At 40.6% G+C, this 56018-nt stretch carries 66 protein-coding genes and 2 tRNA genes (2 of these 68 running past the window's edge); 40 read left to right on the top strand and 28 right to left on the bottom strand.

Translation table 11 applies throughout. The features are described 5' to 3' along the window. Positions 1-1569: the 5' portion of a gamma-glutamyltransferase family protein gene (locus tag OXIME_RS06730; RefSeq protein WP_393972261.1), read on the bottom strand. Its footprint begins 39 nt before the window's first position; the window shows 1569 of its 1608 coding nt (coding positions 1-1569); its start codon is at positions 1567-1569; its stop codon lies beyond the left edge, outside the window. A gap of 243 nt (positions 1570-1812) precedes the next feature. Next, positions 1813-2148 (bottom strand): winged helix-turn-helix transcriptional regulator, encoded by a 336-nt coding sequence (locus OXIME_RS06725; RefSeq protein ID WP_393971080.1) that lies wholly within the window; start codon positions 2146-2148, stop codon positions 1813-1815. Positions 2149-2281: 133 nt separating this feature from the next. On the opposite strand from OXIME_RS06725, the gene OXIME_RS06720 reads away from it, so the two are divergent. Continuing rightward, entirely contained in the window at positions 2282-3217 is a 936-nt protein-coding gene (locus OXIME_RS06720) for a pirin family protein (RefSeq protein ID WP_393972260.1), read from the top strand. A 13-nt stretch (positions 3218-3230) separates the two neighbouring features. Here OXIME_RS06720 and OXIME_RS06715 read toward each other — a convergent pair whose 3' ends face one another. Next, positions 3231-4067 (bottom strand): radical SAM protein, encoded by an 837-nt coding sequence (locus tag OXIME_RS06715; protein WP_393971079.1) that lies wholly within the window; start codon positions 4065-4067, stop codon positions 3231-3233. A gap of 5 nt (positions 4068-4072) precedes the next feature. Beyond that, positions 4073-5308, bottom strand: a complete 1236-nt coding sequence (locus tag OXIME_RS06710) for a hypothetical protein (protein ID WP_393971078.1) — start codon at positions 5306-5308, stop codon at positions 4073-4075. Between the two features lie 159 nt (positions 5309-5467). Here OXIME_RS06710 and OXIME_RS06705 point away from each other — a divergent pair, with 159 nt between their 5' ends. From OXIME_RS06705 to OXIME_RS06695, 3 genes are all read left to right on the top strand, one after another. Next, positions 5468-5914, top strand: coding sequence for a hypothetical protein (locus tag OXIME_RS06705; protein ID WP_393971077.1), 447 nt, complete (start codon positions 5468-5470; stop codon positions 5912-5914). A 155-nt stretch (positions 5915-6069) separates the two neighbouring features. Then, positions 6070-6957, top strand: a complete 888-nt coding sequence (locus OXIME_RS06700) for a hypothetical protein (protein ID WP_393971076.1) — start codon at positions 6070-6072, stop codon at positions 6955-6957. Beyond that, positions 6951-7775 (top strand): hypothetical protein, encoded by an 825-nt coding sequence (locus OXIME_RS06695; RefSeq protein WP_393971075.1) that lies wholly within the window; start codon positions 6951-6953, stop codon positions 7773-7775. Before OXIME_RS06700 ends, OXIME_RS06695 begins: the two co-directional genes overlap by 7 nt. Positions 7776-8142: 367 nt before the next feature. Here OXIME_RS06695 and OXIME_RS06690 read toward each other — a convergent pair whose 3' ends face one another. The 5 genes from OXIME_RS06690 to OXIME_RS06670 form a co-directional block, all read right to left on the bottom strand. Next, complete coding sequence (locus OXIME_RS06690) at positions 8143-9042, bottom strand: inorganic phosphate transporter (protein WP_393971074.1); 900 nt, start codon at positions 9040-9042, stop codon at positions 8143-8145. Further along, entirely contained in the window at positions 9043-9726 is a 684-nt protein-coding gene (locus OXIME_RS06685; protein ID WP_393971073.1) for a DUF47 domain-containing protein, read from the bottom strand. A 161-nt stretch (positions 9727-9887) separates the two neighbouring features. Continuing rightward, positions 9888-11228 (bottom strand): MFS transporter, encoded by a 1341-nt coding sequence (locus OXIME_RS06680; RefSeq protein WP_393971072.1) that lies wholly within the window; start codon positions 11226-11228, stop codon positions 9888-9890. 123 nt (positions 11229-11351) lie between these two features. Then, positions 11352-11684, bottom strand: coding sequence for a winged helix-turn-helix transcriptional regulator (locus tag OXIME_RS06675; protein ID WP_393971071.1), 333 nt, complete (start codon positions 11682-11684; stop codon positions 11352-11354). A gap of 270 nt (positions 11685-11954) precedes the next feature. After that, positions 11955-12506, bottom strand: a complete 552-nt coding sequence (locus tag OXIME_RS06670; protein ID WP_393971070.1) for a YceI family protein — start codon at positions 12504-12506, stop codon at positions 11955-11957. Between the two features lie 35 nt (positions 12507-12541). Here OXIME_RS06670 and OXIME_RS06665 point away from each other — a divergent pair, with 35 nt between their 5' ends. Continuing rightward, positions 12542-13255, top strand: coding sequence for a MarC family protein (locus OXIME_RS06665; RefSeq protein ID WP_393971069.1), 714 nt, complete (start codon positions 12542-12544; stop codon positions 13253-13255). Here the strand turns inward: OXIME_RS06665 and OXIME_RS06660 are convergent. Beyond that, on the bottom strand, positions 13239-13928 hold the full coding sequence (locus OXIME_RS06660; protein WP_393972259.1) for a type I 3-dehydroquinate dehydratase: 690 nt from the start codon (positions 13926-13928) through the stop codon (positions 13239-13241). The two genes, OXIME_RS06665 and OXIME_RS06660, sit on opposite strands and share 17 nt — an antisense overlap. 131 nt (positions 13929-14059) lie before the next feature. Between OXIME_RS06660 and OXIME_RS06655 the strand changes: the two genes are divergently transcribed. From OXIME_RS06655 to OXIME_RS06645, 3 genes are read left to right on the top strand one after another with little or no spacing between them, the layout of a single operon-like run. Beyond that, a complete protein-coding gene (locus OXIME_RS06655; RefSeq protein WP_393971068.1) occupies positions 14060-14974 on the top strand; it encodes a PhzF family phenazine biosynthesis protein in 915 nt (304 codons plus the stop codon). A gap of 42 nt (positions 14975-15016) precedes the next feature. Further along, positions 15017-15454 (top strand): winged helix-turn-helix domain-containing protein, encoded by a 438-nt coding sequence (locus OXIME_RS06650; protein WP_393971067.1) that lies wholly within the window; start codon positions 15017-15019, stop codon positions 15452-15454. Between the two features lie 50 nt (positions 15455-15504). Then, on the top strand, positions 15505-15828 hold the full coding sequence (locus tag OXIME_RS06645) for a hypothetical protein (protein ID WP_393971066.1): 324 nt from the start codon (positions 15505-15507) through the stop codon (positions 15826-15828). On the opposite strand, the gene thpR is transcribed toward OXIME_RS06645, so the two are convergent. Beyond that, positions 15816-16337, bottom strand: coding sequence for an RNA 2',3'-cyclic phosphodiesterase (thpR, locus tag OXIME_RS06640; protein WP_393971065.1), 522 nt, complete (start codon positions 16335-16337; stop codon positions 15816-15818). The two genes, OXIME_RS06645 and thpR, sit on opposite strands and share 13 nt — an antisense overlap. Before the next feature lie 42 nt (positions 16338-16379). Here thpR and gcvH point away from each other — a divergent pair, with 42 nt between their 5' ends. Then, the gene (gene gcvH / locus OXIME_RS06635; RefSeq protein WP_393971064.1) at positions 16380-16760 is read left to right on the top strand and encodes a glycine cleavage system protein GcvH; all 381 of its coding nucleotides are present in this window, start codon (positions 16380-16382) and stop codon (positions 16758-16760) included. A gap of 4 nt (positions 16761-16764) precedes the next feature. Next, positions 16765-17352 (top strand): SAM-dependent methyltransferase, encoded by a 588-nt coding sequence (locus OXIME_RS06630; RefSeq protein WP_393971063.1) that lies wholly within the window; start codon positions 16765-16767, stop codon positions 17350-17352. Here OXIME_RS06630 and OXIME_RS06625 read toward each other — a convergent pair. Beyond that, entirely contained in the window at positions 17347-17997 is a 651-nt protein-coding gene (locus OXIME_RS06625; protein WP_393971062.1) for a hypothetical protein, read from the bottom strand. The two genes, OXIME_RS06630 and OXIME_RS06625, sit on opposite strands and share 6 nt — an antisense overlap. Next, positions 17997-18947 (bottom strand): transcriptional regulator, encoded by a 951-nt coding sequence (locus OXIME_RS06620; RefSeq protein WP_393971061.1) that lies wholly within the window; start codon positions 18945-18947, stop codon positions 17997-17999. Before OXIME_RS06620 ends, OXIME_RS06625 begins: the two co-directional genes overlap by 1 nt. Before the next feature lie 590 nt (positions 18948-19537). On the opposite strand from OXIME_RS06620, the gene OXIME_RS06615 reads away from it, so the two are divergent. Continuing rightward, positions 19538-19693: a hypothetical protein gene (locus OXIME_RS06615; protein WP_393971060.1), complete on the top strand. Its 156-nt coding sequence runs from the start codon at positions 19538-19540 to the stop codon at positions 19691-19693. A gap of 416 nt (positions 19694-20109) precedes the next feature. On the opposite strand, the gene OXIME_RS06610 is transcribed toward OXIME_RS06615, so the two are convergent. The 4 genes from OXIME_RS06610 to dnaG form a co-directional block, all read right to left on the bottom strand. Then, complete coding sequence (locus OXIME_RS06610; protein ID WP_393971059.1) at positions 20110-20706, bottom strand: regulator; 597 nt, start codon at positions 20704-20706, stop codon at positions 20110-20112. Between the two features lie 84 nt (positions 20707-20790). After that, positions 20791-22608, bottom strand: coding sequence for a M61 family metallopeptidase (locus OXIME_RS06605; RefSeq protein WP_393971058.1), 1818 nt, complete (start codon positions 22606-22608; stop codon positions 20791-20793). 82 nt (positions 22609-22690) lie between these two features. Continuing rightward, positions 22691-24190, bottom strand: coding sequence for an ATP-binding protein (locus OXIME_RS06600; protein ID WP_393971057.1), 1500 nt, complete (start codon positions 24188-24190; stop codon positions 22691-22693). Next, positions 24166-25512, bottom strand: coding sequence for a DNA primase DnaG (gene dnaG / locus OXIME_RS06595; protein ID WP_393971056.1), 1347 nt, complete (start codon positions 25510-25512; stop codon positions 24166-24168). Before dnaG ends, OXIME_RS06600 begins: the two co-directional genes overlap by 25 nt. Before the next feature lie 306 nt (positions 25513-25818). Between dnaG and OXIME_RS06590 the strand changes: the two genes are divergently transcribed. The 3 genes from OXIME_RS06590 to OXIME_RS06580 all read left to right on the top strand — a co-directional run bounded on the left by OXIME_RS06590 (position 25819) and on the right by OXIME_RS06580 (position 27549). Further along, on the top strand, positions 25819-26841 hold the full coding sequence (locus OXIME_RS06590; RefSeq protein ID WP_393971055.1) for a TIM barrel protein: 1023 nt from the start codon (positions 25819-25821) through the stop codon (positions 26839-26841). Positions 26842-26843: 2 nt separating this feature from the next. After that, complete coding sequence (locus OXIME_RS06585; protein WP_393971054.1) at positions 26844-27137, top strand: DUF5611 family protein; 294 nt, start codon at positions 26844-26846, stop codon at positions 27135-27137. A 205-nt stretch (positions 27138-27342) separates the two neighbouring features. Next, positions 27343-27549 (top strand): hypothetical protein, encoded by a 207-nt coding sequence (locus OXIME_RS06580; RefSeq protein WP_393971053.1) that lies wholly within the window; start codon positions 27343-27345, stop codon positions 27547-27549. An 86-nt stretch (positions 27550-27635) separates the two neighbouring features. Here OXIME_RS06580 and OXIME_RS06575 read toward each other — a convergent pair whose 3' ends face one another. After that, the gene (locus OXIME_RS06575) at positions 27636-27905 is read right to left on the bottom strand and encodes an HU family DNA-binding protein (protein WP_393971052.1); all 270 of its coding nucleotides are present in this window, start codon (positions 27903-27905) and stop codon (positions 27636-27638) included. 277 nt (positions 27906-28182) lie between these two features. Between OXIME_RS06575 and speE the strand changes: the two genes are divergently transcribed. Further along, positions 28183-29010 carry a polyamine aminopropyltransferase gene (gene speE / locus OXIME_RS06570; RefSeq protein ID WP_393971051.1) on the top strand — a complete coding sequence of 276 codons (828 nt, stop codon included), beginning with the start codon at positions 28183-28185 and terminating at the stop codon, positions 29008-29010. Between the two features lie 12 nt (positions 29011-29022). On the opposite strand, the gene OXIME_RS06565 is transcribed toward speE, so the two are convergent. The 3 genes from OXIME_RS06565 to OXIME_RS06555 all read right to left on the bottom strand — a co-directional run bounded on the left by OXIME_RS06565 (position 29023) and on the right by OXIME_RS06555 (position 31678). Beyond that, positions 29023-29397, bottom strand: a complete 375-nt coding sequence (locus OXIME_RS06565) for a DUF3198 domain-containing protein (RefSeq protein WP_393971050.1) — start codon at positions 29395-29397, stop codon at positions 29023-29025. A 131-nt stretch (positions 29398-29528) separates the two neighbouring features. Next, the gene (locus OXIME_RS06560) at positions 29529-30080 is read right to left on the bottom strand and encodes an XTP/dITP diphosphatase (protein ID WP_393971049.1); all 552 of its coding nucleotides are present in this window, start codon (positions 30078-30080) and stop codon (positions 29529-29531) included. Beyond that, positions 30077-31678 (bottom strand): bifunctional N(6)-L-threonylcarbamoyladenine synthase/serine/threonine protein kinase, encoded by a 1602-nt coding sequence (locus OXIME_RS06555; RefSeq protein WP_393971048.1) that lies wholly within the window; start codon positions 31676-31678, stop codon positions 30077-30079. Before OXIME_RS06555 ends, OXIME_RS06560 begins: the two co-directional genes overlap by 4 nt. Before the next feature lie 218 nt (positions 31679-31896). Between OXIME_RS06555 and OXIME_RS06550 the strand changes: the two genes are divergently transcribed. Together OXIME_RS06550 and eif2g are read left to right on the top strand one after the other, a co-directional pair. Beyond that, positions 31897-32286 (top strand): 30S ribosomal protein S6e, encoded by a 390-nt coding sequence (locus OXIME_RS06550; protein WP_393971047.1) that lies wholly within the window; start codon positions 31897-31899, stop codon positions 32284-32286. Beyond that, positions 32286-33509, top strand: coding sequence for a translation initiation factor IF-2 subunit gamma (eif2g, locus tag OXIME_RS06545; protein WP_393971046.1), 1224 nt, complete (start codon positions 32286-32288; stop codon positions 33507-33509). The genes OXIME_RS06550 and eif2g overlap by 1 nt, the downstream gene beginning before the upstream one ends. Here the strand turns inward: eif2g and OXIME_RS06540 are convergent. Continuing rightward, the gene (locus tag OXIME_RS06540) at positions 33493-34158 is read right to left on the bottom strand and encodes an endonuclease III domain-containing protein (RefSeq protein ID WP_393971045.1); all 666 of its coding nucleotides are present in this window, start codon (positions 34156-34158) and stop codon (positions 33493-33495) included. The two genes, eif2g and OXIME_RS06540, sit on opposite strands and share 17 nt — an antisense overlap. Before the next feature lie 105 nt (positions 34159-34263). Between OXIME_RS06540 and OXIME_RS06535 the strand changes: the two genes are divergently transcribed. Next, positions 34264-35556 carry an FAD-dependent oxidoreductase gene (locus OXIME_RS06535; RefSeq protein WP_393971044.1) on the top strand — a complete coding sequence of 431 codons (1293 nt, stop codon included), beginning with the start codon at positions 34264-34266 and terminating at the stop codon, positions 35554-35556. Between the two features lie 28 nt (positions 35557-35584). On the opposite strand, the gene OXIME_RS06530 is transcribed toward OXIME_RS06535, so the two are convergent. Continuing rightward, positions 35585-35806, bottom strand: a complete 222-nt coding sequence (locus OXIME_RS06530) for a hypothetical protein (RefSeq protein ID WP_393971043.1) — start codon at positions 35804-35806, stop codon at positions 35585-35587. Positions 35807-35836: 30 nt separating this feature from the next. Here OXIME_RS06530 and OXIME_RS06525 point away from each other — a divergent pair, with 30 nt between their 5' ends. The 3 genes from OXIME_RS06525 to OXIME_RS06515 are packed head-to-tail and all read left to right on the top strand — an operon-like array spanning position 35837 to position 37904. Continuing rightward, positions 35837-36634: an electron transfer flavoprotein subunit beta/FixA family protein gene (locus OXIME_RS06525; RefSeq protein ID WP_393971042.1), complete on the top strand. Its 798-nt coding sequence runs from the start codon at positions 35837-35839 to the stop codon at positions 36632-36634. Then, the gene (locus tag OXIME_RS06520; RefSeq protein WP_393971041.1) at positions 36635-37681 is read left to right on the top strand and encodes an electron transfer flavoprotein subunit alpha/FixB family protein; all 1047 of its coding nucleotides are present in this window, start codon (positions 36635-36637) and stop codon (positions 37679-37681) included. Positions 37682-37733: 52 nt separating this feature from the next. Further along, the gene (locus OXIME_RS06515; protein WP_393971040.1) at positions 37734-37904 is read left to right on the top strand and encodes a hypothetical protein; all 171 of its coding nucleotides are present in this window, start codon (positions 37734-37736) and stop codon (positions 37902-37904) included. Here OXIME_RS06515 and OXIME_RS06510 read toward each other — a convergent pair. Then, a complete protein-coding gene (locus tag OXIME_RS06510; protein ID WP_393971039.1) occupies positions 37892-39913 on the bottom strand; it encodes a threonine--tRNA ligase in 2022 nt (673 codons plus the stop codon). The two genes, OXIME_RS06515 and OXIME_RS06510, sit on opposite strands and share 13 nt — an antisense overlap. A 171-nt stretch (positions 39914-40084) precedes the next feature. Next, positions 40085-41302, bottom strand: a complete 1218-nt coding sequence (locus OXIME_RS06505) for a glycosyltransferase (RefSeq protein WP_393971038.1) — start codon at positions 41300-41302, stop codon at positions 40085-40087. 780 nt (positions 41303-42082) lie between these two features. On the opposite strand from OXIME_RS06505, the gene OXIME_RS06500 reads away from it, so the two are divergent. From OXIME_RS06500 to hutH, 4 genes are all read left to right on the top strand, one after another. Then, positions 42083-42760: a triose-phosphate isomerase gene (locus OXIME_RS06500; protein WP_393971037.1), complete on the top strand. Its 678-nt coding sequence runs from the start codon at positions 42083-42085 to the stop codon at positions 42758-42760. 133 nt (positions 42761-42893) lie between these two features. After that, positions 42894-43553 (top strand): hypothetical protein, encoded by a 660-nt coding sequence (locus OXIME_RS06495; protein ID WP_393971036.1) that lies wholly within the window; start codon positions 42894-42896, stop codon positions 43551-43553. 43 nt (positions 43554-43596) lie between these two features. Beyond that, positions 43597-43670: transfer RNA gene (locus OXIME_RS06490), tRNA-Gly, on the top strand. A 103-nt stretch (positions 43671-43773) separates the two neighbouring features. Further along, positions 43774-45288: a histidine ammonia-lyase gene (hutH, locus tag OXIME_RS06485; protein WP_393971035.1), complete on the top strand. Its 1515-nt coding sequence runs from the start codon at positions 43774-43776 to the stop codon at positions 45286-45288. A gap of 196 nt (positions 45289-45484) precedes the next feature. On the opposite strand, the gene OXIME_RS06480 is transcribed toward hutH, so the two are convergent. The 3 genes from OXIME_RS06480 to OXIME_RS06470 all read right to left on the bottom strand — a co-directional run bounded on the left by OXIME_RS06480 (position 45485) and on the right by OXIME_RS06470 (position 47707). Beyond that, positions 45485-45558 (bottom strand) — tRNA-Lys (locus OXIME_RS06480). An 86-nt stretch (positions 45559-45644) separates the two neighbouring features. Beyond that, the gene (locus tag OXIME_RS06475) at positions 45645-46763 is read right to left on the bottom strand and encodes a pyridoxal-phosphate-dependent aminotransferase family protein (RefSeq protein ID WP_393971034.1); all 1119 of its coding nucleotides are present in this window, start codon (positions 46761-46763) and stop codon (positions 45645-45647) included. Then, on the bottom strand, positions 46760-47707 hold the full coding sequence (locus OXIME_RS06470) for an NAD(P)-dependent oxidoreductase (protein ID WP_393971033.1): 948 nt from the start codon (positions 47705-47707) through the stop codon (positions 46760-46762). The genes OXIME_RS06475 and OXIME_RS06470 overlap by 4 nt, the downstream gene beginning before the upstream one ends. A 359-nt stretch (positions 47708-48066) precedes the next feature. Between OXIME_RS06470 and OXIME_RS06465 the strand changes: the two genes are divergently transcribed. The 15 genes from OXIME_RS06465 to OXIME_RS06395 all read left to right on the top strand — a co-directional run. Then, complete coding sequence (locus tag OXIME_RS06465; RefSeq protein WP_393971032.1) at positions 48067-49239, top strand: DUF1015 family protein; 1173 nt, start codon at positions 48067-48069, stop codon at positions 49237-49239. 246 nt (positions 49240-49485) lie between these two features. Continuing rightward, complete coding sequence (gene rpl3p / locus OXIME_RS06460; protein ID WP_393971031.1) at positions 49486-50475, top strand: 50S ribosomal protein L3; 990 nt, start codon at positions 49486-49488, stop codon at positions 50473-50475. Between the two features lie 2 nt (positions 50476-50477). After that, on the top strand, positions 50478-51236 hold the full coding sequence (gene rpl4p / locus OXIME_RS06455; RefSeq protein ID WP_393971030.1) for a 50S ribosomal protein L4: 759 nt from the start codon (positions 50478-50480) through the stop codon (positions 51234-51236). After that, the gene (locus OXIME_RS06450) at positions 51236-51487 is read left to right on the top strand and encodes a 50S ribosomal protein L23 (protein WP_393971029.1); all 252 of its coding nucleotides are present in this window, start codon (positions 51236-51238) and stop codon (positions 51485-51487) included. Before rpl4p ends, OXIME_RS06450 begins: the two co-directional genes overlap by 1 nt. A 9-nt stretch (positions 51488-51496) precedes the next feature. Next, a complete protein-coding gene (locus tag OXIME_RS06445) occupies positions 51497-52189 on the top strand; it encodes a 50S ribosomal protein L2 (RefSeq protein WP_393971028.1) in 693 nt (230 codons plus the stop codon). Continuing rightward, on the top strand, positions 52189-52644 hold the full coding sequence (locus OXIME_RS06440; protein ID WP_393971027.1) for a 30S ribosomal protein S19: 456 nt from the start codon (positions 52189-52191) through the stop codon (positions 52642-52644). The genes OXIME_RS06445 and OXIME_RS06440 overlap by 1 nt, the downstream gene beginning before the upstream one ends. Before the next feature lie 6 nt (positions 52645-52650). Beyond that, the gene (locus OXIME_RS06435) at positions 52651-53103 is read left to right on the top strand and encodes a 50S ribosomal protein L22 (protein ID WP_393971026.1); all 453 of its coding nucleotides are present in this window, start codon (positions 52651-52653) and stop codon (positions 53101-53103) included. Continuing rightward, entirely contained in the window at positions 53100-53756 is a 657-nt protein-coding gene (locus OXIME_RS06430) for a 30S ribosomal protein S3 (protein ID WP_393971025.1), read from the top strand. The genes OXIME_RS06435 and OXIME_RS06430 overlap by 4 nt, the downstream gene beginning before the upstream one ends. Continuing rightward, positions 53749-53919, top strand: coding sequence for a 50S ribosomal protein L29 (rpmC, locus tag OXIME_RS06425; protein WP_393971024.1), 171 nt, complete (start codon positions 53749-53751; stop codon positions 53917-53919). The genes OXIME_RS06430 and rpmC overlap by 8 nt, the downstream gene beginning before the upstream one ends. Further along, a complete protein-coding gene (locus OXIME_RS06420; RefSeq protein ID WP_393971023.1) occupies positions 53920-54219 on the top strand; it encodes a translation initiation factor in 300 nt (99 codons plus the stop codon). Then, complete coding sequence (locus tag OXIME_RS06415; RefSeq protein ID WP_393971022.1) at positions 54219-54518, top strand: ribonuclease P protein subunit; 300 nt, start codon at positions 54219-54221, stop codon at positions 54516-54518. The genes OXIME_RS06420 and OXIME_RS06415 overlap by 1 nt, the downstream gene beginning before the upstream one ends. Then, on the top strand, positions 54515-54841 hold the full coding sequence (locus OXIME_RS06410) for a 30S ribosomal protein S17 (protein WP_393971021.1): 327 nt from the start codon (positions 54515-54517) through the stop codon (positions 54839-54841). The genes OXIME_RS06415 and OXIME_RS06410 overlap by 4 nt, the downstream gene beginning before the upstream one ends. Then, on the top strand, positions 54838-55236 hold the full coding sequence (gene rpl14p, locus OXIME_RS06405) for a 50S ribosomal protein L14 (protein WP_393972258.1): 399 nt from the start codon (positions 54838-54840) through the stop codon (positions 55234-55236). The genes OXIME_RS06410 and rpl14p overlap by 4 nt, the downstream gene beginning before the upstream one ends. Before the next feature lie 9 nt (positions 55237-55245). Continuing rightward, positions 55246-55761: a 50S ribosomal protein L24 gene (gene rplX, locus OXIME_RS06400; RefSeq protein WP_393971020.1), complete on the top strand. Its 516-nt coding sequence runs from the start codon at positions 55246-55248 to the stop codon at positions 55759-55761. Further along, positions 55745-56018, top strand: the start of a protein-coding gene (locus tag OXIME_RS06395; RefSeq protein WP_393971019.1) for a 30S ribosomal protein S4e. Its footprint extends 434 nt past the window's final position; 274 of the gene's 708 nt are visible here — the first part of the coding sequence; the start codon lies at positions 55745-55747; its stop codon lies off the right edge, out of view. The genes rplX and OXIME_RS06395 overlap by 17 nt, the downstream gene beginning before the upstream one ends.

Here is a 56018-nt window from a genome sequence, read left to right as displayed (position 1 = left end):
AGAACCGCCCATAGTCGATCCTGAATCAGTAAGTGCAGTTATCTGTGCGTGTCCGGCCTGTGACGAATATCTCCCTATATTCTTTGTATTAAGGCCTGCAAACCTCTTCCCGGGAATCATTGAGGTCAGATCATTTTCGAATATCAGTGTATTTGGTTTTTCGTATATGCTTCCGGGAAAAGCCCATCTTGGCATGTCAAGTGAAAGCTGGGGATCAAGTCCACTGTCTATAAGGTTCATTATCATCTGGACATGTATTTGTGGCTGAATGTCACCACCCATAGTACCTAGTGAATACCTGAAATCCCCATCTTTCTCAACCATTGCAGCGCACAGTGTGTGAAAGGTTCTCTTTCCAGGTTTAAGGGAATTGTGGTGCGAATTGTCCAGGCTAAAATATGATCCGCGGTTTTGAAGAACGAATCCAAGAGATTTTGGCATTACGCCAGAACCAAATCCCATGTAGTTGCTCTGAATTATGGAAACGCTGTTTCCCTGGTAATCGCATATGGAAAAGTAAGTGGTGTCTCCGGAATCTCTGTTTTCTCCGTTGTTATTCTTTAGTTTTTCCTGGCTATGAAGGAGGTCTCCAGCATATCTCTTTGTTAGAAAATCTGCCGGAAGGCTTAGATGATCCGGGTCAGTAATGTGTCTATTTCTCCACTGGTATGAGATGATTCCCGCATTGATGACGTCTTCCAGGTCTATCTCACCGGAAGCCGGGTTTTCCTCCTCCATCTCTTTAATAATGTTTAACCAAAGAAGAACTGTTGCCCCCTGTGTGTTGGGATTTGTCTCATAGATTCTGTGTCCATGGTAATCTGTATGAAGAGGCTTTTCCTTTGTAACCCTATGCTTCTCAAGATCTTCATGGTCCATAACAACTCCTGTGCCTTCAAGCCCTTTGATGATTCTGTCGGCTAGATTTCCGTTGTAGAATGAGTCTGGACCGTCTCTTGAGATATCAGAAAGTGTTGCTGCAAGATCCTTCTGTCTAAAGATTTCTCCAGGAAGTGGTGTTCTTCCTCCAGGACGGAATATCCTGTTCCATTCCTGGAATTCTTTGGGTTCCCCATATATCCTAGAGGTTGTTTCAATTGATGATGAGTAGTTATGACTTATTGGGAATCCATTGCTTGCAAGGCTTATGGCCGGATGGAGAAGTTCACTGATCTCCATTGTGCCGAAATCTCTGTTTAGAGTTTTCCACATTGAGACAATTCCCGGAACTGTAAGGGCAGAATTAGGCCCCCGGCTGGGTAGATTCTTTATTCCCAGCCGCTGGAAGTGTTCAATACTTGTTCTGAAAAAAGATCTCCCACTTCCGTTGTAATCCACAATGTCCTTTCCCTCCATCCTCACAAGGGCAAACATATCCCCGCCCAATCCGCAGAGATTGTTCTGAGTAACACAAAGGGCTGCACTAGCAGCTATGGCAGCATCAACAACATTGCCACCTCTTTCCATAATCTTTGAACCAATAAGTGATGCCTGAAGGCTGGATGTGGCAGTTACACCCTTTAACGACATGGCATCAGGTCTTGTCCTGAAAATACTTTCTTTTAACATCAAACCAATATCAACAATACATATCATTATAAATTAATAAGGCTTTCAAATTACAGCATTAACCCTTCACGAAATAATCCATCAAAAATTGATTTCAATGCCCATTAATTTTCTTTCCATTCTTTTATAATTGCATGCATATGAATAATAATTCATGGGTGCTCTGACATCTTCTCAATAACAATGTCGGCAGTTTTAAGGTCAAATTATCTGCAGGCATAAAAATTACGATTGATAAATTTCTTATTTTTTATCTGTTATCCAGATTCTTCCCCAATTCCCGAGATCATTAACTATTGGCCTTAGAGCATTCCCCTTTTCAGTGATGGAATATCTCACCAGGAATGGCTGGGTTGAAATTATCTCCCTTTTTACTATACCTTTTCCTGCCAGGTCCTTAAGCACTGCCGAAAGAGTCCGCGAACTTATTCCTTTGGCATTTCGAAGAATCTCGTTGAAGCCCATGCTATTTTCAAGGAGATATCGGATAATTATAAAGTTCCATTCACCGCCTATTTCTCTTATTGCAGATACTATGGGGCAGGAATTTGGGTCTATGCCCATTTCATATTTTGTCATTGGTTCAGATCAGTACATGGAAGAAACATAGAGTATTTAAGTATACTTTTGATATCTAATTTACTAAGTATATCATAAATTGGAATGCGGATATAACATATTATCTGTACAAATTTTGATGTATTTTTGGAAAGTGGGTAAATTGAGTGAAGACAAAGTAAAAACAGTTGATAAAATTTTTATAGCAAACAGTACAATAGATGGTGCAGGAGTAAAGCTTAACAGAATATTTGGCAGTCATCTGTCTTCAAAAATTACAGATCCGTTTCTCCTCCTTGACAACTTTGGATCCGAAAATCCGGAGGAATATCTTGCGGGATTTCCATGGCATCCTCACAGAGGCATAGAAACAGTCACTTATATGATCCAGGGAAAGGCTTATCATGAGGACAGTGAAGGCAATAAAGGCATAATCCTTCCCAATGATCTTCAATGGATGACAGCAGGGAGCGGAATATTCCACCAGGAGATGCCAAAGCCAATAAGTATTGATGACCCGGAAGAGAAGTTAAGAGTTGTAGGAAATCCAAAAGGTCTGAAGGGGTTTCAGCTATGGATCAATCTTCCTGCAAGCAGGAAGATGACCAACCCCACATACAGGAGTATTGTCCAGAAAGATACTCCCGTTGTGGAAAATGGAGAGGGTTCAAAGGTCAAGATAATCTCTGGGAATTATATGAAAACGGAAGGGCCTTTCCAGGGAGGATATGGTCTTAACCCTGCTTATATGGATGTGAAGATGGAACCGGAGTCCGAGTTTAGTTACATCCCTGAAAAGGGCCATACATCCATCATATACGGTGTCGAAGGAAAAGCAACAACAGGCGGAACCCAGAGAGTACAGCTGAAAGAGGGCATGGCAGCGGTAATGTCGCGAGAGGGAGAGAGGATATCCATCATTACTGGATATACTAACTTCAGGTTTCTCCTCATGACAGGCAAGCCTCTCAATGAAGACATATACTGGTACGGGCCTATAGTTATGAACACAGAGGATGAGATAAAAGAGGCCCTTCTGGATCTGCAGAACAATAAATTTGTAAGGCAAAAGAATCCAATATTTCAATAATATTTATCAGGAGTCAGAAAAGAGTTCTGGTTATGTCAAGGTTCTGGAAGAACCATTCCTCGGATTCAAGATTGCACATCACATTTCTTTTACTGCACGCATCCCTAAACTCCTTGGAGAATTTTCTCCACCATCTGTTGTATTCCACATCTTTAACCTTAATCCCATTTTTTTCCAGCATTATATCGGGAGTTGTATAGCTGTTATATCTGTCAATTATTATCCGGGTTCCTGTGGATTCGGCTAACTCTATAATGGATGCATTATTCTCCTCCTCATCGTTAAAACCTCTTATTATGGGACCATAGAAGATCCATCTCCTGATATTTTCCTTGCTGGCTGTTTCTACTATCTTCATCCTCGCCCTGGGTCCAGGAGTAAGTGGCTCAATTTTCCTGGACAGTTTTCCATCCATAGTTGTTATCGTCGTCCCCACATCAGAAATGTTTGTATGTTCAGAGATTAGGTCGAAATCGCGGAGAACAAGAGAAGATTTAGTCTGCACAGATACACGAAAGCCATGGGTAAGAAGAACTCTCAGAGTTTCCCTGGCCAGCCTGTATTTTGTCTCAACAGGCTGGTATGGATCCGTTATGGTTGACATTCCCACAAGCCCGCGTTTTGATCTTTTAACCTCCATCTTAAGGATATCTATAAAATTCCTTTTAACATAGACAGTTTTTCCCCATTCCCTATCGCCTGGCCTTAAGGGGGTCATATCCATGGCATAGCAGTACAGACAACTGTGGGTGCACCCGCTGTAAGGATTGACGGCATACTTTAGCTCTTTCATTGAGGAGGGGGAGAGTGCAGTTCTGGTCCTGATTTCTTTAACAGCATAAGGAAACATAAGACTCACCCGAAACTGTAGAGATTGCTTTTCATTATGGCATATGATGGTGACTTTTCCACCCATCTGTTCAGGCCCGCATTGAAATTTGGTGCCAGATACTGGAGTGCAGCCTGGAAATTGTCGAATTTTGCCGGTTTCGTTTTGAACATCTCCCTGAGGTTCTCCCTGACATACCACACTCCTACTGGGAGGTGGAAACTTGGATATATTTCCCTCCAGAGCATAGCTGATCCACCTCTTCCCATGTCTGTAAATTTCTCTGTAACTGCAAGCCTGCTTGCATAATAACATCCTCCAATGCCGGGGTATGTGGATCTTCCACCATACCCTTCAGAATCTATCTCAACATGTGCCATATCCCCGAAAGCATTCCATGTGCTGCCGGGGAACCATGCCTCACCCCATTCAAATCTCCAGTTTGTGGGGCAGAGTATTGCTGTAAAAAGGTTCCCGTCTGTTTTTCTCCTGTATACATGAAATTCGTCAATCTGTGGCAAATCCTTTACCCTGGAAACAAGGTTGTCTGAAATATTCTTGTCAACGGCAGTTATGGACCATCTGGTGGGTACAAGCTTTCTGTTTGGCTTTTCACCAACAACTCCCATGCTGAGAACCTTGGAAATAGCCAGCACATCAACATTCTTTCTGTACATGTCCAGTATTGCACCACTTGCCTTCAGATCCGTGTCATAGTATGCCTTTTCAGCAGCCATATTAGGTCTCCCCGGGTCTATCCTCATTCTCTTTACGGGAGACCATGGTCCCATGGGAGTCGTGCTGTCGTCAAGTTCAAAGCTGCCTGCATTTATAGGTTTCTGAAATTCAATATATGTTTCAGCAGGAGTTTCACTCAGTGACATAACCTGAAGTTCTTGCAGAGTCCTGTCCGGATCTGAGGCATTTCCTGCCTTTATGGTCATGCCTCCTCGTATGAGGGAAAGTCTCATTGAAAGAAAATTCTCCATCTTCATGTTAAGCCACTCAGCAGGTTTCTCGTAGGATGAAGTATCCCCCTTCACAGGTGGTGACGATGGATATACCCTTACTGAAGGATATCCGTACCTCCCCACGAATATTGCCGGGGGGCTGTCTCCTACAAGTTCTGTTCCCTTGAAGTCGGTGACAAGAGTCCTTGCCATCCTGCCAACCTCTATGGGGCAATAAGTCAGTCCGCAGAGCATTTTTGTCCCTCTGCATCTTATGCACAATGACGGTGGAATCTTGACAAGTCTTGCCATTATAACATGAGTAATGGACAGTGAATAATTAATGTGACTATAGTATTGAAAAATGAGAAAAGGAGTTCATGGTGAATCAGTCCAGGAATTTAAAGTGTGAGATCAGTCCAATGGACTAAAGACTTAAGTGTTGAGATTTAATTCAAGAAATGATAGCAATTGGATATCGATGAAAATTCACTTTATGACCTGATGTCCCAGTTTCACACAATCGGAGACAGTGATTACGGAGGACTTGGATCCAGAGAAGAGGCGACCCTTGTGGGCTATATTTACGGCATATTCACCCACAGCAGAAACAGTGAGATAGAAATAGACAAGGAGGGAAGAAAGGTTTTCAGGTTCGGAAGGTTCTATTACGTTGTGTGGTTCGACGATTTCTCCCAGGAAGAGGACGAAACTGACGAAACAGAAGAAGAAAAAAGCGATATTTTTGAGGTTGAGCTGGAGAGCATTTATGATGAAGACGACGACGAAGATGAGGATGACGAGGAGGATCCGGATGATGAAGACGAACTTGATGAGGATACTCTTCTTCCCGTTGCCATTGACGGTCCATTCACCATTGACGAAATAAGGAATCTGGTAAAAAAAGGGATAATTTAAGTGGTTTCCTTAGATTTTTTAAGCTGCAGGACATTTTTCCGGCGTTTCAAATTTGACTTTTGAAAATACAGCTTTTTGCAACATTCATGGCTAAGATGGAAATCAGTTCTTAACTATTCTAAAAATAAATAAATCCATGAGACGTATAAGGAACAGTGGAAAGGGAGGAGTTCAGGGAAATACTTTTGCAGTCACTGGGTGGCATAAAGGGGGGAAAGACGGTAAGGCTGACTCTTGTCAGGTCACGAAACGATCTTCTTTTGAAAAAACTCAAGGAGATGCAGTATATAGATACCAGATCAATTCCATTTCAGAGCAACTACAGATTTATAGTCAGCTCTTTCACACATGGCCAGTACTCAAGGTTCAGATCAGATTACTGGGAGGACATGGATTTTCTCTCAGTTCCCTACGATGATTTTACCAGAATCCTCAATACAACTGAGAAATATGGTTTTGTCCTTCATGGGTTTTCCGCAATTGGGCAGGGAAGAATCCAGGAAGATTTTCCAATGTCTGAAAATGGAATCGCACTGAAAAACCTCAATCATTATCTGTCTATGGGGTATTACCCATATCTCCTGAAATTAAGGAAAGGCAAGGTTTCAATACAGATCCGGAAAGATTTTAACTTCTTTTTCAGGAGATCAGATGAGGAGTGCATTAATCTTATTTACGACACCGCAAACGGAATAATCAACAGGAGGGGGAAATTATTTGATGATCTCATCAGTCTGAAACTCTCCACAGACGCAGGAGGAAGACAGCTGGATCACATACCTTCATGCAGATACAAAAGAGTCTTGGGAATTGAGGATATGAAGATAAGGGAGATAGTGAGGTCTGTTTCAGGATCATTTTCAATATCTGAAGGAAAAAACGGAAGTATGATTCATTACTCAGCAGGAGAGGCTGAAAAATCTGAAGGGAAAATACTGATTGACAGAGACAATGTTACGGTGATCCCACACTGGAATTCAAGAATGGAAAGCTCTCTTAGGATCCTCGAGGCACTGAAAATGGGAGGTGCTGTAACATGGTGACACGAAAGCAGATGAGATCAAGGATAGACGAGTATGAAAATTCCCTTATGAGGCACAGAATCCTCTCTGCAGTCTTTTTTAACATTAAAAACGGGGAGGAGGGAAAAGGAAGGACACTCCTCAACATAGGCGGAAACCGCAACAGTTCGTGGTTATTCTACAGTTCTCAGACGCCTCAAGATAGAACAAACTCATACTTCATCTCTGTCACTGATTCCATTGATGTACAAATGGACTCACTTCAGATCAAATTGGTGGATCTGGAAAGAAAATATTCTCAAGTTAATTCCTTTAAGGCAGCGATTGATATCTCCGGCAGTGTACCAAAGGCAGATCATGATGGATGGGGCATATATTCCTATTTACCGGATAATGGAATCATGAAAAACCAAAACTATGGCACAGCAGGAAAAGAAATAGTTGCCATAATGGAAAAGGTAACAGAAAACATGGAGTGGAGCATATTTCCCTATCCTTACTTCAGGGAGGCCAACCCCATGATAAAGTTTCTAATGTTCAATGACAATTTCTTTCTCAGTGGAAAGTGGAAAATTGAGGCTATTCTGCAAAGGGCAGTATCTCTCTGCAGCCTGTTCTCCGCTGATAACACATGGGACCAGGTAAGGCTTGATATGTCCTCTGTTCTCACAACTGCCATTAGGTCTGGTGTATTGGCTAGCCACGGAGGCTTTGTTACAATGCCAAAATCGGAAAAGGTATTTACCAGAACATTTCTCAGCAGATATATGGATTATGAGGAAAGACTGGGAAAGACAACTCTATTCGACTTTGAATCACTCAAGGTAAATTACGGTTAACCTTGCAGATATCAATGCTATCCTACCAATACTCATACCACAATTTATGTTTTTGAAGTTAATTCTGCATATGAAAATGTGATGTATAAGTTAAAGTTTGCATGGATAACTGCATAAGTCCACTAAATAGGGGTATATGGGTATCATTAACAAAGAATGAGGTCCCCCTCTGCAAGGAAAGTTCTGATGTATGTATATGGTTGGCGACTTACCATAAAGCACATGCAAAACATATCATTCTTGAAATAGGCTTCAAACCAAAAGGGGAAAGGATGGAGTGCGTTGGGTTCCACCAACTAAGTTTAAGTATCAGACAGATGATAACTTTTAGTGGGATCTGTTAACATTGTTTATGGATTTCATAACCTTAAATTAAATACCCTAAAGTGAAACCTATCAGTGGGGAAATAACCCACATCATTACAACAGTAAGAAAAGGGGCTATGTTGAGAGCTTTGAATTTGTATGAAAGCCCGGTGCCAAAGACGCTTGAAGTAAGAGTCATTGTGTTTGACAGGGGGAGACCTATAAAAGTGGCCCCTTCAACCAGAACAGAGGATACCAGTAGCGAAACAAGTGCATTGCTGTATCGCATGAGATACATCTCCTGCCCAATCCTCTTCAGGACTCCTCTGCTCAAAAGAAATGAACCCACAAGAATCCCAATTGACATTGAAAGTATGACATAGATTGAAAAACCGGCAATGCTTCCTATGAATCCCATGGTGTTTGCCCCAAGTGTGAATGCAGTGGCAAAGGACACAACAATTAAAAGAATCTTTATGAAGGAAGCCGTTTTCCATATATCCTTGAAATTTTCCCTAACCATAAGGCGGTTAAGGTAGAAAGCAGCCATAACTGAAAGAACCGGAGCAAGCACCCAGGTGAGAATGATAAGATGCAGAAGTCCAGCGTTTTCATGAAATCCCACTTTCAGGGATATGCCGGCAGAAGCACCAACAAGTGCCATAATGAGAGAAAGGGGAGTCCTGGTGAATGCGGCAATTCCAAACACTATGGCGGCTATTAAAAACGCTTCAGTTATGAACACATTGTTATCGGGAAGTATTCCTGCAGCAGATCCCTGAAGGCTTTCCCCTTGGAGTATCAGGCCAAGAAAAAAACCCAAAGCACCTATTGACGTCCCTGTAAATCTGGATACAATCCTTGATCCAACAAGGGTTCCCACTGCAGCAGAGAGGTTGTTTCCGGCCACTAGGGCGGTAAGAATACCGGCAGTTAATATTACAAGAATTTCAAAATTCATTTACTTGGTCACTGAAGTTTCTATGTTCATTATAAGATCTGAAATATCTTCGCAGTCATCAAGGAGGTCATCAATCTTATGCACAACACCTATGACATGGGAAAACACAAGAAATGATATGCTGTCAGCATTCCTGTATAGTTCATCTATGAGGTCATCTTTCAGTTCATCTACATCCTCCTCCAATTTTTCAATGTTTTTCCTATGTGAAGTCAATTGAGCACTCTCTGCATTGAGGAATATAGATCTTACATCTTCAAGGGATTTCCTGCTGATTTCCAGCATTTTAATAAACACTGAATAACCTGTTTTAAGCATCTTTGTTGAATCGTCGTCCTTTCGGTTATGGTTCTTTCCCATTCTTCTTATTTCTCTGGATATGTAGTATGATTTGTCCAGAATATCGTCGCATGTCTCAACAAGATTTGCAAGATTGTCCATAAGATTCGAACTTATGGCACCACTTGTTATATCATGCTTTATCTCCATTGTAAGTATGTCTGCCTCCCTTTCTATGATTCTAACCTCGTTGTTCAATGCATCATAATCCACACGATCAATCTGCAGCATCTTTTCCAGGACTTCAACAGCTTTCTGGGCGTAATCAATGTATCCAGTCATTTTGAAAAGTACATTCTTTTCACCAACCATGAGGAGTTTTTTGAGGAAATTAGCATTAACCATTGACAGTCATTACCATCCTATATAAATAAATAAGGAGAAAATTTACAGATTGCCATCTATTTATGCCTGTTCAATTCAAATGGGTATAAATGAAATAGAATCAATATGATCTTTTCCATAAAATGTTAAAATATGTAAGCTGGTAAGTAAACTTTAAATCCTCATCTAGAAGCTGTGAGATCAGAAGAGATGCTTTCCAGTGACCTGTTTTTTGTCTCCTCCCCCAAAAACATCGTTATAAGAAAACCGACCAGACCTACAACAAATAGAAGCATTTCCATTGGGACAATTCCATAAAGTGTTAAGGTTATAGGGAACACCACAGCAGATATTATTGCTCCAACTCTACTGATAGCGGTTCCTGCTCCAAGGGCAGTGGTTCTGTGCCTGGTGGGGAAAAGTTCACTGGCAAATATCCCTGTGGTTTCACCTGTGCCTCCTGCGTTGGCAAAGTAAAATATTGCAAACATGGGGAACAACAATACTATTGATGGTGCACTCTTAACTATTATGGCATATATTCCAAGAACAAAAAGTGCTAAACCCTGCAGTAGAAATGTATAGGCCTGCCATTTTTTTCTCCCAAATATGTCTGCTGTAAAAACAAAAGCCAGTGTTCCAAATACTCCTATTATGTAGAGCATAAGGGTAAGTGTCAATGATCCAGCATGAGTTGAATATCCCAATTCCAGTAGCAGTACTGATGTATATATTCCTATTCCATAAAATATGAGATCGTTTAAGAACCACGAAACAAAAACAAAAACACTTCTCTTGGTATAGTTGGGAACAGCAACTAATCTCTCAGTTTCAGATGGATCATATTCATCTCTGGTTATTCCAAACTTTCTTTTAATTTCTGATATTTCCTTCACATCATTCTTTTCAGCGGCAAATCTGGGCGTCTCTTCAACATTTCGTCTCATAATAAGAACTATGATTGCAGGAATTGCCCCTGCGGCGAGCAGATATCTCCACGCTATGTCGCCGAACGGCAGAAACAACAGTCCAAGTGCAACAGCCACTGTACCTCCAATCCACCATGACATCAAACCGGTTCCAAGGAATTTCCCTCTTCCTTTCACAGGTGAATATTCTCCTATAATGGAAAGTGTCAGGGTATAGTCCGCTCCAATCGCCAATCCCAGGAGGGATCTAAAAATAATCAGTTCAGTGGCATTGGTGGATAACCCACTTAGTACGGCGAATACCGCAAAGATAAGCATATCCCACTGGTAGATTGTTTTCCTTCCCTTCAGGTCCGCTATAAATCCGAAAATAGCTCCTCCAAACAACTGCCCGACTATTGTAGAAACCCCTATCAGTGCTGAAATCACTGGAGTAAGTCCAAACAAAGGGCCGATGAAAATCAAAGCCGGACCTATAACTAGCAGATCATAGCCATCTAAAAAGTACCCCGCATCTGAAAGTGCAGTAATAAAATAATGGTATCGTCGAGGTTTTAGATTATCCATTTCTCTCAGAAAATTTTCCTCAGCCATAAACCTAGACCAGATATCTGCCCTTAAATTTTTTGTACATATAAACTATAGATACATTTAATCTGTAGATACATTTGTTAACTAAATTCAACTGAATATGGTATTTGGACTTACGCATATTCCCTAAATCTTCATGGAAGGAGCTTCAAGCCATTTCTCACTCCATTGCTTTATCTTAGAAACAACAGCTGCCAGATCCTCTCCTTTTTCCGTCAGCCTGTAACCATGCCCTTCTTTCCTGGAAACAGGTTCTATTATACCCATATCTGTGAATTCCTTCAGTACGTTTGAGAGGGTTCTTGTGCTTATACCGGGAAGACTCCATAGAAGTGAATTAAAAGTCCTGTTCCCCTCGAGAAGTCTGGACACTATTACAATTCTCCACGGCTTTCCCAGTATCTTCCAGGCTTTTGTCACAGGGCAATCTTCCATTTGGCTCATACCCAATATGTTCATGCCAATCCATCTTAATATTTTTTGGCTTTCTTGAACTGTACTCTTGATCTTTACCATATATTCAACCCAGTCAGGTAACTGTCAGAATTTAGGCATCAGCAGTTGTTGCAGAATTTACGAAAATTCCTATGGGGAAAATCAGCGATATATCCATTAAATGTATGCGGTGAAATTACCTTAACAAAAGGAATCAACGCATCCTGATAATTATGGGCAAATTCAGGAAATTTCCAAGAGGTCAGTAAAAAAAATTCTTTTGGAACTAAATTGCTATTTCTTTCTGACAGCTTCAATGTTTACGGAGATCTTTACTTTGTCTCCAACCATGACTCCACCAGTTTCCAGAGCACTGTTCCACTTCAGTCCCCACTGAGATCTGTCTATTGAACCTTCGGTACTGACTCCAAACCTTTCAAAGCCATATGGGTCTTTGATGGGTCCTTCAAGAGGCCCGGTGAGGGTAACTTCCTTTGTTACATCGCGGATGGTAAGATCGCCTGTTATCTCAAAATCTTCTTTGCCTTTCTTTTTTATCTTTTTGCTTACAAATTTCATTTCAGGATATTTTTCAACGTAAAAGAAGTCCTGCGACTTAAGGTGTTCATCTCTTTTGTCATCTCTTGTTGATACTGACCCCGTTTCTATTCTTATGTCTACCTTTGCATTTTCGAGATCAGTTGGTTCTCCAGTAAGGGTTCCCCTGATCTTTTCAAAAGTACCTTTTACTGTTGATATCATCATGTGTCTAACAGCAAAATCTGCCTGCGAATGAGATCCATCAAGATTCCACTGTGAAATTGTTTTTTCCTGTGCATTTTCCATAATGTAGAATTGATTTTGCTTATATTAACTTTACTTTGTACATTACAAAAGTAAAGGCAATTACAAAGAAACTTAATAATATTCAAGAAGTTATCCCAGAGGTAATGGCGGATCTACTCTCTCCCATTTTGTTCTACGTTACTGTTTTGACGACAGTTTTTGCAATTCTTAACCCCATAGGTGCCATTCCAACACTAATCGCCCTTACTGAAGGTTATACCTTAAAGGAAAGAGTTCGAGTTGTGGATCGGAGCGTTCTGGTTGCATCTGGAATGATTCTTGGCTTTATGCTGGTAGGTATATACGTTTTCCTTGTACTCGGAATAGATATTTCAGATTTTAAGGTTGCGGGGGGCATTCTTCTGTTCAAGGTAGCATTCGACATGCTTCAGGGGAAGACCTCCAACACAAAACTTACAGGTGCTGAACAGGAGGAGTCCATGGAAAAGGAGAGCATAGGAATTGTCCCTATTGGTACACCACTTCTTGCAGGTCCTGGAAGCATAACAACAGCTATAATTTTCTTCAATTCAAAAACCACCATAGTGTTAGACAGGTTAATGGTGGTACTTGCAATAATTACAGTGATGGTTATGTCCTATATAATTCTCCGGTTTTCTCTTCCCCTTTTTACAAGACTGGGAAGGACCGGATCGTTGATAATCTCCAGGATAATGGGGCTTCTTCTTGCTTCAATAGCCATAGAGTTTATAACAACCGGACTCATAGCAATCATCTCTTCTGCCTGAGACTCATGCAGGTATTGATCAGGGAACTCATCTCACGGTAGGTCAACTGGCCGGGAGCAGATTCAGCATCCAGTTTTGAATATGCAAAATCTGACACAAGGCAGGCCGATGCAACTCTGAGAATTTCGTTTCCTTTTCCCATAGGAATGAAAGATAAGGGGTTTTCAACTTTTTGCCTGAATCTGGATATTATGGCAAGATCTTCAGTGAAGCCTGTCAAATTTTCATAAAAGTTGGCAAGCTTGTAAGAATCTGCATTTGAATCCTCCATCATTCCTATAACGTTCTTCAGTACCCATTTCCCATCGCCATGGAAGGACAGTATGACTGGCACCCTACCAGTGAAATCTTCTATCAGATCCTTAAGGGCAATATCAAGATCCACCGCAAGTGCCCCGTTTTCAGCGGCCAAAATGTATTTCTCTCTGGCATCATCAATATCTTCAGTTCGGTATGTGAAGATAAATGGGGCCTCCCTGATCTTCATGTAACCAAGGATTTCATTTAAAGTTCTTATTTCATGATATGAAAAAAGATCAAATCTTATCTCAAAAATTCTTTCTCTTATATCCCGTAGTGGAGATATCTTCAGAAATAAATCATCAGGGGTTCCAGCGAATACCGAGGTTATGACTCTGCAGTTTCCATCCCTGGTAACAAATGGTTTATTCACCCTCAAAGATAAACCACTCCAACGGAAAGTTCCCTGTGAATATTGCAGGCAACCCTGCAGGAAATATGTTTCATCAATTCTTCCAGGTTATAATACAAAACAAATTTTAAACTTGTGGAAAATATACTTCTATGAAATCTCAGGAAAACATAGAAAACCATAATCTAAAGGAAAATTTAATGGATTTCACAATCGTTGATGTATTTGCAGAACGCCCATTTGAGGGCAATCAGCTTGCAGTTGTTAGGACCGATATTGATCTAACCACAGAACAGATGATGGCAGTCACGAGAGAATTTGGATTTTCAGAAACTACTTTCATTAGAAGAAATAATAATGTTAATCTTCCTATTCCAGTTAGGATTTTCGGTCTCGAAGGTGAGATGAAATTTGCAGGTCATCCTTCAATTGGAACAGCATCAGTCATTGCGAGGGGAAAAAATATCAAATCATTAACTCTTAAACTTGGAATCGGGGATAAATTGGTAAACATAGAGAATTCAGGAAAAGGTCAATTTTTTGAGATGGAACAGGGGAAACCGGAATTTATGGAAACCCACTCAAAAGAAGATATTTCCCAATCTATTGGCATAAATGCCGGGATCATTGATCCGGAACTGCCTGTTGAAACTGTATCCACAGGGAATACTTTTGTCATTGTACCCATAAGAAATCTCCAGGACCTTGCAGCACTCAAGATCACCAGTGACCGATCATGGCAATACCTGAAAGATCATGGTGCAATGCATTTTTACTTGGTTTCTCGTCAAACACTTTCCCCGTCTGCTGTTCTCCATGCAAGAATGATCTATGAAAAAGGGGAAGATCCTGCAACCGGATCCGCCGCAGGCCCAGCAGCGGCATACATGCTTAAACACGGAATCCTGAAAAGCATGAATTATGGATGGATAGAGCAGGGATTTGAAATAGGCAGACCAAGTATGATGAGAGTTAGAGGCCGTATTGCAGGAGATTCCATTGAGGGCATCAAAGTTGCAGGAAGATGTTTCCATATGGCAGAGGGTAAATTGTCATCTCCTTTCTGAAAATATCTTTATAAGATGTTAACCGTTATTCCAAATAGAAATATGTTTAAGATGACAATTGTTTCAACACCGAGCAGGATACTGGATGAAGATCTGGACAAGAATATTGCATATTTCCTGTCAGATATTGGATATATACCAAGACTGAAACCGTTTACGGATTTTGCCACAATCTCAAAGGCTGCATATTTCCGCCTTTTCAAGGATTGCTTTCTAATGAACCCACAGAGATACTGGACTGGAGATGAGCTGCTGGCATTTTTAAAAACAAGCAGAACAACACTTTACAGGCACATGAACAAGCTGAAATCTATGGATCTGTTGGAAGAGCTGCAGGAGGGAAAAACCAAGAAATACCGACTGAGATCCGGAGACCTTGTAAGAGCATGGAGCTGGGTTGAAGTAAACGTAAAAATGGCACTTGATAATTACGGCAAATCCGTCAGGCATATTGTGGAACTCACACAGTCCCGGCATTGAACTGATCAAGTTATTAATAAGAAACAACATTAAGGTAGAAGGGGGCAATAATGGCTAAAACTAATATTTCTTCCGTAATGGAGGCGCTTTTAACAATGGATGTAATAGAGATCAAGAAAGGTGGAAGCTACACAGTTATTTCAAATAGTGGAAAAGAGGAACCCATGAAGACCGAGGGGGAATTCATAGGATATACTCTTCTTGGTGAGGAAGGAGCCATATGTTTCAGAGTAAAGGGCGAAGACGGGAAGAAGTCAATACTCAGACTCATTCCTGTATCAGGTCTCATTGCAATTGAGTTCAGTGATGAGGAACTTTTAAAACCCAAGAAGAAGGATCATATGGACAGAGAAAAGATGACCTATATCAGCTGATTGCAGGCTATATCTTTGTACACAGGTCCGGACTCTGTCAGTGTACTTTTGTAAAGGCAGATTCTGGCGATTAAAACTTTCTTTTCCGGGATTTTTAGTTTATTTATGTCAGGCATAACAGCATTTTTCCCAAATCTACCAATGGTGACATGAGGGAGGAATTTTTTTGAACCGGATGCAAACTGAGGTAGAATTTCACTGATTGATCGGTATATCCCAATTATTTCAGGGTTATGGAGCAGTAGAACCAGTACCCTAGGACGTGATGCATCAGGGAATACAGTTATTCTAGAAAAACCGGATTCCACTCTCTTCAATGCCGGTTTTATGATAGATTCTGAAATGTCCACCGCTTTTTTCTCATCAATCTCACCCAGAAAGAGATATGTCAGATGAAGATTCTCTGTATTAGGTACCCTTAATGAGGGAAACATGGAGACCTGTTTCAAAAGGCTGTATATCTCACCGTCTATGGGTATAGGGGAAGCGATAAAACATCTCACAAGCATACCAACAGATTAAAGTTAAATAATCTTTTTTCATAACAGCTTATGTCTCATGTTCCAAATGATTTAAGATACACCAAGACTCATGAATGGATGAAGGCTGAAGGTACAACAGTAACTGTTGGGATAACAGATTTTGCGCAGAAACAGCTTACAGATATAGTTTACATAGATCTTCCCAAGGAAGGTACTTCAAAAAAAGAGGGGGAGGTTCTGCTCACAGTAGAGTCCGTCAAATCAGCAGAAGATGTTTTTACCCCCGTATCAGGCGAAATTGTAACTGTGAACAGCAGCCTTTCAGATAAGCCAGAACTCATAAACAAGGATTCATATTCAAACTGGATGGTTAAGATAAAAACAACTGAAAACATAGAAAGAAAAGGGTTGTCGCCTGATGAATACCGGAAATTCATAGGCGAAAACTGATACCATGTTAGAGAGAAAGGATACTTACTATTACAGGGCAAAATCAGAAAACTATGCCAGCAGGGCAGCGTATAAACTTAAGGAACTTCAAAGGAAATTTGGAATAATAGGCCCAGGGGAACATGTGCTTGAAATTGGATCTTCACCCGGAGGCTGGACAAAGTATATCGCTGAGGTAACCGGAAAATCTGTTGTTGCTGTTGACATATCTCCAATGAAATACATGGACAATGTCATTTTTCTTAAGGCCGATATTATGGGGGATCAGCTAATAGACAGGATAAGAGACACTCTCAAGGTCCTAGGAAAAGAAAGTTTTCAGGCTGTTCTCTCGGATGCCATGGTAAAGACAAGCGGGAATGGAAGCATAGATCACTCAGCATCCTACATGATAGGGAACAGGGTGATGGAAATAGCAAATATTTTTCTCTCCACTGGAGGTTCCTGCGTCTTCAAACATTTTCAGGGGGACATGACTCAGGACCTCTTCAGGAAATGGAAGGATTCTTACAGATTTTCAAGAATTACCAATACAAGAGCATCAAGACATGGCAGCAGGGAAATATATATGATTTTCAAGGGAAAGCTATAGAACTTTCTCAAATTTGTATCCATTTTTTTCCAGTAAATCTCTTGTTTCATCAAGGAACTCCAGATCGATGTAGGCAAAATGCCTTTTTCCTTTGAGGTTCTCCTTAAGCAGTGACTCTGCAACGTACTGGGACCTGATCTTTTCCACCCTTCCAATACCCTTTATTCTGTTCACTTCATTATTCCACTTTATGACAAAATCTTCTGCAGAGGTATCTTTAAGATCCATCTTCATTATCTTTTTCTTTCTCAAAGAATGCCTGATCAGAGTGAAAGTTTTTACATGCCGGGTATATGTTTTTGAAAAATCGTATTCATTCAGGTCAAGGGCTTCAACAGGAACACTATTTTCTTTGGCATACCTGATTATCTCTATATAGCATGGAGATGGAGTCATAATTTCTCCATAAACGGAAAGCCTCAGCCCGTATACGATCTCAAAATCAGATAGATTCATTTCAAATGGGTCATCCAAAAAAGCCTTCATTCCCTCAACCTCTTCAGGTGAAAGACTTACGCTAAGCTGGTCAGGGGTATGGACCCTCAAAGCATCCCGAAGGCTCTTTCCGTCCCTTATGAGCCCTTTGATTCCGACAAAAAGATAGAAATATCTGTTGCTGTTATACTCAAAAACCTGGTAAAGCATTATGACACTGCACTCTTCTTGCTATGCAATAATCTTATTAAATCATCTGGATCGTATGCTTTTTTAAGTTCGTTCAATGTAACCAGGGGGCAACCACCAAGGTTATCTTTGCTTGTCTCTTCCCTGGTTATTATCAGGGGCTGCTGCTCAAATATGTCACTGACATTTTTTATTGCATTTGCTCTTTCCGGCCTGGAAAGAACATTCTCAAAGAGTCCCACCAGCATCAGTGCTTTTATGGTTTCGAATACAACAACGTCAAAGGGAGATCTGTTCATGGATTCATACATATAGCCAGTTCTCCTTATTATGCCTTCAAATTCGCTGACAAAGGGATCTTGGTTCCTTATCTCCTCAGAAGATCTGATCATCTCAACGTTAAAAAGATCTATTGCTTTCCTGAAATCTGTTCTCAGTATCTCCTCCAGCTTCAGGAAAATATCAACAGTCGCAGCGTTTCCAGATTCGTAAAGAGAGATTGATCTTCTGGAAATTCCCACTCTTTTAGAGAGGTTTCCTATTGACATTCCACTCTTTTCTCTCGATCTGTGTAGCTCCATTCCGTTTATTGATATGTAAAATCCTCCAGGTCCAGAATAGACATAGAGCTGATCCCCTTTCATATAATCTGCAAATGTGTCAAGGGACAATATGGGAACACCGTGCCTGTAATATACAACGCCCTGTTCAAGATTGCCACTTCCGCATTTTTCTCCAACAACCATAGCTGCGGCACCTGTTATTTTGGAAAACTTCTGAAGTTCTACAGCATTTGCTAAACGAAGTGTGTCAATGTTCTGAAGTACCTTCAAAATAAATTTCTGATCTTCTCTCTTGGCGACTATGTCAAAGCTCACTAACCCTTTCAATTCGGGCTCTGAGACTTTGAAACCTTCCTTGGCAAGGATATCGTATAGCCTGTGAATAACCACTCTTCGATGATCGTCCACGATTAATATGTATAAATTATAGTATAAAATATTTTGTGTTGATCGACATTGTCAAGATCCCATTGATATGTATCTATGATACCATCCATACGAGAAACTTTGAAACTATGGAGGAAAACAACTTAATGCTGAAAATTTCTGATCCCCGAGAAGGCATTAGGGGAAGCTTGAGTGATAATTCCTTCTCTTCACCCCGACTAGCTTCAGGAAGTTGCTTCAAGATAATTCCCTTCGCCAATTCAAATAAGGTTTATGCCATAATCTATTTGGCTTTCATTCATTCCCCTTGAGAAATTAGATTTTTCCATCAATTTGGTTAAATAGAGCGTCTGGATTTATAAACATGGAAAATTAAGAATCGTAATCTGTTCAACTAGCTGAATTTTATGACAGGACACGCAGATCACCCTTAAATGAGCAGATCCATGCAATCATAACGCAACTAACGGGTCAAAATCTGTTCGCGAGAGTGGTGTAGGAACAGGCGGAATAGCCATTTCCTTACAGATGAATGGATTTGATGTTACAGCCACAGAAATATCGGTAAGAATGCTTGAAAAGGCAAGAGAAAAAAACTGCAGCATCTTGTGATGGGAGATGCAAGAAAACATTCTTTCCTGGACTCTAGTTTTGACGCTACCTTATTACTGTACCTCTTTTACCTGATTAAGGATAACAGGAAAGTAATGCTGGTGGCTGGTAGAGTTACAAGAGAAATGGTAATGCCCATAGTCAAGGAACACTAATCTGAGGATGGGGCGGAGAAAAGAGATTATTAGGATTTTCACTGAAATCTCTGACAAGATGGGTTAAAGGGTGGATTCAAGGAGTTTTTTAAAACGCAGGAAGGATTCAGTCATATCAGAGGTTTTTAAACCTCCATAAAAATACTTATATATCGGGACAAAGATACTGTAATCCTGGAAAATTTTGCCCATAGGTTCAGATATTCTTCCAGATACATCTCCATGACTAAACCTATTCCTAAAAGAGATCCGGAAAAAATTATGGATGTATTGAAAAAAGAGGTATGCAAAATAAGCATTAAGCCTTAAAAAGCAAATACCGTTGAATATCCGTTTGTCTGGAATCCAAAATAACTGGTTTGAAAATCATTTACTTGAACTTTTATTTAGATAAAATCATCATTAATCAGAACTGATCAGATGTACTCTTCCTGCTGAAGATCGCTTGATAATTTGCTTGGGCATATTTTTACCAGGCATTTCTCGCATAACAGATAATCCGGATTATCCGAGGGGGAACTCATAATTATCTGCCTGACCCCATCTATTTTCTCTAACTCGGCAAAAACCTTTGCAGGTACTGATTTGTGGAATATGGCCCTTATAATTGTTTCATCTTTGTAAGAGTTCCTACCATAAAGTTCCTTCATGTAGCATCCATACTTTCTGAAGGTATCCATTGATCCGTTGAGAACCTTTGAAAAATAGCCTTGCTTTGCACGAATTGTTACAACCTGATCTCCCATAAGGGGAGCTATCCTGCATATGTCTGGCGCAGAATCAATAAGCGACATCACTGATCTTATCTCCTCTCTCCCCTCAATGAGCTTTATTGTATCGTATACTGTTCTCCTGTTAACATTTAGCGCCTTGGCAAATTCGCTTATAGGTATCTCTATATCTCTTAGATATAGGCATCCCTGGTTTACAGAGATTCCTCTGGAGTACATCCCTTCAACAATCTTCCTCTTCACGGGATAATCCTTAAAATATTCCTCCAGAATAAGCAGCATTCCACTATGTCTAATTGTTTAAACTATATAGCTTAAACGGTTTTGAGAGATAATAAAAATGTCAAAATTTAAAAAATATGGGACTCATCCCTTCAGGAATTTATCCAAAAAGAGTTTCTGTCTTTCTGTGGGTGCGTCCCTAATAACCGCTTCATAGAGATCTGGAATGGGATCCTCCAGTTTCGTCTCAATATCCATAAGGATGCCTTTCCTGAAAAGGTGAATTCTTACAGTTTCTCCTGATCTGAAATCCGTGAGTTTCTCAACCTTTAGTTTTTTGTAATCCTCTCTGATAGGTTTCAGGAATCTGTCAGAAAACCTGTATCCATTTATTGCCACTACCTCGTCACCTGGGCTGAGACCCGACTTGAATGCAGGGGACCCCTCTATTACAGTTTCAACAGTGTTCCTTGAACCATTTCTAAATATTGATCCCAGGTATGGCGATCCTTCCGGAAACTCCTCAGCATTTCGGAAGCCCTTTTTAATACTTATTCCAAGCTTTTCCAGTTCACTCTGGAAATCAATGGGATCTGTTGATTTCACAAATCTTGCATAAAAGTCAGTGAAGTCTGTGCCTGTCACCTCCCTGATGGCAAGAAGCAGGTCCTTCTCTGTATATCCTTTCCCATCCTTGTTGTACTTGTCAAACAGGTGTCTGTAAAGATCATCGAGGCTCTTCTGTCCCTTTGTTGCTTCAATCATTCTTACATTTAAAAGGAACCCCAGCATGTCACCTTTTGTATAATACGAAATATAGCTGTTAAAGTTGTTTGGTCCAGGCCTGTAAAGTTTTATCCACGCATCAAAGGAGGATTCATAGGCTGATGTAATCAGTCTCCCAGGCTGCATTTCATAAAATCTAACAGTTTCCATAAAGTTCTTTAAGAAATCCTTCTGTGTAAGAAGTCCGGATCTTAAAAGCATCATCCTGCCATAATAGTTGGTAAAACCCTCTGCCATCCAAAGCATAGAGGTGTAATTCTCCTCCTTGTAGTTAAATGGTCCCAGTTCAGCTGGCCTGATTCTCTTTACATTCCAGAGATGGAAATATTCATGAGAGACCACGCTGAGAAATTTCTTGTAACTCTCAAATGGGGCAAATGTGAATCTGTCAACATCTATTGTTGTGGAATTCAGGTGTTCCAGACCACCACCGCTATCTTCCTCAGAAAGAAGGTGGAATATGAATACATATCTCTTGTAAGGAAGATGCCCAAATATTTTCAGATAGGCCTCCACTGTCTTATGAATATCTGCTTTGATCTTTTCCTCATTCTCATTTCCATGTCCGTAAAGAACTATTTCATGTTCCTTTCCTTCTACATTGAAAAACAGGCTTCTGTGGTTCCCTATCTCTATAGGTGAATCAACAAGTATATCAAAATTTGTTGCCCTGTACCTGAAATCGCCCACTTTTTCAAGGCCGGTTGAGATCTTCCAGTCCCCCCAGGGTTTTATTATGAGTTCTGCGGTCTGATCTTTGTAGCCTTCAATATAAAGGAATATGTTGGTACCATTAAGGTACCCGTGGGAAGAGTCCAGATGGCTGGTGTGTACTGAAAGATCATGGGCAAATACCTCATAGGTGATCTTTACATCTCTGAACTCCCCGTTTGCAACCTTCCAGGTTGATTTATCCTTCTTTGAAAGTTCAATATTCTCACCTGTTAGTGCAGCTGCCTTAATTTTTCTAACATGTCTTGCAAAGTCCATTATCTCGTATGAACCGGGAGTCCAAGCAGGCATTGTGACAGACATGTTGTCTTCCGAATAGTCCTCTATTGTCATTGTGACCCTGAAAAAGTGTGTCTCGGGGCTTTCCATTTCAAGAAGATAAGATAGTTTCATTATGTATCCTTGACTGGTGAGTATTATAACAAAATAAAACTTTTTGACCATATTTTTACCCGAATAGGAAAAAACGGATATGGACTACCAGGTAAATAAAGAATTAATAAACTAATTAACTAAAGGAGAAAGATCAGTCGTAAGAACGATCCTGCCTGAAATTGTGGTAGTTTGCATAATATTCCTCTCCTTTCTGGGAAAGTGTGTTCTCTGAGGAAAGTGCTGCGCCCATATTTCCATAATATTTCTTTATCTTCTCTTCAACTGGAAGGTATGTCTTCAAAGCTTCAATCACATCATTCTTTTCAATGAGATCTCTCTCATCTCCAACAGCAATATCACCGGAAGCCCTAACTAGACCGCCAAGTTCCCTAAGCCTCAATGTCAGTGCATTATCCTTTTTGTCAATCTCCATTGCCCTGCGTTTTCCCTCTTCGACTATTAGATTTGCTGCTTCAATAGACATATGGGGAATTTTGCCATCCATAATGATCTCCTGCGCTATAAACTGCAGATATTTCATACGATTTGTGGGATTATCAGGCATTGTTACCTCCATCAGTATTTCATATCCGCTACCTACAATTCTGGACCTCAGTGGACTGAGTATATACTGCAGGTCATTTATGTTGCATGCTGCCACAAGTATGAAATCAGCAGGTACATTATCCACTCTTACGCTTGCCCCTGCGCTCTGAGGATTTCTTCCGGTTATAGGAAAATGCCTTTCCTGCATTGCAGTAAGTATAAATCTCTGAAGGTTCCCAAGGTGGGAAATCTCATCAATGAACAGGACCCCTTCGTGTGCCTCGTGCACGGAACCTGCAATAACTCTTTCATAGGGAAGTGTTCCAAGTTGAGGATGTCCTCCATAAGGATCATGCCTCACATCTCCAAGAAGTTCAGTCTCGCTTGCCCCTGTTGCAAGTATGAAAGGCTTTCTGTCAATGGGCACTATAACTTTGCTGGGGCTCTTCTTCTCTATTTTTCTTTTTCTTTCCAGTGTCTTTTCGTCCAGAACTCTTATCTTGTCATTATGCCTTTCATAAACAATAACTTCTTCCCTTTCCCCTATCTTTCTGGTAGAAGTGACTTTTTCTGTGTTGTTCTGGACTCCAAAAGCTGCCCCAATGACATTGAAAACGTCGCCGAATGGGCCCTGTGTAACAGTCTGCACCTTTGGATTATTGCAGTTGGGACATGTGTTTTCGGAGGCAGAAGAATAGAATCCACACTTCTGGCATCTAAACCCAAGTCTTTCCGCTACAGATACTGGCACATCCTTTGGGTCTAAAAGATCCCCCTCTACCATATTCATCTCTTCTTTTTCCTGCACAATCTGCGTTCTGCTTTTAACTTCTATAAAAGGCCTTTCCGGATACTGAGGATTGTGAACCACTCTTATCTCTTCCTGGGGTGGCGGTATGTAAAATGAAATTGATTGTGCTATCATGGATTTGCCAACACCTGGCGGACCTACAAGTAGCAGATGCCTCCGTTGCTTTGCAGCTACCTTGGCCATTTTAACGGCTTCGTCCTGGCCTATAACCATCTCAAGAGGATTTTTAGGAATCTTTATGTACGAGGTATCAGGCAGATTTTTCAGGTCTATGCCTGCATATGGTGTTCCCATGAAACCACTCTTACCTCCGCAGGTTTCTTAGTCACGTGCCCCATTCTTGCCCCATAAATGTTTTTGATGCCAGCCTGATAAGCTATATCGATGAGCCTTTGTGAAATGACTCCTCCTGTTATTAGTGTCTTTGCATCTTTTATTTCAGGTATTTTCTCAACTGTTTCAGCAAGTGGAACCGTTGCAATTGCCTTTCCATCCTCACCATATATCTCTGTGAGTTTGTTTTCATTCAACAGATTTCCTTTTCTCTCAATGGCTTTTGGATTCTGAAGGTCAACAAATCCCGGAACATCCTCTATCGCAACTTCTTTTGGTTCCGGTTCAGCCTCTCTCTCTTCTCTTCTTTCCTCCCGTCTCTGTTCCCGCTTCTCCTCCTGCCTGTCTTTTCTCTCCGGTTTTGGTTCCTCAGCAGGCATCTCTAGCTGTTTCTTTCCATTCTTTCCGGATTCTGCAGCATTTTTTTGAACAAGTTCTTTGAGCTCCTCGCTCATTCCCCTCATAGAAAGATACTGTTCAACTGGAGTCTTGTATCTCAAAGCTTTGACTATCTGTTTGTAGGTCAGTTCCTCTACTTCAGTTCCAGGTGGTGCTCTCGATACAAAATCTATTTCAGCCACCTGAAGCATTTCCTTTAAAATAAGGTCTCCTCCACGGTCTCCATCCAGGAAAACAGTAACAGTTCTTTCTCTTGAAAGTTTTTGCACAGTCTTAGGTATGTTTGTGCCCTGTACTGCAATTGTGTTCTTTATCCCGTATCTCAAAAGGTTGAGTACGTCGCTCCTGCCTTCAACAACTATTATTGAATCAGAATCCTTTATGGCTGGACCGGCAGGAAGCCTCTCCTCTCCATAAGATATGATCTCACCCTTTTCAACCTCTTCCCTAACGGAGTTGACTATACTTTCACTGACGCTTTTGCCGCTGTCGCTCATCTTCTTATAAAGTGCTTCAGCCCTCTCTATGACTTTTTGCCTTTTCTGTATCCTTACATCCTCGATATTCTCAATTTCAACCTTTGCTTTGCATGGGCCAATCCGGTCAATGGTTTCAAGTGCTGCTGCGAGAATTGAACTCTCAACCTGGTCAAGTCCAGATGGTATGAGGGCGAAGCCTTCAGTCCTCCCTTTTTTGCTATCTATCTCAACTTCGATTCTACCGATTTTGCCGCTTTTTTGGAGGTCCCTTAAATCAAGTTCCTCCCCGAGAAGTCCTTCAGTCTGGCCAAATATGGCTCCAACTACATCAGGTTTCTCAACCACCCCATCCGTAGCTATCTTTGCTTTTATCATGTATTTTGTTAAATTTGGATCTACATTCATATTGATCACCTAATTTATTCGAAATGGATGTAATGTAAGAAATTCCGTTCCTTTTGATTACCACCATCACAATCGTATGCTCTCGGAATATTTAAGACTTGGTAGTCTGTATCCGGTTCCTGAAAACAATGCATTTTTATATTATAATCTCTGTCTAATTGTTCATGATTCAATATTTCGATTCAAAGGACGTTTCAGCCAAATTTAATTAACATGAAGCAGAGGGGAGTTGTTAGGCAGAAATTAGCCAGTGTTAGCTCTGATAAACTTATATAAGTTGTAATCATGAAAGGTATAGATTTATTTATGATCAGATTTGGTGTTGCTGGAATTCCCTTGACAAGCAAGGGAAGGACATTTATAGAATCAGTTGAGGATGCAAACAATCTCGGTTTAAATGCACTGGAGATCCAGCTTCTTAGGGTAAATGTAGAAGAGAGGCCTGCGCTGGAATACAACGGATTGTCGCCAAGAGATGTTGACACATCAATTATAGTTGATATTCTGAGGCAGGATGAAGACGGAAACTACAACAGCATTGGTATTGACAACATAATTGAGGAAGATGATATAGTTCAGGAGCTTTTCTGGAATATGGCAAAAAATTACTCCGATCTTGACGAAGGAGGAAGACTTGCCAAGGAGCTTGATGTGCAGCTTTCCATTCATGCTCCCTATTACATGGATATGCTTTCAGATAGTGAAATGGCTGACAAATCATACAACCATCTCAAATGGTCACTCATAATCGGAAAAGCAATGAATGCAAAGAGGACTATTACCCACACGGGGTTTTATCCAAAAGACAGGAAAATGGCTGTTAAGAGGGCTACTGATTTCTATGGAAAGATTTCTTCCGAACTGAATCCATCAAAAGGCTATCCATATATTGGGGTGGAATGCTCGGGTAAAACAGAAATTTTTGGTACAGTCCAGGATCTGATGGCCATTTCTAAAAAAGTGAAGAATATAGAACCAATCTTGAATTTTCCACACGTTCATGCAGTTACAGGGGGATCACTAATAGAGATTAAGGATTTCGAGGCTCTGATAAGTGAATTTTCAAAATACTCAAAGGGCGATCTTTATATGGAATTTTCAGGAGTTGAATATGAGGATAACAACGAGACAAAACTTACTGCCATTAAACATGGAGATCTCAAATTTGAGACACTTACTGAGGCACTTATAGATTACCAGGGCGATTCAACTATAATTTCATCATCACCTCTTCTTGAACATGATGCCCAGTACATGTATCTCATATACCTCAGGACTCTTTCCAAAAAGCTTCAGAGAAAAGCAACTATGAAAAAACAGGTGGCCTAAACATGGCACGGGAGTATCCGGTAAAAAAAGGTATGGACACATCCATTGAAGCAATCGCTGCAAAGTGCAGGGAATTCTCGGAAAACGTTAGAGTATCACAGAACAGTGTTGAACTGTCAATTCCAGGAATTAAAAGACTTGAAATATGGGTAAAAGGGAAAAATCTGGCAATTGAAACTGAAAATGATGAAAATTTCAAGGATTTCGCGCAGACAATCAAAATATATAACAACTTGGTTGAAAGCATAACAGGCTACTCTTCAAAGGAGAGAAAAAAGAAGTTCAGCAAGATCTGACTTTACTGTTTTTAAACGTAATTCAATTACTTACAAATAATTTTGATCACGAAGGCCACTGATCTTGATAAGTTGAATAAGTTCTATCATTTATAACCTCATATTGTTTATAAAAATAAGAACGTCTGGTATTCCTTTGACAGTCGGCCATATATGGACCGACTACTAGGAATAAATTTTTTATAGATCCTTAAATGACAATTTTATGATCAATAGCTACCTTAGAAATTACAATAGCCCGGAATGGAGAGTAGGAAAGATGGTAAGAAAATTCGATGGGCAAAGATCAGAGAGTTTGATATTGCCATCAGTTTCAAGATCATTGCAGATAATCTCATGGAAATATCTAACTAAAATCAGGAAAAGCTTCGAGGGATATGATGAAAATCTCCCTTTGCTAAATACCACATAACATAGTTTGAAATGAAAAAAACAAAATTAAATATTCAAATTGTTTTAAAAATATTAATCAAAATGGGTAAGCAAGTTAAGTAAAAATTACTTGTACTTTACTTTGCTTGATGCCCTGAAAACAAACTTCTTCTTGGAAGGGACCTCAATTATTTTCTTGGTTTGTGGGTTTCTGGCCTTTCTTGCCATCTGAGTCCTTCTCTCGAATATTCCAAAGCCCGCCAGATTGATTTTCGATCCTCTGTCGGTTTCGGACACAACACTGTCCAGGAATGTCTTTATAACATTTCTGGCAACCTTCTGGGTTGTGTTTGTCTTTTTGGACACGGTTTTCGAAAGTTCACTTATTCCTACCATGTCATTCCTCCGCTTTGATAATATACTTCCTTATATTAAAATATTTGTATCGGCGATTTATTAATTCGCAAGGAAAAAGGAGTTAAGGGATATATGACTTTTAGTATTAAAATTTTAGAATATTAAAAAATAGTCTAAACTATTTAAAAATTACCATATATCGGTACAAATAAGCTTTTCCATAATATAATTAGTACGAAAAATTTCGTTTAACTTTTCATAATTTACATCCTTCTTTACATAATTCTTAAAATACACTTTAAGTATATTCCATTTCGTGAAACTCATAGAAAACTGGTTTTCGGAAAGGTATTCAGAGAATTTGCAATTATCATTCAGAGTAAGTGATCAGCTACTTTCAGTCAAGACTGATTATCAGAGAATCGACGTATTCGACACATATGATTTCGGTAAGCTCCTTGCAATAGACGGTACAGTTCAGCTCACAGAGAAGGATGAATTCGTCTACCACGAGATGATCACTATGTTTCCCTTCTATCATATGGATAAACCACCGAGAAAGGCTCTGATCATAGGTGGAGGTGATGGTGGAGTTGCCGGGCAGCTTATTAAGATGGGGCTGGAAAGCGTGATCAATATAGAGATTGATAACCAGGTGGTTGAGGTTTGTAAAAAATATTTCCCTGACCTTGCAGATTCATTTACAAGTCCTAAAGTCGACCTCAGGATAGAGGACGGCATAAAATTCATGAAGTCCAGTGCTGAAAAATTCGATCTGATTATAGTTGATTCGACAGACCCGGAAGGTCCAGCCGAAGGTCTCTTTGGCCAGGATTTCTACCGGGATGTCAAAAACAGGATAAATCCGGGGGGCATAGTTGTGGCCCAGTCAGGATCTCCTTTCTATCAACCTAAGGCTCTCAAGATGGCTTACAATTCTGCCAGATCCGTATTTAAACATAGTATTGTATACACTGCGTTCATTCCAACATACCCAAGTGGATTCTGGTCTTTCACAATGTCGTCAGATAGCGAAATGAAGCCATCAGGAGAGGAGATAAAATCTGGGAAATATTTCAATTCATCAGTATTGAAAGGCGCAACCCAGCTTCCTGAATTTGTAAAAGTAATCCTTTCCGAATAATCCTTTCTGGAGTTATTTTATCTTCCACCTTTCTTTGGCTTCTGCGAGTCTTTCCTTATAAGTTGTTCCAAGGCGCTGCGAAATTGCCTCAAGTTCTTTTATGTTTTTAATAAAACCGTATTTGCTGTCGCTTTCTACAAGTTGCCTGAATTTTGACACATCCCTCATTGTTTTTGCATAAAGGTAAACAAAAAGTATTGTCATTATTATTCCTAGAGTAAAAATCCAGTAGTTCCAGGGACCGGCACTCTTGAATGTGATTCCGTTGTCTATCAGAACCTTATTTCCAAATATAAGATCGTTTGAGCTTATTACGAACAATGTAAGTCCGATTGCCATCAGTATGATATATATGTATGTCTGAAAATCCTTAATGTGAAATGCCATTATAGTCTCCCGTGCATGAGATAAAAACAAGTTATTTATCTTTCGCATAGAACAATGGTTAAGATATTTAGCTTTAAAAATAGAGTATTGTTTTAAAGGAAGATATTTTCGTTAATTTTTCAAATCATTACTCACCGATTTTCTTTCTTCAGGTGATCTATAAATTTTTGAACGGCAATTGATCTGTGAGATATTGCATTTTTTTCAGGTATGGTCATCTCAGCAAGAGATTTTTCATATCCTTCAGGTATGAATATGGGATCATATCCGAAACCGTTACTTCCCCTCTCCGTATAACTGATCTTGCCTCTTAGTTCTCCGGAAAACTGTATTATTCCCGCTCCGTCCCAATAGGATACAACTGTAAGAAAAGTTGCATCCCTTCCATTATTGTGAAGAAGCCTCAATATACCCTTGTTTCCTATTGTTTTCTGGACGTATGAAGAATATGGGCCAGGAAAACCATTAAGAGGATCAATAAAAAGTCCAGTGTCCTCAAGAAAGAATTTTCCATCCACTTTTCTGGCTATTTTCGTACAACTGTCTCTGGAGATTTCTCCGGTTGAATCAGCCTGAATCTCTTCATATTGAAGCTCAATCCAGTCAATATCAATTTTGTTCGCTTCCATCATCTCTTTTACTTCCTGAAACTTATTCCTGTTGCTTGTTACAAACTTAATCAAACGTATCTTCTCCTTTTTTCCATTTTCTCAAGCGTTTCAATGATTTCTTTTCCCCTAGCAGACCATCTTAAATATTCGTCCCTTATGGATCGGAGTGTTCTGTTGCTAACATCATGTAGTGCCTTCAGGCTTTCAGATATCAGAAACAGGTCAGTGGCAAAATCCTCATCTCCGGGAGAAAGCGATCCCATGCTTGGGTCAATGAAGTACAACTTTTCCTTGATTACTATAATATTGTTTGGCGTCAGATCTCCATGAGACATCATGTGGGAGTGAAGATCAGCAATTGATTTACCAATCGAGGCTATTATTCCGCTGTCTATTCCATTTTCCCTGAGGTATATTTCCAGCGTGGGGGCTGGAAGCCTCTCCATAATTATTGAAAAGTTTTCCTGATTGACATCATAAAGTACTGGTGATTCAGTTCCCACCTCGTTCATACGTTTAAGTATTGATCCTTCATTTTTAAGTCTCGCAGTCCTTATCTTTCTATCAAGCTGGCTGTTTCTGTAACTCTTTGCTATCCTCTCCTTTGTCAAAGCAGGCCTCCCAAAGAAATCAGATTCGTATACCCTTGATTCTGCTCCGGAATAGCTGTATGAAAAATTATTGCTGCTCTCTATCCACGGTGCCTCAACCTCATCAATTCTGAATCTCGGGTTTATTCCTGTATTTTCAATTTTTTCTCTCATCCCTTTTTCATACATCAGCAAACCTGCCTGTGCTATCATTGCACCGTTGTCCATGCAGTACCTTTCATCTGTCAGGTAGGCACTCATTCCAGCTTCCTTTGCCATTGAAGAGACCATTTCCCTAAGTCTGTGATTTCTTGCAACTCCGCCTGCCAAAAGGATCTCCCTTTTGTTTGTATAATAAAGGGCTCTCTCTAGAACCTCAGTTAACATTGCAAAAGAAACTTCCTGGATACTGTAACAGACATCTTCCATGCTTTCACCTTTACTCAGGAATGCAAAAGCTGCAGTAAGTATGCCTGAAAAAGAAGTCTCCATCCCCTTCACAGAATATGGTATCTCCAAAAGTTTTGAACCTCTTCTGGCAAGTTCCTCAATTCTAGGTCCACCTGGGAAAGGGATTCCATTCTCTCTTGCAAATTTATCCAGCATATTCCCGAGGCCTATATCAGTTGTTTCACCAAGTACACGATATCTTCCCCTCAGGTGGGCAATGACCTGGGTATTCCCACCTGATACGTAAAGCATCACCGGGTCAGCAGCTTTGCTCAATTTCCGACCTATTTCAACATGACCCAGAGGGTGGTTCACTCCCTGGATAGGTATTGAAAATTTAAGTGAAAGGGTTCTGGCAGCAGTTGCTACCACTCTGAGGCATGGTCCCAGGCCAGGTCCTTGTGAGAAAGCGACCAGGTCTATATCTTTCATTGTAAGTCCAGACTCGGCCAGTGCCTTCTCAATTACAGGAACAATATGGTCAGCATGGTGATCTGCTGCCTCTCTCGGATGTATACCTCCTCTGGGTGGAACATATGAGGATGAGCAGTTCGAGAGAATACTGTTGTCATCCACTATGCCACAGCTAACAGTATGCGCTGTACCTTCAAGTCCCATTACAACAGGCACAGTTCAGGGAATACACACTTCAAGAAAATGTTATCTATGGTAAAGAAAAATAGATGCCTGATCTGGGACACGGTTGAAAATATTCAAGAAAATCACAAATAAAGGTCCAACTCGAAATTCTGTGGTCACAGGTATAATTTTATAAATAAGAAATTAATTGGGAAAGACCCGCAAAAAATGTGGAGAATATTCAAAATCATTGTGGAGAAAGTGTAGATATGGCAAACTCAGTTGCAATAATAGCCGACCCGAAAGATGGTAAAACATACAAGAAAGAGGTGAGTCCGGAAAGCTTGAGTTCTCTGGTTGGAAGAAAGATAGGAGATGAAGTGGACGGAATCTTCTTTGAACTTCCAGGTTACAAGCTTAGAATAACAGGAGGGAGTTCCATAAGTGGATTTCCCATGAAATCTGATCTTCAGATTTCAGGAAAGAAAAGAATCCTGAGGAAATACAGCATAGGAAGAAGATCAAAGGCAGGATTGAGGAAGAGGGTCACGTTCAGAGGTTCAATAATAGGGACAGATATATCACAGATTAATCTCAAAGTAATCCAGTATGGGCCTGCTGCCCTTGGAGAAGAGAAAGAAACCAAGGAAGCCAATTGATGTTACCTCAGCCATCAGTAAACATAGGAATGGTGGGCCACGTTGATCATGGGAAAAGCACCCTGACCAAGGCCATAACCGGAACTAAGACTGACATTCACTCTGAAGAGATAAAGAGAGGAATATCTATAAAACTTGGATATGCAGATACACCAGTATATAAATGCAAAAATGAGACTGGTGAAGTTTACTACTCTTCAAAAAAGGAGAATGAAAGCTGTGAACTATCAAGAGTCATCTCATTTGTGGATGCTCCAGGGCATGAGACCCTTATGGCAACAATGCTCTCAGGATCTTCTATAATGAACGGGGCACTACTTGTAATAGCAGCTAATGAAAAGTGTCCTCAGCCCCAGACCAGGGAGCATTTAACAGCTCTGGATATTATGGGTATTAAGAATTTGATAGTTGTACAGAACAAGATTGATCTTGTAACCAGGGAAAGGGCACTGGAAAGTTACAATGAGATTAAAAAATTTCTTAAGGGAAGTGTAGCCGAAAACGCACCAGTAATCCCTGTGAGTGCATATCACAACACAAACCTCGACGTGCTGCTTGAAGCAATAGAACAGAACATAAAGAGTCCAACTTTTGATCCTGCTATAAATCCCCGTATGTATCTGGCCAGATCTTTTGATGTGAATAAACCCGGAACTTCTATAGAGAACCTGAAAGGGGGGGTTCTGGGTGGATCCCTGGTCGAAGGTATGATTCAGATAGGGGATGAAATTGAGATCGCCCCTGGTATCCAGACTGGCAAAGGAAACAAGCAGGTCTGGGAAAATGTCATAACTGAAGTTGTTAGCCTCATGTCCGGAAAGAATTCTTACAAGACACTTAAGCCTGGTGGACTTGCTGCAGTTGGTACAAAACTTGATCCTTTCCTCACAAAGGGGGATTCTTTCACTGGACGGATTGTTGGAAAAGCCGGCAAAGTTCCCCCAACCGTATTCGGAATGACGGTTGATGTCCATCTTTTAAAAAGAGTGGTGGGCTTTCAGGAAGATCTGAAAGTTGAGTCAATTAAGAGCAAGGAGAGTCTTATGCTTACCGTTGGCACAGCAAACACTGTTGGGGTTGTTACCTCCGCAAGAGACACAAGTGCAGAAATATTGCTGAAATATCCTGTTGCAACATATTCAGGTGAAAGGATTGCAATTGCAAGACGAATTGCAAACAGATGGAGACTTATCGGTTACGGAAACATCAAGGACCTGCAGTGATAAAATAGTTACAAACTGATTTTACAGGACATTCTGCACATAATGGTTTTGTTTTGCAGTGATCTTTCCCCAGATAAACCAGCATGGCGTGCAGGTTTCTCAGCATATCTCCATCATTTCCAAGGTTTTCATATACTAAACCCTTTATTGCGTCAATGGGAGTTGAATCGCCTGTTATTCCAGTTCTTGAGAAAATTCTCATGGTGTATTTGTCAACAACAAAAACTGGTTTTTGAAGGGCGTAAGAGAGAATAGAGTCCATTGTTTCCCTCCCTACTCCCTTTATATTCTTAAGGAATAACTCCAGTTCATCAACCGGTTGTTCAGACATTTTTTCCATTGTTGAATATCTTTCCGTAATAATATGTGAAATGTCTACCAGCCTTTTTGATTTCTGGTTGTAGAATCCGGAACTTCTGATTATAGGTGCAAGTTCCTTAGGGTCAAGGGAGGAAATGGCTGAAAGACTGCAAATATTTTTCTTCTTAAGATTTTTGATGCACTTCTCAACATTAGACCAGGAGGTATTCTGTGTGAGGATAGTTCCTATAACCACCTCATCCTTGGTCTCTGCTGGCCACCAGTTGAGAAATCCGTATCTATTTAGAAGAAGTGAATATACTGATCTGATTTTCCAATTGTCCTGCATATAATGATAAGAGAAATTTATGAAGGTTTAAAACCATTTGTTGCATTTTGCCCAATCTTATCAATACTGGAAAATTATTATTAATTATATGGGCATACAGAAGCAATGAGCGAATTTGATGTTATAGTTGTGGGAGCCGGTCCCGCAGGATCATCTGCAGCCATTCGTTTAGCATCCAAAAAAATGAATGTTCTTCTTGTTGAGAAATCAGATCCTCCAGGAACGAAGAACGTCTCCGGTGGAGTTCTATGGGGACATGAGCTGGATAATATTATTCCCGACTGGGAAAAAACAGCACCTGTTGAGCGATATGTCAAATCAAAAACAGTAGGTTTTCTTACGGAGGATTCCAGCATAAATATAGATTTCAGGTCAAGAAAGTTCGATGAGAACAAATCCGGATATACGGTACTCAGGGTAAAACTTGATCAGTGGCTTGCAAAAAAAGCTTCAGAATCCGGAGCAATGCTTGTAAACGGGGTTACAGTGGATAAACTTGCCATGAAAGATGGAAAGGTGATAGGAGTGGAGCAGGACGGAGATACTATCACTGCAGATACTGTAATTCTTGCAGAAGGAGCAAACCCCAGGGTTGCTATACAGTCCGGAATAAGGGAACCTCTAAAGGATCGTGATGTGGCAATAGGTGTAAAAGAGGTCATAAAACTCCCGGAGGATAAGATAAACGAGAGATTCAACCTGAGAGGCAAGGAAGGCTTTGCGGGGGAATATGTTTTTGGTTTCCTGAAGGGTGGTGTTGAAGCAGGGGGTTTTCTATATACAAATAAAGATAGCATATCACTGGGCGCAGTTGTATCCATGGAACACCTGAGATCAAATGGCAATACACACTCATTTGATATAATAGAGCAGTTTAACTCCCATCCTTCCATTGCACCTCTCATTGAAGGTGGGAAAATAGACGAATATAGCGCTCATATGGTTCAGGAAGGGGGGTTCGGTTCAATACCAAAACTGTTCGGTGATGGTTACATGATCGCAGGTGATGCCGCAGGTTTTTCATTCAGCAATGGCTTAGTCCTGCAGGGTATGAATTACGCAATCCAGTCCGGGATAACAGCCGCAGACACATTCATGGAACTCAAGGAAAAGGGAAACTACAGTGACAGCGCACTCTCGCTTTACCAGGAGAAACTCCAGAAAACATTTGTATTGCAAGATATGATAAATTTCAAAGGCATAGAGAACGTAACATGGGGGAATCTCATCCATCAGCACCTTCCAAATATTTTGGAAAGTGTAATGCTGGAGATATTCATGGAAAACGGAATGCCCAAGAGACATATGTACAAAATACTTATGGATGCAATGAAGAAGGAGAATGTAAGCAGTTCAAAAATGATTTCAGAGTCATTTAAAATGATAAGGAGGCTATAATATGAAAATTGAAGATAGATTATCTCTATTAAACTATAAGACCGACAAAAGTTTTGCCCATATTACAGTGGATCACAACATATGTGAGACATGCCCTGATAATTTTTGCACTTACGCATGCCCTGCCAGGTGTTACACCCTGATTGAAGGGAAACTTAATTTCAAGTATGAAGACTGTGTGGAGTGCGGTACATGCGTTGTGGCATGCTCCCATGGCAGCGTGAGCTGGAACAATGTCAAGGGTGCCCATGGAGTCAAATACAAGTACGGGTGATTATAAATGGCACTGAAGTTAATGGTACTGATAAAACAGGTTCCCGATGCAGAGGAAATCTTCATCGATCCGGTTAAATTTACACTGAACAGATCGCAGGCGAGGGGTATTATCAACCCTGCAGATGAAAATGCCATTGAAGCTGCACTGAAAATAAAGGATGAGGTTGGCGCTGAAATAACTGTAATGACCATGGGCCCTCCCGCTGCCGAAACAGCACTTATAGAATGTATGGGAAGAGGTGTGGATAAAGGCATACTCATAACAGACAGAGTCTTTGCAGCTGCTGACACCTGGGCAACTTCTCTGACACTTGCTGCTGCATTCAATATATTAGGTGATTTTGATATTATATTTGCTGGTGAAAGCACATCCGATTCTGGGACAGGGCATGTTGGACCAGGGGTTGCCGAATTCTTGGGTATTGATCAGGTTACATATTCCGTAAATTCAAAAGTTGACGGAAAGAATGTGATAGTTGAAAGAAGCCTTGAAGATGGAACTGAAGTTGTAAGTGTCCCCATGCCCGTTCTAATTACCACACTTATAGGTTCAAATATTCCAAGAAGATCTACACTCAGGATGAAGATAGATGCCCTGAAGAAAGGAATCACTGTCCTGGATCATGATAAACTGAAACTACAGCCGGAATGGGTGGGGATTAAGGGTTCACCAACCATTGTTGGGTCGCTTAAAATACCGGAGGAGAAAAAGAGAGAGGGGAAGAAATACGAAGTTGAAGATATACCAAAGCTGGTTGACGACCTTATTGAAAAGGGTGCAATTAAGATAGGTGAGGCTTAAATGGTAGAACTCAGAGGGTGTGACCCCCCAAAGAATCTGGATGAATACAGGGACGTTTTCGTATATGTCCAGCACAAAAATGGAAAAATAGAGAGAGGATCTCAGGAAATGCTTGGGATGGGCCGTGAGCTGGCTGACAAGCTTGAAGAGAAACTTGTAGGCATAATGGTTGGATCCAATCTGGAAAAGGTTGCAGACGAGGCCGCAAACTACAATTGCGATACAGTAATTGGAATTGAATCCCCGGACCTCAAGTCATTCAGCAGCGTAGCTTTTTCTCACTTCATCTCTGAAACAGTTGAGAGCTACAAACCAAACATATTCCTTATGTCAGGCACAAGGGAAGGAAGAGACCTGGTATCGAGAATCGCCATAAGATGTAACACAGGGGTTGCTGCAGACTGCATAGAACTTGATGCGGACAAACAAAACCGCCTTCTTATCGCCTGGAGGCCATCATTCGGAGACAAGACTATAGATCAGATTCTCTGCAGGAAACACAGGCCACAGATGATAACTTCAAGACCAGGGAGCTACAGGTTGCCTGAAAAGAACAGAAGGAAGGATGTGAAAATAGACATACGTAAAGTCAATGTTCCCGATAGGATGAAAACTGTGAAGGTGCTGGAATTTAGGCCAAAAGAGGCACTGGATCTCACAACTGCAAAAACTGTTGTTTCAGGTGGCCTTGGTCTTGGAAAACCGGAGGGTTTCAAATATCTTGAGCAACTGGCCAATGAACTGGGAGGGGTTGTTGGGGCATCTAGGCCCGTTGTTGATCTGGGATGGATTCCTTATGATCACCAGGTAGGCCAGACAGGAAGAACGGTCAGGCCAAACCTGTATGTTGCCGCTGGCATCTCCGGGAAAATTCAGCATCTGGTAGGTATGAAGGACAGTAAGTTCATAGTTTCAATAAATACCGATCCTGACGCTGAGATTGTCAAATACTCTGATTTTTACGTACACGGAAATCTATACGATGTACTTCCGAAACTGACCGAAGAGATAAGTAAAAGAAAATCAGGTACTAAAAGAAAAGCATAATCAATTTTTTATAAAAAATACTTTAATATACATCCATCATATATTTTATACAGTGCAGAGATCCATCGTTGTATTAAGAATAAGAAGGGATACAAATTTTACCATAAGGCAGATGGAGGAGAAGATGATTCAGTACAGTAAATCCCACAGCGATAGGGAAATGTTCTTTGACGGAGACAGGTATGCCCTATGTTCAATTCAGAAAAAAGGTCAGAAGAACTGATCTATATTCCTGCCTGATATCTCCTTTCCCAATTCTTTGGTAAATTCTTTAAGGTCCATGGTCTTCTGCTGGTCCTTCCTGTTTCTAACGGTTACTGTTCCGTTCTCTACCTCATTCTGCCCCACCACTATTATATACGCAGGTCTCCTGGTCCTGATCATCTTTATTTTCTTGCCCAGTGTCTCTGAAGAAGTATCCAATCCAACCCTGATTCCTTCCTTCAGAAAGTGCGACTGCACTTTTTTAGCATATTCATGGTAATTCTCGCTTACAGGTATTATATAAGCCTGTATTGGGGAAAGCCAGGTTGGAAGTTTGCCTGCAAAATGTTCAAGCACTATTGCCATGAATCTCTCATAACTTCCAAAAATAGCCCTGTGCACCATTACAATGCGCTCAGGCTTGCTTTCACTATTCACATAGGACAGTCCGAAATTCGTAGGCATGAAGAAGTCAAGCTGTACTGTGGAGAGCTGCCACATTCTTCCTAAGGCGTCCCTGACGTGAACATCGATCTTCGGTCCGTAGAAAGCCGCCTCGCCAGGGTATTCCTGATATGTGAGCTGTTCTCTGTCCAGGGCATTCCTGAGTTGTTCTGTGGCACCGTCCCACCCGGTAAAATCAGGTTGGAGGTTTTCAGATCCGCATGAAGGACACAACAGATGGTCCTCCATTGAGGCTTTCCTAGCTTCAATTGTGCTTCCACAGTTTTTGCATCTGTAAACAAGGAGGTAATTTTCCGGATGTTCCTTGTCCATAACAGAAAGATCAAACTTAAGGTCAACATTCCCCAGTATGCCTTTGAATGTCTCCTTTATCATTTCCAGTATGGATGTTATCTCATCCACTATTTGATCAAACCGCATAAACGCGTGACCATCATCAATGGTGAACGCTCTCGGTCTGGTAAGTCCACCAACCTCCCCGGACTTTTCATATCTGTAGACCGTTCCCGGTTCGCTCAGTCTTACCGGCAGGTCTCTGTAGCTGTGCGGTTCCCTTTCAAATATGCTAATGTGCCCGGGACAGTTCATGGGTTTGACACCGTAGCTGTCTCCGTCTTCCAGCGTGAAAACGTACATGTTCGGTTTGTATTTTGCATAGTGGCCGGACTGCTTCCATATAACATCTCTGAATATGTGTGGCGTCCATACATCCTGCCATCCCCTCTGGGTGTTTTTCTCCTTCATAAAAGACATTAACTCGCCCCTTATGATTGACCCATTGGGTGTGTAAAGGGGAAAGCCAGGAGCCCTCTCTGTGTTGAATACAAACAGATCCATCTCTTTCCCAAGTTTCCTATGATCCCGTTTAAGGGCTTCCTCTCTGTTCTGAAGATATTTCTTAAGGCTTTTTTCGTCAGGAAATGCCGTTCCGTATATTCGTACCATGGCGGGTTTCTTATCATCTCCCTTATAGTGGGTGGATGCCAGCGAAATAACCTTCACAGCCTTCAGGTAACCTGTAGACGGGACATGTGGTCCTGTGCAGAAATCATAAAAATCACCCTGTCTGTAAACCGATGATCTTCCGCCTTCAGGAACGTTGTCTATTATCTTGTCAATCTTGTATGGGTTATTAGAAAACATTGATAAAAGTTCATTTCTGTTATATTCTTCCCTTATAATTGGGTAATTTTTTTTCACTATATCCTGCATCTTCTCTTCGATAACCGGGAAATGGTCTGATGATATGGGCTTCATGTCGAAGTCATAATAGAAACCATCTTCTGTTGGAGGACCTGCATTTGGCTTTGAATCAGGGAAAAGTGAAGTGATTGCATGGGCAAGCAGGTGAGCAGCCGAATGCCTTAAAATTTTTATTCCGTCTTCGGAATCAAGATAAACTGCCTGGATTTCTCTATCTGAATCTGCAGTCTGTCTCAGGTCAAAGAGTCTGTTGCCAGATTTTACCGCGATTATACTACTCGATGGTTTTTCCCCCAGAGCCTCAAGATATGTTTGACCCTTCAGGGCAGTGTAAGTCTTCTTTTGTTCTTGTCCAGCCATTGGTTCCGGAACTCTAAAGAATATTTAAGAGAATCGAAAAAATTACAAACATTTTAATTCAATTAACTTTCCAGAGAAATAAATGTGCTGAGTAGATGCATCTGTCCTTTTCAAAATAATGACAGATTGAGGCGAAATGAGTAACGATAAAGGATAATAAATTTCAACGAACTATCTTGAGAGCCAATTTGATGTTTTCCAGTATGTTGCAAGACCATATATTGTAGTTGCAAAAATTATGGCCATTGCAACAGCCCCGTAGGCAAGAGTTTTGAGTCTTTCCGTCCTTATCCTGTCAACTATACCCATAACAAATATCCCGGTTCCGAATAAGTCAACAAATTCCATTCCGATTCTTGAATAAAGAAAAAATCCAACATGGACAAAATGTCTTGCTGTGAAAATGCCCAATACATTGAAGGAGGCAAGATAAGAGGCATTTATTTCAAGGAAATGGTAACCTCTTAAAAGTATGAAAGCCAGAGCTATTATGGGAAGCATATAAGTATATACCAGCTCAAATGTATAAAATTTACCTGCTTTGGCAGCAGTACCATTTGTAAGTTCCTTGCCGAATCTCCTCCATCCTGATCTTGACCACCTTATGTTCTGTTTTACAAATTTGCCCAAGTCCTTTGGGGGATAACTTTCCACCCTGGTATCATAATCTTTTACCGCTAAATAGCCATTCTTTATCACACATCCCGTAAGAAGCCAGTCTTCTCCCAGAACATTTGTCTTCCCTTTTCTGTTTATCCCGAGAAATTCATTTGACATGATAAAAGACCTTATGAGTTCTGTTCTGTATGTTGAACATGCCCCGTCCAGGTTCATAACGCTACCATGTGCTGACATAGCTCTGAAAACCACCTCTCTTGATCTCTCAACGAATTCTGAACAGTATGAAACAGGCGATCCAGTCCTCTTTATACCTATGTTCGCCCCTACCCCACCAACCTTATCATCAAAATGCGATAGCATGTTGGCAACAGCATTATCGGGAAGAATCGTATCGCTGTCCATCAATACGACAAATTGGGTTTTGACATATTTCATCTCTTCCTGCATGGCTTTCTTTTTTCCGCCATGTTCCTTCATAAAAACGAATTTACCTCCTCTTTCCTCGACTATTGTTTTGTAAGGTTCGAGAGAAGAATCACCAACTACCAAGAAGGTACAGCCCTGTTTTTTCACTGAATCTATGCATTCTTTGAAGATCTCTGGGTCTTCATTATAAACAGGAATGGCTATTGTGACTTCGCTCAAATCCACATTATTATTCCTAATTTCCTTAGAATACCTGATTGACCAGTAGGAATTCACCACGTAATATATGAAAGAAACCACCGTTGACGCAATCAAGACTGCGTAAATTAGGAGGTAAATCATAAGATAGAAATTTGATTGCTATATTAACGTTTATTGGTACAGATACAACTGGGATAGAATGGATATCAACATTGGTGATTGCACTATCCTAATCATTTCACAATGTGAAGCGGAATTGCCACAGTGTTGATGTGTTAAAGAGGCTTTAGCGCTCTCTACTAGCTTTTCAAGAAGTTCCCTTATGAATTTAATTGCCATTTCATCTTTGAGATGTCCACTTTTTTGAAACTTGGTGTTGGCAAAACTGATAACTACTTTAGTTTTGTTAACTATTCTTGCGTAAAAGAAAGTAAAGACCTGAATGAGGTGGTATTAATCCCTTGGTTTTCCCTGTATGCACATAGATCCACTCATTAATGCCTCAGGCTTATTGGGAAATTGATTAAGATTTGGAGGTCTTGAAATTTAATCTATAGGGGTTTCAGAGATCCAGGTATTGAAAATTATATCTGGAGTTACCACAGGAAACCCTCTGAATCTTTGATTGCATCTCTGAGATAGGTTATGTGAATATTATCTTTTTTTCTTCGTCATGGTTGTAAAGAGGTATACATGAGATTTTAGCAATTTCAAACCTGGATTATAGAGGCATAGGTCTCTTGGAATCTCTCAAAAGCATTCCATTATAGGATCCTTTTATGAGGGTTCCACCAAATCTTGCTATTTTTATTTTATCTTTATTTCCTGTCATACAACATAAGATCAATTTTTTATTTAATAGGCTATTTAAAGCGAATATAAACGTGAAAGAAAATTTAAAGGTTAGACCAATATTGATCCATGGGAAATCCACATACAGTCATCGTTAATCTAAAAAATTATAAGGAGTCGACAGGGCAGAATCTTATTGGTTTCCTGGGTTCCCTGAAAGGAATAGAAAACGAAAAAAATGTTAGGATTATAATGGCGGTTAGCCCCCTGGATCTCGTAAATGCAAAAAAATATTCTTCTTACGAAATATTTTCTCAGACAGTGGATCCAGTTCCTAAAGGAGCATTTACAGGGAAAATACCTATTGAGGGCCTTTTGGAAATCGATGTAAAGGGTTCTCTGGTGAATCACTCTGAAAACCGGATTGGGTCAGAGAAGATAGAAAGTATAATGGGAATCTCTAAAAAATTAAATTTCGAGACTGTAATTTGTGTCGAATCTCTTGAAGAGGCGCGCAGGTATGCTCCAATGAAACCTGAATTTATAGCTTACGAGCCACCTGAATTGATTGGGGGAGAAGTGTCAGTTACCACGGCAGCGCCCTCCATAATACGCGATGTCGTAGATGCCTGCAGTGGATCTGATGTGAAGGTTCTGGTTGGGGCAGGAGTAAAAAATGCAGACGATGCTAATAAGTCTATTGAACTTGGAGCTCATGGTGTTCTTATTGCATCAGGAATAGTAAAATCCCATGACCCATTAAAATCCCTCAAAGGTATAATTCAAGGAATCACTGATTCATGCTAAATTGTGTTGGGAACACTATTTATATAAAAAAAGCAAATAATGAAGAATGCGAAAGCCTATATAACGCAATTACATTTCACGGACATGCCTTTTCATAGAGAAAGGCGTATATCCAAGCAGTGTGAGATGTGAAATGGCAAAGAAACCTGAAGAACCATTATTTGTGGAACCTGAATTTAACGAGAGGGAATTCCTTGAAACTGAAAAGGATAGGGCGAAAAGTACCATAGTAGTTTTTCTCATAGGTGCACTGCTGGGAATACTTTCAGCCTATCTCGATTTACTCGGATATGCTTATCTTTCTGTACTCTTGATCATTGTATTTATCCTGTTTATCGCCAAGATGCTCCAGGCGATGAATATAAGGATACCAAAAAGAACATCACACAAGTTCTATACATACGCCGTACTTTTTTTCTCATGGCTCATATTCTGGATAATATTCCTCAATGCTCCATTCCACACATTAACTGGTCCGCAGTTTACAAGTTTGGAGTATGATAACTCAGGCACATGGACCGCCGTTCCAAACCACAGTGGAACATATAACGTTCCATCAGGGCCTGTTAGTTACAAAATGTATGCATATTACATACATCCATTTAATGTAACGATGAATTATGTCCCTGCAGGCGGGACTTCGCCTATTTCAATTAGCTCCAATTTGCATAATAATTACCTGTATTTTAATCTAACAGGAAATGCTGGCACAACTTACGATGTTTATATCCATTGGTATAGCAATAGCAATGTTAAACAGACACCTTTTGAACTTACCATATCTGTCTCATGAGAATGGAAAGTTAATTAAAAGCAGAATGATTTCCAACGGAAGGGCAGGTGTAGTGTAGTCTGGTCAGCACGAGAGCCTTCCAAGCTTTCAACCCGGGTCCAAATCCCGGCACCTGCACTATAAAGATTTTTATAAATTATCCTTTCATTACATCATATCGCCGAAAGAGGATAAATAGAGAAACTTGCTTTAGGGAAGAAAGTATTTACATTTGATTTGTGTGATATTCATAGATGGTAACAACCTGACAATAGAAGATGTGTATGCCGTTGCTGTAAACAATGAGAAAATTGGAATCACTGAAGATACTGTCAAAAGAGTTTTGACCAGTCAGAAAAAACTCAGAGACTTAATGAATAAAGGTGGGGCGATTTACGGTGTCAACACTGGTTTCGGTAGTCTCCTTAACGTAAAAGTATCACAGGAAGATGTTCTTGATCTTCAAAAGAATCTCATTCGGAGCCATTCTTCTGGAATAGGAATGCCGCTTGAAAGAGAGTATGTAAGAGCAATGATGGTAGTCAGATTAAATAGTCTATGCAAAGGTTATTCTGCAGTTTCTCCCAATCTCATAAAACACACGTTGGAATTTATCAACAGAGACATAACCCCTGTAGTTCCAAGGTACGGTTCAGTAGGAGCCAGTGGAGATCTGGCGCCTCTGGCCCATGTTGCTTTAACCCTAATGGGAGAGGGTGAGGTATTTTTTAAGGGGGAGAAGGTTCCATCTTCCCAGGCATTGAAAGAAAGCGGATTGGATCCTTACCTATTCCTTGAAAAGGAGGGGGTTGCTTTTATAAACGGAACTTCTACGATTTCGGGAATACTTTCAGTAAATCTTCACAGATCGGCAGAAATAATAAGAAACGCCATACTGTCTGCAGCAATCTCCTTCGAGGGGTTGAAAGGCACCAAGAGAGCCTACACTGGCTGGGCAGTTGAATCAAGACCGCACAGGGGTCAGATAGCAGTTGCAAAGGAGTTTCTAAAAGTTATAAAAGGCAGCAAGATCATAGAGAAATCAACAAAGACAAAAGTACAAGACCCCTATTCGCTCAGATGTATACCTCAGGTATATGGTGCTGTTCTTGACACACTCAATTATGCTAAGACTGTTTTAACAACTGAAATAAATTCAGCTACAGACAATCCTCTCGTAGGAGACGATGAAGTTATATCCGTTGGGAATTTCCATGGAGAGCCTGTTGCACTTGTATCTGATTTTATGGCCATTGCAATGACAGATCTTGGAAATATGATTGAGAGAAGACTGGCACGAATAACTGATGAGAACCTTAGCGGGCTTCCACCTTTTCTTGTTGAGAACAGCGGCCTTAATTCCGGATACATGATTCCACAGTATACTGCTGCAGCCCTGTGTAACAGAAACAAGACTCTCTGTTTCCCGTCCACAGCGGATAATATCCCAACCTCTGCTAACCAGGAGGATCATGTTAGTATGGGTGCAAATGCGGCAATAAAGCTTTCTGAAATAGTAGAAAATGTTAGGCAGATTGTTTCAATAGAATTCTTGCTGGGAACTCAATCCCTGGAGTTTGCAGATGATGAACCTTCTCCTGTTGTAAGAAAAATTTACAACGAAATCAGAAAAAAAGTGCCAAAACTTTCAGTTGACAGGCCCCCATACATTGACGTAGAGACAATTAGCGGGATGATGGACGCTGGTATGTTCACAGATTTACTATTACCAGAAGGAGAAAAGATCCATTTATAGAAGGAAAATGAATATTGATTAAAACATAGTTATTTGCTAGAACCAATAGGAAACTTCTCTAATCACCCATGCACTCGAAACAGGAATATATTATCACTTTTTCTTACGAAGAGATGATAAACCGTGGGATATGGCTTTGCTCGTCTTGATTTTAAGGACCTTTGTTACTAATGAAAAGTTCTGTTAAAAGTTAAAGCGGGTCCGAGGGGGTTCGAACCCCCGACCTATGGATTAAGAGTCCATCGCTCTACCGAGCTAAGCTACGGACCCGTGCCGATGTGCATACAAAGAGACGATTTATATCTTTTCATGCATTTTGAATTATAAATGTCTATAGTTGGGCTATTTCCTACCTCCTACTGGTTTATCATGCCAATTAGTTTTGTATCTTCCGGGGCATCTGAAACGTCCAAACTTTTTTCTAATCCAACTGCATTGTAATAAGCATTCAGGAACCCCACAATGGTCTTCCCATCTACTATCCCAAGATTCCCCACCCTCACTATTTTGTCAGAAAGATCACCCATACCTTTAGCAATTTCAAAACCTGATGACTTCAGTCTGGATTGTAACTCACTAACTGGAATGGGTGGTCTGAATGCAACGACAGTATCTGAATAATTGAAATCTTTTCCAAGAATTTCGGCACCGGTTCCCACAATATTCTGCCGGAGAAACTCCGCATTGGCATAGTGTCTTTTCCAGCGCCTCTCTAAAGTTTCAATGTCAATTATATTGAGGGCAGTATGCAGTGCATTGAAGCTTCCAGTGGAGGGAGTATACGGAGTTTCATGTTTTGCAAGGAAATTGAGTGAAATATTAAGATCCAGATATTGTGGAATCATTTTTCTTGCCGGTGTTTGTTCAGAAAAATCCTTTCCGATTAAGACAATTCCAAGTCCAGGGACGGAGGCAAGGCCTTTCTGGCTGCAAGTTGCTGCAGCATCTATCCCCCAACTGTTAATTTTTATGGGTATTGATCCAAATCCGGAAACGCTATCAACAAGAACCTTTAAACCAAGTTTCTTTCCTTCCCTGGTGATTTCTTCAAGATTTCTGATAGACGTACCATTCCCCGTTTCATTCTGCACAAGAAAAAGTGATGTAATGTTTCTGTGAGAAGAAACAAAACTTTCTATTTCGCCCTTTTTCAAAAAAGAATCTGTGTCTTTTCTTAAAATTTTTACTTCGCAACCTCTTCTTTCAATGCTCTCTATCATCCTGTTCCCAAACTCTCCGAATGTAACGGCCAAAACATTCTCTCCGGGTTCAGTAAAGGAATAAATCATGGACTCTACTGCTGTTGTACCAGATCCAGTTGTCATTACAGATCTTGAAGAATCTCCAAACTTGTTGAGCATGTTCTCAGATTTCTCAACGATTGCCCTAAACTCTCTTGATCGGTGATTCACAACATATGCAGCTGATCTTAGCACAGAATCTGGCACCTCCACGGGCCCAGGTATTAGCATCATAATCCTATCTCCTCCCTTTTTTTTATAAGGTTCTCAACTGTGTACTTTGCAACTCTCTTCTGCGCTTCTACAGTCTGTGCGCCTATATGAGGTGTAATTATTACGTTTTCCAAAGAAATGATCTCATTTTCCCATTCATTATTTGGTGGTTCATTCCATGTTACGTCTGCAGCATAACCGGCAACTTTACCGTCTTTCAATGCCTGTAGCAGAGAAGGGCCATCTATAAACTCTGATCTGCTGGTATTTACAATATATGATCCGCGTTTCATCATTCCCAGTTCATTTTTCGATATCAATTTAGCACCACCATCAGTAAGAGTTGCCTGCAAAAATATAATATCGGATTTCTCAAGCAGATCCTTCAGCGATACGTAGGAACCCCCAATTTCTTCCATAGTTTTTTGGTTATGGTAAATGTCGTAGGCTATTACCTTTAAACCCATGGCCTTCAGGACCTTTGCAGTGGCGTAACCAATTCTTCCAAATCCAATTATTCCAGCGGTTTTTTCGTATAATTCTGTTCCCGTATCCTTTTTCCAAATATTCTCTTTGGATTTTCTGTCCAAAAACGGAATCTTTCTTGTGAGTGATAGGGCTAGCCCAATGCTTAATTCAGAAACAGATTGTGTGGAAGAACCAGCCGCTGTGACAATATGGATACCCTTCTCTTTAGCAGAACTCACATCAATGTTGTCTGTGCCTATACCAGCTCTCGCTATTATTTTCAGCCTTTCAGCTTTTTCAAGAACCTCATGTGTTACTTTTGTCCGGCTCCTCACTACCAATACGTCAAAGATCTTGACTTTATCCTTTAGTGTTTCTGCATCAATTGTGGGTTCATAGGAAACTTCAAAATGGTTGGAATTTAATTCTTCAATCATGAGATTATCCACAGGATCTGAAACCAGTGCCCTCAAAATGGCATTTACTCTATCTGACATATCTGCGTGAAATCTTTTTTTTATTTAATTATGGCGATGATTTATTCCTTAAAATGTCGGATAAAAAATAGTACTACTCAGAAGTATAAAGTTAAAAAGATTTTAAAAACATATAAAACAAAGCAGAACAGAAATAACTAAGTCCTATGGGATGCGACATTTTGACGGAAGTCCGCTGAAAAGTAGTTTATTCTCATACCATATTCTGAAGTATGATTGAACATGGGGGCTGCTTTTCCAACACCTTAAAAAACGAACCTTATTCTTTTGATCCTGATTACTTGCACGGAATCCATATGGGAGATATTTCACAAGGTAATTCCGCTATATTGCAACAGAACAGCTTGGGAGTAATCTAAATGGTGAAAATAAGGCCTTTCAATCCCCTGTACTACTCGGGCGATTATGGCAGGGCCACGTCTCCGCCATTTGATTCAATAAATAAAGAAGAGGAAAAACGTTTGAAGGAGTACAGGAATAATATAACATATCTCACCCTGCCAGAAGGTAATAATTATGCTGAATCCAGAAAGAGGATAAGAGAATGGATTGATACTGGAATCCTGGTAGAATGGAAAAAGCCCTGCTTTGTAATAGTAGACCAATCATTCCGCTTCAGAGAACACACGTTGAGGCGAACAGGGCTAATCTCTCTGGTTGATATATTTCCCGATGACTCATCCATTAACCCCCATGAAAAAACCTTCCCCGGACCTGTTCAGGAAAGAGTTAAAGTTCTTGGTGAACTCAAGGCTCAGCCTGAGCCAATATTCCTTACACTGGAAAATTATGGACTCGAGCCTCTTCTTCAAGGGATAATAATTGGGAGAAAGGAAAACTTCTCCTTCACTGATGGAAATGGTTCTCTGAACTCTGTATATTTCATTGACAATAATGATGAGATAAACAAAATAACCAATTTACTGAAACTAGATTCAGCTATGGTAGCAGACGGGCATCACAGACTGGAGGCTTCCAAGAAGCTGGCCAGCGAAAGTCATGGCGTGGAGAAAAGTTTCTGGAGTTCAGTTATGGCGTATATAACTTCAATGGAAAGCCCTGGCCTACTAGTTTCAGGCATCCACAGGATAGTTAAAACAAAAATTGACAAAGATAGGTTCCTGGAAAAAGCAATTAAATACTTCATTATAGATGAGAATCCCCCTGATTCTGGAAACGACTTTATTACACTTTTTATTGACAGATTTTATTATCTTTCCCCTTCACACTGTGAATTTTCTGAGGATATGGATCAATCGTATTTATCCCCAATCCATATTCTTAACAATATTATTTTCAGAGAAATTTTAAGACTTGACCCTGGAAATATCAATAGGGATATGGAGTTCACACACGACGCGGATTATGCAGTTGAACAGGTTAGAAAAGGGATGGCTTGCGCAGCTTTTATAATGCCTGTCTGGGATCGCGAAAAACTTTTCAGTCTTGTGCTTTCAGAAGGAGTTTTGCCTCAGAAATCAACATATTTCCATCCAAAAATATATTCAGGAATTGTGCTTCGGTCTCTATGAATAAGATGATATGTACCTATACGTCGATCTTTGATAAGTAAATCTTCAGCAAACTGATCAGGGCTTGATAAAATATCAAAATGAATTGTAATTGCGGTCCTAAAATTCTGATAAAGGTTTAAATATCTTCTTAACTTTACTTCTTACTTAAAACCATACATCTAAGGGCAATGCTACAAGGCAACCCTGCAGTTCTGCTGTATTATGGCAAAAACAAAGGTGTAACGGTTGGAATGGTGAAATAAAATGGCAACGCCACATCACCCCAGACGGGGGTCAATGGGATATTACCCTAGAGTACGCGCTAAGAAAATGCAAGGATCTATAAGATCATGGCCAGAAAACGAAAGCCAGACAAAGATCCAGGCATTTGCAGGCTACAAGGTTGGAATGACACACGTGGAGATGGTAGATTATAGGAAAACCAGCGTTACTGCCGGACAGACTATAGCTTCAGCTGTAACTGTGGTGGAGGTACCTCCCTTAACCGTAGCAGGATTCAGATATTACGATGAAGATGATACAGGACTGGCAGTAGTTTATGAAAAATGGGCGGAAAAGCTCGATAAAAATCTAATGAAGAGAATTACAACACCGAAGAACAGAAAAGAGAAACCAAAACCAGAAAGTGTGACAGAAGTCAGGTTAATAGTTCACACAAATCCCTCTGAACTTACAGGTGTATCATCAAAAGTTCCGGACATTTTTGAGATCAAACTCAGTGGGTCCAAACTTGAAGATAAAATGAAATATGCCGATGAGAAACTGGGAAAGGAGATCAGGTTTGACGAATTTTCCAAAGCTGGTAAATTTGTGGACGCAATAGGCGTGACAAAAGGAAAGGGTTTTACAGGACATGTTGAAAGGTTTGGAGTAAAACTCCTGCCAAGAAAAAACAGGAAGCACAGAAGGATGATAGGTACACTTGGCCCATGGCACCCGGACTGGGTCAGGAACACTGTGCCACAGGCAGGACAGATGGGAACACATCAGAGGACTGTCCATAACATCAGAGTTATCAAATATTCAAAGAAGGAAGAGAATGATGATATAAACGTTAGCGGTGGATTCCCAGGATACGGTCTAGTGAGAAGTGATTATGTTCTGGTTCATGGATCAATTCCAGGTCCTTCAAAAAGGCTGATAAAATTCAGAGATCCTGCCAGACAAACTACACCTGATGTGGAGAATCTGGTGGTCAGCTATGTGTCAAAGGAATCTAAACAGGGTGATTAAATATGAAAAGTCAACTTTATAACTTGGAAGGGGAACTGACAGAAGAAATTGAACTCCCCGAAGTTTTCCAGTTTGTGCCAAGAGAAGATCTAATAAGGAAGGCATTCAGGGCAATTTCCCTTACCTTGAGGCAGCCATACGGGTCTTCCCCACTTGCAGGTACTCGAAGGGTGGGTCATAACGCTGGACCTGGACATGGAAGTTCAAGGCTTCCGAGAACATCAGGTTCATCAACGGCAGTGCTTTTGGCCCATGTGGTAAAGGGAAGAAGTGCACATTCTCCAAGGTCCAATAAGGTATTGTTTAAAAAGATTAACGATAACGAAAGGAAAATCGCAATTAAGAGTGCAATAGCTCTGACAGCATCGGCTGAACATGTGAAGAAAAGAGGTCATAAAGTTCCGGAGGAATTAAAATTCCCAATAGTGGCTTCAGATGACATACAGAAATTCAGTAAGGTTTCTCAGGCTATGAAATTTCTTGAGAATCTTGGTCTTGATGAGGATATTGAAAGGTCAAAATTCGGAAAGAAAATCAGGGCCGGGAGAGGTAAAATGAGAGGTAGGAGATACAAACAGCCCAGGAGCATACTGGTCGTCGGAACAGACAGATCGTCACTCAGGGCCTTTGAATCTCTTCCCGGTGTAGAAGTAGCCACAGCTGATAGCCTTAGCATAAGAAAACTTGCTCCAGGCGGAAACGGAGGCAGACTTACAATTTACACAAAGTCGGCAGTATCACAATTAGGGAGGCAGAATTGATGCATCAGATCATCTACAGTCCAATAGCAACCGAAAAAAGTATGTTGCTTATGGAGAAAGAAAATAAGATAACATTTGCGGTTTACAAAAACGCAACAAAAAAAGCCATAAAGGAAGAGGTCGAGAGAAGACTTGGAGTAAAAGTAGTAGATATAAACATACTTATAGTCAGATCAGGAAAGAGGGCGATAGTGAAACTGGACAAGGAGTATTCTGCAGACGAGATAGCCGGCAGGATAGGAATATTCTGAGGGATTAAAATGGGAAAACGAATCATACCGCAAAGAAGAGGAAGGGGAGGACTTGTTTACAGGAGTCCCAGCCATAAACATGTAACGGATGTAAAACACCCGAAAGACGGGAAATATACAATAAAGGATATAATACACGCACCTGGACGTAACGCACCGCTGCTTGTGATTGAGAGCGAAAATTTGACAAAAGATTACCAGATAGCTTTCAATGGAGCTTACTGCGGGCAGACTGTAACTGTTGGAAAAGAGGGAGAAAATTTGCCAGGAGTCACAACATTTATCGGGCAGATACCTGACGGGTCTTATATTTTCAACATAGAAAGCATGCCTGGTGATGGTGGGAAATTCTGCAAGACAGCAGGTTCCGCCTCTCTTATAGTCAGTCATGGTGCCATGGTCACTGTTAAGCTTCCATCAGGAAAAATAAAGTCATTTAATCCCCAGTGCAGAGCCACCATAGGCGTAGTATCAGGATCAGGAGCCAAAGATATTCCGGTTTTAAAGGCAGGAAGAACTGCACATTATTTCCAGAGCAAAGCAAAGAGACCATATAGCGTCAGAGGCGTTGCGATGAATGCAATCAACCATCCACACGGAGGGGGAAACCATCAGCATGTGGGTCGTCCAAGCACAGTAGGCAGGGGAACCCCGCCAGGTAGGAAAGTGGGAAGACTCTCACCGAAAAGGAGGAAGAATTAATGGCAACAAAAAAACAGGCTTCCGTTAAGTCTATAAAAAGAAAGGCACGAAAGTCACAGAAAGTAATAATGGGAAGATCAAAGGAGTTCATGTTCAGGGGGTTATCTCTTGAGGAACTCCAGAAGATGACTCTTGAAGAGGTAATAAAAATCCTTCCATCCAGATCAAGAAGGTCGCTTCTTAGAGAAAAGAATTACGAACAGAACCTGGTCTACCAGAAACTCGAGAACGATGATGAAGTACTAAAAACACATGTAAGAGATGTCATAATATTACCAAAGGCTGTTGGGAAAGTTGTAGAAGTATACAACGGAAACAGTTACATAAAATTCGAGATAAAACCGGAAATGATAGGCCATTATCTTGGAGAATTTGCAATGACAAGGAAGGAGGTCAAACACTCTGGACCTGGTGTTGGAGCAACACGTTCCTCGAAATTCATGCCACTGAAGTGATCTAAAATGAAAGGATATTCAATTGAAAAAATACCTGAGAAAAGCGCAATTGCCAAAATCAGGGAAGCGGATATATCGGCAAAAGATGCAATAAACATTGCTCATTTCCTCAGAGGAATGGATCTGGAAAGGGCCAAGACAACAATTGAGGGCGTGATGAAAAAGGAGATACCTGTACCATATTTCAGGTACCTGGATTCAGTTTCCCACAGGAAGGGGCAGGGACCGGGAAGATACCCTATAAAGGCAGCTAAAGCATTCAACCAGCTTCTGCTAAACGTGGAGGCTAATGCTGAATTCAAGAGCCTTGATACAGATAATCTTAAAATCGTACATATTGCGGCAACAAAAGGAAGAATGATTAAGAAATTCACTCCTAAGGCATATGGGAGGGCAGGGGCGAATTTCAAAGACCTCATAAATCTTGAAGTTGTAGTTATGGAGGAAGAGGAAGCATGAAAGAGAGAAAGTTTGTGGCGGAATCAGTCAAGAAACTACTGATCACCGAATATATAAAAAGAGAGACTGATACAGCTGGCTTTGGAGGCCTCGAAATGAGAAGAACTCCTTTCGGAACAAACCTGACTCTTCAGGTTAATAAACCAGGTCTCGTGATAGGGAGGCATGGAAGCAAGGTCGCTGAAATTACTGATACCCTGGAAAAAAAATACAAGGTAGAATCACCTCAGATAGAGGTCAAAGAAGTGGATAATCCAGACCTTAACCCACAGATCATATCAAAAAAGATAGCAATATCTCTTGAAAAAGGGTGGGCATACAGGAAAGCCGGAAACACTACTCTGAGAAGAATAATTGATTCTGGAACAAGAGGCGTCATGATAAAGATAGGAGGGAAGATATCTGGTGAAAGGGCAAGAAGCCAGAAATTCATGTATGGTTCAATAAAGTATTCTGGCGAACCTGCAAGAAGCGGAATGGATAATGGTTTCTCAGCCGCAAAACTAAAGCAGGGAATTATAGGTGTAAATGTCAGAATTTTGAAGAATGACTATAGACTCCCAGACGACATAAAGATTCCGGATAAAATTATAAAATCTACAATGGAGGGAAAAGATGGAAACAAAGGCGAAACAACTGAGAAAAATGAGTAATGATGAAATAATGGAAAGACAGAAGTCTCTTGAGGAATCACTGCTCAGGGAAAGATCTGCCGTAGCTATGGGAGGAGCCCCTGCCAGCCCAGGAAAGATAAGATCCATAAGAAGGCAGCTTGCCAGAATATACACAGTTCTGGGCGAGGGGGAAAAGAATTAGATGAAGGATAAAAATTTCACAGGAATACCAAAGGAACTCCAACCTTGGGACGGTTTCAATAGGGATACACAGTCAGTAAAGGTAAGTGTTGACAAAAGAAGGTATGGTAAAAACGTGACCATAATTGAAGGCATTGACCCAAAACTGGAAAACGTTGACGATATTGCTAAAATCCTCAAACGTAAAGTTGCATCCGGTGGGACTGTAAAGGATGGAAAGACCATAGAGCTTCAGGGAGATCATAGAGATTCTGTGAAAAAATATCTGGATGAAATGGGCTTCAAAACGGAAGTGGTATGATGAACGCATCACTGCAACTGCATACAGGAGAATTCATGGGAGAAACGCTGGAAGTAGTAAGAAGCAGTAACAGGTGCAACCTTGGAATAAGGGGTATTGTAGTGATGGAGACCAGAAACACTTTTGTACTGAGGAATAACAGGAAATATGTAATACAAAAAAAAGGAACGGATTTCAAGATTAAAGGGAAAAATGGAAACTTTCAGGTTCTCAGAGGCGATTTAATCGCACTCAGACCTGAGAACAGGATAAAAGAAATCAGAAGAATTGAGAAAATGTTAGGAGGAAGAAAACAATGAGTAGAAATATAGGGCTTGATGTAACACCACCTAGAGAGGAATGCACAGATAAAAAATGTCCATTCCACGGTGACCTCTCTATAAGGGGTCAGATTATCACAGGCAAGGTGGAATCTGCATCAATGCTGAAAAGTGCAGTCATAAGAAGAACGTACAAAAAAAGCTTAAAGAAATACGAAAGGAAGATGACCCAGTTTTCTGAATATCATGTTCATGTTCCGGACTGCATTAAAGTGCAGCCTGGGGACATGGTAAAGATCGCTGAATGCAGGAAACTGGCAAAGACAATCTCATTTGTGGTTGTGGAGAGGATGCCGCAATGAGAGGAATAGCCGGAAGACAACACAGAGGTCTCCCTCTCGGAGCCACTATGCCATGCGCTGACAACAGTGGAGCTAAAATAATCAGCCTTATTGATGTAAAGGCTTATCACGGTGTTGCAAGTAGGATACCTGCAGCCGGTGTTGGTGACATGTTCATAGCAGCCGTCAAGAAAGGAACTCCTGAGATGAGGGCAAAGGTTGTTTACGCCGTAGTCATAAGACAGAGAAGGCCATACAGAAGATCTGATGGCACTATGATAGAATTTGAGGAGAATGCTGCAGTACTGGTCACACCGGAAGGAGAGGTAAGAGGTTCAGAGATCAAGGGTCCTGTTGCTAGGGAAGCTGCCGAAAGATGGCCGAGGATAGCTGCAATAGCCTCAACTATAGTTTAGGTGTAGAATATGAAATCAAAAGTAAATGTATCATTAAGTAAAGATTTGAGAAAAAAATACGGTATTAGGAGCTTTGCCGTAGTTAAAGGCGATATAGTCACTGTAAAATCAGGAGGAAAAAAATCAGAGGGCGGGAAGGTTATTGATGTGGATCGAGTTTCCGGTAAAATATCCATCGAAGGAATAACAATCGCAAAAGCAGATGGAAAGCAGAAGGAGTATTACCTGGATCCCAGAAATATCAGAATAACAAGACTTGATCTTTCAAAGCCGGAAAGGCTTCAAAGACTGAAATTTCTTGCAGGGCAGAAGAATATTCAGGTGGAGGATGTCCCCGAACCAATTGACACCACTGCAACTGAGTCATCCCCAGTTCTGGAGGAACAAAACGCTTCAGAAGAAGAACAAAAAGTTTCTGGAGAAGAGACGGAAAATGAGGAATCAGAAGAAGATGACCATAGCCTGACACTGGAGGATCTTGACGAAAAAGATAGTGAGGAAGAGACCGATGATAACAAAAACTAAACGACAGATGGTATCGAGAGAGGTAAAAATACCCAGAAAGGTACACTTCTGGGGCGCCACACCTGCCCCCGGAAAGCATAACGCAGTAGACAGTATTCCATTGCTTACTGCATTGAGGGATTACCTCAAAATTGGAGACAAAGAGCGAGAAGTCACCAGGATACTTAACGGTAAATTTGTAAAGGTTGATGGAAAAATTGTAAAGGAGAGAAGGTATCCAATAGGGTTTATGGATGTTGTATCCATAGAAGGGCAGG

The sequence above is a fragment of the Oxyplasma meridianum genome, from assembly GCF_038024865.1.
Taxonomy (GTDB): domain Archaea; phylum Thermoplasmatota; class Thermoplasmata; order Thermoplasmatales; family Thermoplasmataceae; genus Oxyplasma; species Oxyplasma meridianum.
Note: the sequence above shows the minus strand (reverse complement) of the source record. Positions and strands in the feature narration are given on the sequence as shown.

Coding starts and splice junctions, on each gene's coding strand:
- OXIME_RS06445 (WP_393971028.1), top strand. CDS start 51,497: ATGGGAAAACGAATCATACCGCAAAGAAGAGGAAGGGGAGGACTTGTT.
- OXIME_RS06600 (WP_393971057.1), bottom strand. CDS start 24,190: ATGGGAACACCATATGCAGGCATAGACCTGAAAAATCTGCCTGATACC.
- OXIME_RS06435 (WP_393971026.1), top strand. CDS start 52,651: ATGAAAGGATATTCAATTGAAAAAATACCTGAGAAAAGCGCAATTGCC.
- OXIME_RS06540 (WP_393971045.1), bottom strand. CDS start 34,158: ATGCAGGACAATTGGAAAATCAGATCAGTATATTCACTTCTTCTAAAT.
- OXIME_RS06535 (WP_393971044.1), top strand. CDS start 34,264: ATGAGCGAATTTGATGTTATAGTTGTGGGAGCCGGTCCCGCAGGATCA.
- OXIME_RS06715 (WP_393971079.1), bottom strand. CDS start 4,067: ATGTTTCCTTATGCTGTTAAAGAAATCAGGACCAGAACTGCACTCTCC.
- OXIME_RS06415 (WP_393971022.1), top strand. CDS start 54,219: ATGAACGCATCACTGCAACTGCATACAGGAGAATTCATGGGAGAAACG.
- OXIME_RS06470 (WP_393971033.1), bottom strand. CDS start 47,707: ATGTCAGATAGAGTAAATGCCATTTTGAGGGCACTGGTTTCAGATCCT.
- dnaG (WP_393971056.1), bottom strand. CDS start 25,512: ATGAATGTAGATCCAAATTTAACAAAATACATGATAAAAGCAAAGATA.
- OXIME_RS06695 (WP_393971075.1), top strand. CDS start 6,951: ATGGTGACACGAAAGCAGATGAGATCAAGGATAGACGAGTATGAAAAT.
- OXIME_RS06450 (WP_393971029.1), top strand. CDS start 51,236: ATGCATCAGATCATCTACAGTCCAATAGCAACCGAAAAAAGTATGTTG.
- OXIME_RS06605 (WP_393971058.1), bottom strand. CDS start 22,608: ATGGTCAAAAAGTTTTATTTTGTTATAATACTCACCAGTCAAGGATAC.
- OXIME_RS06680 (WP_393971072.1), bottom strand. CDS start 11,228: ATGGCTGAGGAAAATTTTCTGAGAGAAATGGATAATCTAAAACCTCGA.
- OXIME_RS06495 (WP_393971036.1), top strand. CDS start 42,894: ATGGCAAAGAAACCTGAAGAACCATTATTTGTGGAACCTGAATTTAAC.
- OXIME_RS06420 (WP_393971023.1), top strand. CDS start 53,920: ATGAAGGATAAAAATTTCACAGGAATACCAAAGGAACTCCAACCTTGG.
- OXIME_RS06710 (WP_393971078.1), bottom strand. CDS start 5,308: ATGGCAAGACTTGTCAAGATTCCACCGTCATTGTGCATAAGATGCAGA.
- OXIME_RS06670 (WP_393971070.1), bottom strand. CDS start 12,506: ATGGAAAATGCACAGGAAAAAACAATTTCACAGTGGAATCTTGATGGA.
- OXIME_RS06630 (WP_393971063.1), top strand. CDS start 16,765: ATGTTAGAGAGAAAGGATACTTACTATTACAGGGCAAAATCAGAAAAC.
- OXIME_RS06655 (WP_393971068.1), top strand. CDS start 14,060: ATGAAATCTCAGGAAAACATAGAAAACCATAATCTAAAGGAAAATTTA.
- OXIME_RS06645 (WP_393971066.1), top strand. CDS start 15,505: ATGGCTAAAACTAATATTTCTTCCGTAATGGAGGCGCTTTTAACAATG.
- rpl3p (WP_393971031.1), top strand. CDS start 49,486: ATGGCAACGCCACATCACCCCAGACGGGGGTCAATGGGATATTACCCT.
- OXIME_RS06510 (WP_393971039.1), bottom strand. CDS start 39,913: ATGGCTGGACAAGAACAAAAGAAGACTTACACTGCCCTGAAGGGTCAA.
- OXIME_RS06650 (WP_393971067.1), top strand. CDS start 15,017: ATGTTTAAGATGACAATTGTTTCAACACCGAGCAGGATACTGGATGAA.
- OXIME_RS06565 (WP_393971050.1), bottom strand. CDS start 29,397: ATGGCATTTCACATTAAGGATTTTCAGACATACATATATATCATACTG.
- OXIME_RS06580 (WP_393971053.1), top strand. CDS start 27,343: ATGATCAATAGCTACCTTAGAAATTACAATAGCCCGGAATGGAGAGTA.
- OXIME_RS06525 (WP_393971042.1), top strand. CDS start 35,837: ATGGCACTGAAGTTAATGGTACTGATAAAACAGGTTCCCGATGCAGAG.
- eif2g (WP_393971046.1), top strand. CDS start 32,286: ATGTTACCTCAGCCATCAGTAAACATAGGAATGGTGGGCCACGTTGAT.
- OXIME_RS06520 (WP_393971041.1), top strand. CDS start 36,635: ATGGTAGAACTCAGAGGGTGTGACCCCCCAAAGAATCTGGATGAATAC.
- OXIME_RS06615 (WP_393971060.1), top strand. CDS start 19,538: ATGGGAGATGCAAGAAAACATTCTTTCCTGGACTCTAGTTTTGACGCT.
- OXIME_RS06465 (WP_393971032.1), top strand. CDS start 48,067: ATGGTGAAAATAAGGCCTTTCAATCCCCTGTACTACTCGGGCGATTAT.
- OXIME_RS06530 (WP_393971043.1), bottom strand. CDS start 35,806: ATGGGCACCCTTGACATTGTTCCAGCTCACGCTGCCATGGGAGCATGC.
- OXIME_RS06690 (WP_393971074.1), bottom strand. CDS start 9,042: ATGAATTTTGAAATTCTTGTAATATTAACTGCCGGTATTCTTACCGCC.
- OXIME_RS06590 (WP_393971055.1), top strand. CDS start 25,819: ATGATCAGATTTGGTGTTGCTGGAATTCCCTTGACAAGCAAGGGAAGG.
- OXIME_RS06550 (WP_393971047.1), top strand. CDS start 31,897: ATGGCAAACTCAGTTGCAATAATAGCCGACCCGAAAGATGGTAAAACA.
- rpl14p (WP_393972258.1), top strand. CDS start 54,838: ATGAGAGGAATAGCCGGAAGACAACACAGAGGTCTCCCTCTCGGAGCC.
- thpR (WP_393971065.1), bottom strand. CDS start 16,337: ATGCTTGTGAGATGTTTTATCGCTTCCCCTATACCCATAGACGGTGAG.
- rplX (WP_393971020.1), top strand. CDS start 55,246: ATGAAATCAAAAGTAAATGTATCATTAAGTAAAGATTTGAGAAAAAAA.
- rpl4p (WP_393971030.1), top strand. CDS start 50,478: ATGAAAAGTCAACTTTATAACTTGGAAGGGGAACTGACAGAAGAAATT.
- OXIME_RS06475 (WP_393971034.1), bottom strand. CDS start 46,763: ATGATGCTAATACCTGGGCCCGTGGAGGTGCCAGATTCTGTGCTAAGA.
- rpmC (WP_393971024.1), top strand. CDS start 53,749: ATGAGTAATGATGAAATAATGGAAAGACAGAAGTCTCTTGAGGAATCA.
- OXIME_RS06410 (WP_393971021.1), top strand. CDS start 54,515: ATGAGTAGAAATATAGGGCTTGATGTAACACCACCTAGAGAGGAATGC.
- OXIME_RS06575 (WP_393971052.1), bottom strand. CDS start 27,905: ATGGTAGGAATAAGTGAACTTTCGAAAACCGTGTCCAAAAAGACAAAC.
- OXIME_RS06505 (WP_393971038.1), bottom strand. CDS start 41,302: ATGATTTACCTCCTAATTTACGCAGTCTTGATTGCGTCAACGGTGGTT.
- gcvH (WP_393971064.1), top strand. CDS start 16,380: ATGTCTCATGTTCCAAATGATTTAAGATACACCAAGACTCATGAATGG.
- OXIME_RS06430 (WP_393971025.1), top strand. CDS start 53,100: ATGAAAGAGAGAAAGTTTGTGGCGGAATCAGTCAAGAAACTACTGATC.
- OXIME_RS06625 (WP_393971062.1), bottom strand. CDS start 17,997: ATGCTTTACCAGGTTTTTGAGTATAACAGCAACAGATATTTCTATCTT.
- OXIME_RS06675 (WP_393971071.1), bottom strand. CDS start 11,684: ATGAACATATTGGGTATGAGCCAAATGGAAGATTGCCCTGTGACAAAA.
- OXIME_RS06610 (WP_393971059.1), bottom strand. CDS start 20,706: ATGCTGCTTATTCTGGAGGAATATTTTAAGGATTATCCCGTGAAGAGG.
- OXIME_RS06440 (WP_393971027.1), top strand. CDS start 52,189: ATGGCAACAAAAAAACAGGCTTCCGTTAAGTCTATAAAAAGAAAGGCA.
- OXIME_RS06585 (WP_393971054.1), top strand. CDS start 26,844: ATGGCACGGGAGTATCCGGTAAAAAAAGGTATGGACACATCCATTGAA.
- OXIME_RS06685 (WP_393971073.1), bottom strand. CDS start 9,726: ATGGTTAATGCTAATTTCCTCAAAAAACTCCTCATGGTTGGTGAAAAG.
- OXIME_RS06725 (WP_393971080.1), bottom strand. CDS start 2,148: ATGACAAAATATGAAATGGGCATAGACCCAAATTCCTGCCCCATAGTA.
- OXIME_RS06500 (WP_393971037.1), top strand. CDS start 42,083: ATGGGAAATCCACATACAGTCATCGTTAATCTAAAAAATTATAAGGAG.